This is a genomic window from Treponema sp. Marseille-Q4130 (assembly GCF_014334325.1).
GTDB lineage: Bacteria > Spirochaetota > Spirochaetia > Treponematales > Treponemataceae > Treponema_D.
Genome location: NZ_JACSET010000001.1, coordinates 304,910 through 362,580 on the forward strand (window position 1 = coordinate 304,910; position 57,671 = coordinate 362,580).

Genomic DNA, 57,671 nt, shown 5'->3' on the forward strand with positions numbered 1-57,671 from the left:
ATGCGGAGGCGAGGTTCCGGCTGCGTGCCGTTTCGAGCGTTAGGCTTGCGGAAGCCTACCCTAAAAGCTCGACCGCGGCATACACGGCGAGTTTGCAGAGCAAACTCGGTAGTGAGCGCAGCGAACGAAGTTCTCGCCGAAAGCATAACTTTATTTAGAAATACTTTCGAAACTCGACTTTCGACCTATATATCGCCTGCAAAGCTATAAATTACGCGGTTTTTTGTAAAAATAAACGGAAACATCGTTTCCTGCGCGGGGAACTTCGCACTTCGTGCTCGTTGCAAGGTTGCGCGGGGAACTTCGCGCAATGTACGGCACATGCCGTATCGTGTCTCTTTTCCAAATAATTACCCATTACACATTAACAATTACTCATTGAAAATTGATTTCCATGCTCTTGATAAAACCGTATGAAAAAGTTGTTTTTATTTATTATTTATGATATACTGCTATCGGATGGTTTCCTTTTTGATAAAATAAGGAATCGAACCGTACGATATACCGTTTTCGATCGTTTCACCGGCGGGCGGTGAGCACGGTATGTACGGAGGAGTGAGCGTTATGAAAAAAGCGATTTTTGCCGCTGCGGCGATTTTTTTCGGTCTCGTCTTTTTGTCCTGCAGCGATGTGTTCGGCGGCAGAGAAACGGAGGGCATCGCCTTTACGGTTCCCCCGTTAGCGCCGCAAAGCGCTTCGTCTCCTGCAAGGGCGGCAGCCGGAGGCGCGGAAGGACCCTGGTCGATCTACGGCTTTTTGTTCGGTGAAGATGCCGATCCTGCCGAGATCAACAATATTGTCACTAAGCGCAGCGATCCGCTGAGTCTCCACGAAGTGCAGGATTATAGGGGGATCATTCAAGCCGTATCGCGGAAGGGAGCCGATCTATCGCAGCCGCAGCCGCTCTTTTTTCAGCGCATACCAGCGAAGACGAAGTGCTTCGTATGCATTCTCGTCACGTATACGACTTCCGCAAAAACGGAGCATACCGTTTTTTACGGGATTTCGCCCGATTCCGTCCTAAATCAGTATGGAGCGAAACCCTCTTTTACCGATAATTTTTATACGCCCGATACGGGAGAAAACGAGATTTCCGTTACGCTCAAAAGGGATGGAACTGTGCCCGTCTGTTTTGCGACGCAAAACGGAGCGAGCTTACCGCAAGAAAGTACGCCGTATAAGCCGACGCACTTTTACGGGAGTCACGGCGGTAATATGACGGGTGCTTTGGGCGCTGTAAAGGGTTTACCGCCGGGCAAAGCGGGTGTCATCATATTGATGGAAAATATCGACGTTTCCGGCATAAGCGCTTTGCCGTCGATTTCTACGAGCGGCAACGGCGTAGATCATTCCGTCGATTTCGATTCGATTTCGGGAAAGCGCTGCGAACTGAAAGCGAAAGACTTTTCGGTTTCCGAAGGCAGATACCTTTCGTTTACCGATGTGCGTATCGAGGGTACCGAGCCGAATCCTCATTTCCTTGCTTCTGTTCAAGTGAATCAGGGTGGAGAGCTGCGGCTCGGCGGAGCGGTAACGCTTGAAGGCGAAACGAAAATTCAACTTGATGCTTATTCGTTTTTGCCGGGACAAAACGGAAAGATTGTCATCGTAAGACCGCTTGTCGATGAGGTCGGAAAGGTGATAGTGGAGTATCGAGATTCCAGTCCTACCGAAGCGGAAGAACACGCGAAAGCCGATATGCAAACGTATCCGATCTTGCGAGACGATTCGGGCGCTAATACGCAGATACCTGACTTTTTTGACGACGAAGTAAAAGTTGTATATTCAGGACACCATTCCTTTACCGCACGGTGGAAACGTAAGGACGGAAATTCGTGGGTGCTGGAAGCTCGCGATTGAGCGTGCTTTATCCGAACGAAGGAGTCGTACGATTGAGCGTGCTGCCGCAAAGGTCGTACGGTTTTTATTGCGGGGTGCGGCACAGGCGGCGCGAACGCAGAGAATGTGCATGTAGAGATGCTGTAATAAAGTGAGAGGAGATGCAAATGAAAAAATTGTGTATTTTGCCGGTTGTCTTCGTGCTGTGCGTCACGGCATATGCCCAGCGCGCGGATTTTGTTACCGAGCTCCTCGCCGCGGATAAAGCGACGTACGGGCAAGTGTGCTATCTTTCGGCCGTGTATCAGGGCTTTGTCGATGAAAACGCTTCATACGACGATGCGCTGAGCGCACTCATAGAGCGGGGGCAGGCTGTCGGCGGTGCCGATGTCAACGGAACGGTGAGGCTGGAGGAGCTCTCGCGGCTTATGGCGAAACTGTGGGATATCAAAGGCGGGCTCATGTACCGCTTGACCAAATGTTCCGCACGCTATGCGTTTCGTCAGTTTAAAACGGACGGCATCCTTCCTGCGACCGCCGATCCGTGGAAAAAGGTGTCGGGCAGCGACGTATTGAATATCTATACCGCGTGTTTGCGGAAATACGGAGGCGCGGAATGAAAAAGATTTTATGTGCGGCCTTTGCCGCGTTTATACTTGTGCCGCTGTCAGCGTTGGACTGGGGCGGTAAATTCAACACGACGACGAAATATCAAGGGAAAAAAGCCGGTTCGCTTTTTTGGAATGAAAGTCTTGGAGCCCATGCGTGGCTTACGACGCCGATCAACGAACAGCTGCGCTTCGGCGCCGACGCTTCGTATGAGTTCCGCTACGATCAAGACGGCGACGTCGTTAAAAATATCATTGATATCAATCTGCTCAAATTGACGGGAACCTTTCACGCCGGTAAAACCGGTATGTTCGAATTCGGCGCCGGCCGCTTTTCGCTGAGCGATGCAACGGGCATCATTTTCAGTCAGATGAACGACGGCGTCTATGCGAAATATTCCATACCGCGCGTTTCGGCGAGTACCTACCTCGGCATAACGCGGCTGCTCAACAGCCACGACGTCGTCATCCTCCGGCACTTTTCCGATACGACGGTCAAAACCGAAGATGCATCCGCCGCCTACGTGTTAGGTCCTTCGTACATTCCGCTCGGTTTTTCGGTGAACATTCCGTCCTTGTTTTTAAATCAGGATATGACAATCGAAGAATGGAACTTTATCGATTTTTCCGGCGACGACTATCATCGGCTGTACGGCACATTGATGTTTTCCGGCCCGATTTTGAGCAATCTGTTTTATTCCGCATCGACGACGCTCGGTACGGAAAACATGAGTACGATTTCCAATCTTATTAAATTGTCGCTGTCGTTTTATCCGGTCAAAGAAGCGTCCGTCGGATTTTCCGGCGTATACGCTTCCGGCAATAACGGAGGATTTGATGCGTTTCGGGGTTTTTCGTCGCAGACTGCGGTGCTTGCGTCTGAAACCGCGGGCTTCACTACCGAATACGGCAGCAAGATCAAAGCGATGCTCTCGGGTTCGTACACCTTTTTGTCGAATATCTACGTCGCATCTTCTCTCGCACTCGTGTTCGCATGTCCTGAAAGTGTTTCGTACAACGGCTTTCAATGGCGGATCGACGGAATGTGGAATATTTTCCACGATCTGCAGCTTTCCTCGAGCATATATCAATATATAGGCAAAGACAAAGAGAACGATAAAATCTGTTTTTCGCTCGGTGGAACATTTGTTTTTTAATCGAAATGAGTGTCTTCATGTTATAACGATAAATATTGACAACAGGAGGTTGTTTATGAATTGCGTTACGATGATCAAAAAATCGATTTGCGTTGCATTTGCAGCGCTCTGTATTGCGCTTCCGCTGTGCGCGGCTTCGGCGACCGTCGTCTCTGCGGAAGGTAAAGTGGAAGTGGAGCGGGGCGGTAAGTGGGTTCCGCTTTCCGCAAACGATACGGTTTCTGAAGGAGAAATCATTTCGACGGGATTTAAATCCAAAGCCCTGCTCCGTTATCAGGGTTCGGTACTGCAGATCGGCGCTTTGACGCGCGTTACGCTCGAAAAGCTCGCCGAAGGCGAAAAAAGCGATACGGTCGCCCTCTATTTGAATACGGGTGCGGTAAAATCTACAGTGCAAAAAACTGAAAACCGCCGCGTAAATTACACCGTGCGCAATCCCGTTGCGGTCGCTTCCGTGCGCGGTACCGAATTCGATTTCGCAGGGGACGGTGCCATTTCCTGTGCGGACGGCGCCGTCGTCACCTACAGCGCTCGTTTATACGATGCACCGGCTGTAAGCGAAGTTCCGTCTGAAGGCGAATCGAACGCCGCAACGCCCGCAACCGATATAGCACCCGCAGCTCCCGCCGGAGCCGTCGTCGTGCTGCAAGGGCAGGCCGTCGCGTTCACTTCCGACGGTATGAGTTCGAGTCCCGCTCAGTCCGCATCGGCAGCCGCTTCCCAAGTAGCCGCTACGGTCAGTACGCCGGTCGAAACCGAAAGTGTCGGCACGGGTGCGGCAGGCTCCGCCGGCGCCGGCGCCGCGAGCGAAGTCATAGCGAAAAATACCGCCACGATCAAAGTACGCGTTTCGTTCAAGGACTGACGCGGAAAGCATCGTCAGCATCTCGAAAAAATCGCTAAAGATTATTTTCGAGATGCCCTACAGTAATAAAACCGCGATGTGATATACGATGAACGACAGGACGAGCGCGCTTGCGATATAGTAAAACGCGATCGATGCCGTCCATTTGAGCGAATGCGTTTCGCGATATGTCGCCGTAACGGCCATGAGGCAGGGCACGTTGAACGAAACGGCGAACATAAAGGCGAGCGCTTCCGCTTTTGAAATCGCTCCGGGTAAAACGGATGCGAGGTTTCCGCTTGACGCACCGGCGGTTTTCGACAAAAAAGTCGCCGTCATAACATCGCCCGTTCCGACATAGAGCGAATTCAATACTCCGAGTACCGCTTCTTTTGAAACGGCGGAAGCGAGAAAGGCGATAAAAGTCTGCCAGCCCAATCCGAAAACGCGCGTGACGGGCTCGATGTACGTGCCGAATCGATAGATGATGCTGTTTTCCGCGCGTCCCGTCGATGAAAACGAAAGCGCCCAAAAAATCACCGAAATCAAAAATATGACGCGAAGCGCACGCTTAAAGATATCCCACGATTTTGCGAACGACGTATAGAGCACGTTTGCCCATCTTGGCCGGTGGTACGGCGGAAGTTCCATGAGCATACCGGTACGCTCTGCGGCGGGCGAAAGCTTGTTGCCGAAAATCTTTGCCGTGATGAATATCATAAAAAACATATACGCATAGATGCCGAGCATGACGAGGATGCCGTCCGCGCCGAAAAAAATCGTCGCAAGCGTCGGCATGACGGTCGCTATGGCGGCGCAGGGTACCGCCCACGTAAGCATAATCGTCAGTATGCGCTGACCCCAATTGTCGATGACGCGCGCGCCTGCGGCTCCTCCGATCGTGCAGCCCAAACCCATGAGCATGGGGCAGATGCTTTTTCCCTGCAGACCGAGCTTTGTCATCGTTCCGTCGAAAGCGTAGGAAATGCGCGCCAAAAATCCCGTTTCTTCGAGCGCCGTAAACGTAAACGTTACGCCGACGACGAAACCCGCCATCGCGGCGGCAAAGTACACGACGTTCGGAATCAAATCGGCAGCGAGCGATTCCAAAAAAGGAGCCGCGTGTCCGGCCTGCATGAGGCGATGGAGAAGTGGAGAAGCGAAACTCGGAATAAGGGAACCGAGCCCCATGAGCGGTATGGCCATGATCATCGACGCGACGAAAGCGAGCAGCATGAGCGCGACTGAAAACGGCTTTCCCCAGCGGCGGCTCGTAAAGATGCGGTCGGCTTTTGAAAGCGCTGCGCGCTTTTTTTCGCCCGAGACGACGCCGTCGAGCAGCGCTTCGATCCATTGAAAGCGGGCGTTTGCAAGTTCCATTTCGCTTTTTGCACTGCTGCACAGAGCGTCGAGTTTTTCCGTATCGATTTTTTTCGGATTATTAAATTCGTTTCGGAGGATACCTTTCAGTTCGGGATATTTTTTTCTGTCGGCGGCGACAAAGGGAACGACGGTGATGCCGAGCCGTTTTGAAAGGAGTGCCGTGTCGATCGATTTTCCCTGCAGTTTTGCGACATCCATCATATTGAGAATTAAAACGGCCGGCACGCGCATCGGTGCGAAGTCTGCGAGCATGTAGAGATTGCGCCTGAGCTGAGAGGCGTCGGCGAGGACGCAGACGATGTCGGCTTTACCGGATGCGATGTAGTCTCGTGTGATCTCCTCTTCCTGTGAGCCCGCCGAAAGGGAATAGCTTCCCGGAAGATCGGCGACAGTACAGCGCTCTCCGTCGATAGTGAAATAGCCTTCTTTTTGTTCTACCGTTTTTCCGGGCCAGTTGCCGACGTGCTGGTGCGAACCCGTAAGGCCGTTATACAGCGTGGATTTTCCGGAATTCGGCTGTCCGAGCAATGCGATTGTCTTTGCCATGATCAGTTCTCCGCTTCTACGAAAATTTTACCGAGATCGCCGCAGCTGATCGCGATGAGCGTGTCGCGCGCTTCGATGAGTATGGGCTGTTTTTTTTCGTGCCTCACGACGGTGAGGGGGCAGCCGACCGTAAGCCCCATCGACGTAACCCTTCCGATAAAATGCGCGTCTCCTGCGATATCGGTTATCGTTCCGGAAAAGCCTTCCTTCGTTTCGCTCAGCGACATAGCACCTCCGTTATATCTCCCGCAATTTTTAGAAACGCGTTCGGTATGCGCAACCAAAAAGATAGCCTAGGCTAATATAACTATAGCACAGGTTTCCGTATTACGCCACAGAAATTTTATCCTATGATTATTTTACCGTAGTCGATGCCGTAAAAAGCTATTTTGTAATAAGATCCGCGCGATGGAAAAGTCACAATACGGGGCGTTGCGGGGTGTCCCCGCAGTGGGGGCAGCAAAAAAGACCGGAGCGCGAAGCGCGAGGACTTTGGAGCGAGGGGGAGACTTCCCCCTTCGGATCATTTCGCTTTTCAGTATCGATGCAGAATTTCAGCGAGATTTCAACAAATCGTGTTGCCGAAAACGGACTTCTCTGGTATACTGAAAATTATGCCGGTGATAACGAATTTCGGTACGCTTCTCCGTTCGTACGCGAATAAACAAAATTCCGCATTTGTCAATCTTCGCGATTTTTGCGATTATATAAAAAAATACGCGGAACATTATATCGAAGAAGAACCCGGCTTGGTGTGCTACCTCGGTAATACGGAAGATACGGTTATCGCGGAGCTGCAAAAGCTTGAAGCAAAGCACCTCGTAGCTATGCTGGAGCGGGACGGCGACAAGCAGATCATCATCGTCATCATGTACTATACGGTCAGGTTTGCGCAGCGCTATAAAGAGCTTGCGTTCAATCCTGCCGTCCCTTTTCCGACGCTGACGGATTTACCGAAACAGCTTTCATCGGACGCGCTGGAAAAAAGATCGGCGTCCGATCTGCTTACGTCGTTTTTTGCGAAGCAGGATTTAAAATCGCCGAAGCTCTATGTCGTGCAGCTGCCGCGAAACGTGCCTTCCATTCTGTTCCCCGAATGTGTGCCGATACAGATGCTCATCGATGCGGCGCTTTCCAAAATCCGTACGATGCTCAAAAAAGAAGAGTATCACGATTATTTTTTGAAAAAACTCCGCAACGCGAATCCCGGAAAAGAGATTTCCATAAAAACTTTTTTTGAGCAGTTTGTTACGAAGCAGGACAGCGCATCGCAGCTGTTGGAATCGTCTGCGAACTCCTTTTATTCGTGGAGCCAGCTCTGTTATTTTATCAGACAGGATTTTGAAAAGGTAAAAGATACGACGCTTGAAGACGCGAATCTCCTGCAGGCGGTTTCGATCGCGGAATTGCATCTTTTGATGCTCAAAAGCGAAGTGCAGGAACAGCAGCAAAAAGACGAGGCGCTCCAATTGCTCGAAGCCGCGCTCGATAAGCCGCCGTATTTTTATCCGATGAGCGCGATCGTCAAGATGACCGATCCGAAGGGTATGCCGCTCGGCAACCGCTACACCGACGACGATTTGAAAAAATTTCTTGAGCGGCTTACAACCGAAAGCAAGGACGGTGAGCTGCCGCGCCTGCTCGTCTTTAAGATCGATTCGGGTACGAGATATTTTGTATATAAGTCGAAAGTATTTCCGCTGATCATACGATTGTGCAACGAAGCGCACAGCGTCATAAAGCAGAATCTCACGAATAAATGGCATAAGGCACTCGAAAATTTTGAAAAGCTTCCCGAAATGCATGACAGGCAGCGTTTCGAGTCGGTGCTTAAAACGCAGGTTGAAAAAACATCCCCTGTTTTGTATGCACTGCTCAACGCCAACTTTTTGACTCTGCTCGATATCGAACTGCAAAACAGCGTGAGCGGAGGAAACTTCCGTCTCTTTTCGAACGGACGGCTTTTACCCTACGCCGAGCTGCTTATGATCGGAAATGCGACGGTGCTTTCCAATGCGAAAATACTTTTGCCGTTTTGGTATTCCATTCCGGTCGTTTCGCAAATCATCGGATTTTTTATGCGCGGTTCGAAAAAGAAAAACGTCGAAGAAGAAGTGAAAGATACCCGTTCGACGAACAAAAATATCCGCCCCGCAACCAAGCGCGAAGCGATCATACAGGCTGCAAAAACGGTTGAAAACGATCTTGTTCCCGAAGGCTCGACGGTAGACCGCGAACTCGATTCGTACTGCAAACAGTGGAATAAACTGATATCGCCGGATGCCCATCGCCAGCTCACCGAAGACGTCAATTCCCTGATCCGCGGCTATATGCGCAGAGTTATCCATACGATTTCGGCTCAGACGTTTACGGTCGAGCGCGTGCGGAGTCTTGCGGAATCTCTTATTAAAACGCCGAATATGCAAAAGATCACGGAACAGGAGTCGCTGTTTATGTACGTGCAGCTGTACATCCTGCGTCTCATCAGTAACGGTTAGTCGATACCGGCGTGTGCTATCTTTTCGCCGAAAGCGAAAAAGACAGCTTTACGCTCGGCGCAAGCGATGCGACCGGCCGTGTATACATTTCAAGCGAGTATGCTCTGCCGTTGCGATTCGGCGAAATTACATTTATAATTATCGAAACGAAAATTATTTTGATTCATAAAGAGGTTTGGAAATGCTGGCAAAAGCGGTTCGTATACACGGAGCAAATGATTTACGTCTCGATACGTTTGAACTTCCTCCCATTAAAGACGATGAAATCCTCGTAAAAGTGGTTTCCGACAGTATATGCATGTCGAGCTATAAGTGCGCCATACTCGGAACGAAGCACAAGCGCGTACATGCCGATGTGGCCGATCATCCGGCGATAGTCGGGCATGAGTTTGCGGGCGATATCATAGAAGTCGGCGCAAAGTATACGTCCCGTTTTAAACCCGGTATGAAGTTTACGATCCAGCCGGCGCTCAACTATAAGGGTGAAATGTGGTCGCCGGGATATTCCTATGAATTTTGCGGGGGCGATGCGACGTACTGCATTTTGCCGCACGAAGTCATGGAACTTGATTGTCTGCTCGAATATAAAGGGGACGCATATTTCGAAGCGTCTCTTGCGGAACCGATGTCGTGCTGTATAGGCGCTTTTCACGCGTGTTTTCATACGCAGATGGGAGTATATGCTCACGAAATGGGGATCAAAAAAGGCGGCAAGCTCGCGCTGCTCGCCGCGGCAGGCCCCATGGGGCTCGGTGCATTGATGTATGCCGTCCACTGCGACAGACGGCCGTCGCTCATCGTGCTTACCGATATCGATGAAAAACGCATAGCGCGCGCAAAGAAAATTTTCCCCGAAGCCGAAATGAAAAAACTCGGCGTGCAGGTCGAAATAATAAACACAAACGACAGCCCGGATCCTGTAGGCCGGCTTAAACGCTATGCGCCGGAAGGTTTCGACGATGTATTTTGTTTTGCACCGGTTGCTTCGGTTCTGACACTGAGCTCCGCCGTTTTGGGGCGTGACGGTTGTTTGAATTTTTTCGCAGGTCCGACAGATAAACAATTTTCTGCCGATATAAATTTTTACGACATCCACTATAATGCAACACACGTTATCGGGACGACCGGCGGCAATGTAAGCGATATGATAGAATCGCTGCGTATGACGGAAGAAGGAAAGCTCGAGCCTGCAGTGATGGTTACGCATATAGGCGGTCTTGCAAGCGCTGTACAGACGACGCTTGAGCTTCCGAAAATACCGGGCGGTAAAAAACTGATCTATACGCATCTCGATCTCCCCTTGACCGCGATCGAGGATTTCCGCTCTCTCGGAGAGGGCGACTCCCGTTTCGGACAGCTTGCCGATATCGTAGACGCTCATAAAGGACTGTGGAATGCGGAGGCGGAAAAATATCTGCTTGCCAATTGGAACAATGAACGCTGAACGATTGCAGTGCTTGTCGTACGAAACGATTCCGACGCTAAGTACAAAGATTTTGCCGTCTTCTCTTTGATTGCACATCTCTTTGAGCGCATAATTTACAAAATTCGCTATTCGGGTTATGATGCCGATATGCGCACTGGTTTTCACAGAAGCGGACTGTTGCTTTCGGATGACCGTACTGCAGTTATTTCCTTTGTTTCAGACGAAGGCATCGAATCCGTCGATGTCCCCGATTCCGTTACCGACATACCCTCCTCTCTTTTTTCCGGCTGCGCTGCACTCAAACGGATAAAGCTTTCGTCTTCTCTGCGCTATCTTCCCGATCGGCTCTTTGAAGGCTGCGCTTCTCTTGAAAAAATTATTATGCCGCCCGAAGTCGATTCGATCGGCAGGGCTGCGTTTTCCGGCTGTGCATCGTTAAAATCGATCCCGTTCCGCGCCGGTCTGACGGAGCTTTCGGAAGACGTCTTTTCGTATTGTACCTCGCTCGTATCGCTCGTTATTCCCGACTCGGTGGAACGGATCAAAAGCGGGGCAGCTGCGGACTGTACGAAACTTGCCGCACTCGTATTGCCTTCTTCGCTCAAAACGCTCGAAGCGGGCGCGTTTGCCGGCTGCTCGTCGCTTCGTCATATTCGAATCTCGGAAGATAACGATGTCTTTTACGTCGATGAAAAGGACGGCTGTCTGTATCGTCGCGAAAAAGACGGCGACGTCGTCGTTCTCCGCCCCTGCGATTTTGAAAAGACTGCAGCGAAATTGATTAAAACGGACGAAGATGAAGAGCCTTCCGGCAAGCTTGAAAAGGAAGACCTTTCCGAAATCGACCGGTACGAAGCGGATGCGCGAAAAGCGGCGAACGAAGCGGAGTCGCGTAAAGACGAAGCGAACGACGAAATCGATAATCGGAATGTCGGTAAGGAAAGCGGCGGTTCTGATGTCGGCGACGGACAAGCGGATTTACGTAAAGATGAAGCAAGCGGCGGCGAAAAAATCGGCGATGCAACCTATGCGGTTTCTTCCACCGTCGAAACAATCCGCGATATAACCGATGACTCTTCCATCGTTGAAAATGACGACGATACAACAGATAACGCCGCCGCGGAAAAATCGGACGATCACGGATGGGCGGAAAACTCCGTTCCCGATCTTGCCGAAGACCAAGCGGACGAAACGACCGTCGAAAATGCCGTCCTGAATCCGGCTGCAAGCGATGCGGCTTTTTCCGCCGAAACGATCGGCGAATCCGACGCAAAAGAACCGGTTGCAATATTATCGAAAAAAAACGATAATTCCGATACTGCGGAAAATCGCCGAACCGAAACGGCTGAAGCCGCCGCGGGCATATCGGTCGATGAATCGGAAGAGCCCGATGAAAATAGGCGGCTCGATACGGTCGAAGTGGCAGCCGGTGCGCCGGATAGGGACGAAGCGGAATTGCAGCATACTCCTGAATCGGCAGGAGAAAACGACGATAGCGGAAAAGAGGAAGAAGAAATTATTAATTTTAACGGCGGAGCGATGCCGGATGAAATTGAGATTTGTAAATTTAATAATAAAGAATCAAGTGATGTGATGGAGACAAAAACGATGCCGAGTATCAATCAATCAAGTGTCGATGAAATTTTTAAAAAGGCTTCCGAAGTCAAATCGGAAAACGTGCGGACTGCCGACGACGGTTTTAAGCCTATTTCTCAGGACGAGCTCAATATGCTCGTTGCGGAAAGCGATATCCTGCGGCAGAATACGCCGGCCGACATAACGGTTTCGGCGAGCGCGCAGGAGCACGAGCATTCCCGATCGGGCGATTCGCTTTTGAAACGTATCGGTGATGCGGCAAAAAAATACGAATGCATAAGCCTTTCGAATGCGGGCGGCAAAAGCGATTGGAACGACAGCCTCTACGTGTTTGCCGAAGGACTCGTGCTCGACGCTTCCGGAAACGGGCATTTTTCGAAAGCGCTTGAAAGCTGCTCGCGTCGGATCGCGGCGATTCACAAATATTCGAAGATTTTTATGTATTACGGACTTCCCTTCGGCGACGATGAGTTCGCACACATGTTTACCGGCTTTATCGCCGAGCGCAACACGGTGTATGCGTGCAGCGCATCGAAGATGTCGCTGCTTTCCGAAGATGCGCGCCGTTTTGCATCGCTTGCGGGGATCAGCCTTGAGCGGGATCAAATCGAATGCACGAACGAGCGCGCGGGAAATCCCGAAGCGAAGCTTATTAAACTGATACTGCAGGACGATTATTCGGCATAAATTCCGAACACCGTTTTGCCGTCGGGCATCGTTGTAAACTTATCGAATTTCCAGAGGCGCTATATGAGCAGGAGGTATAATATTGTCTGAAATCGTATTTGCAGATTTTGTACAGCAGGTTTTATCCCTCTCTTATGATCAAACTATTGTATTGATGGAAAAAATGCTTGAAAATCTGAAAACGAAAACTTCCGAATCGCATAGTATAAATAATTATGCCGAAATGGAACGAAACGTATCTGAATCCGTTATGAATTCTATGTGGAGTGAATTGAAAAATGATGCGTGGTGAGATATGGTGGGTCGATTTCGGTATCCCTGTCGGCAGTTTAGCGGCATACAGACGCCCTGTAATTGTTATGCAAAATGAATCCGATTTAAATACTGTCGTAGTTGTTCCCCTTACTGCGAATCTTGCCGCGGCAGAATATAAGCCGAATGTATTTTTTTCAAAAGTCGACACTGCATTGCCGAAAGATTGCGTTGCGGTTATTCATCTTATCGGCGCCGTAAATAAATTTTGCTTTATTAAAAAAATATCTGCGATTTCCGATATCATGTATAAAAATCTCGTTCGGGCAGTCAATGATTTTATTTGTTAAAAGCTTTTTACACGTGTGAAAATTGCAATAGGCGAAGCTGTATGTAGCCCGAATACTTGTTCCATCGTAAATTAATTATAACTGTAGAGCTGAAATATTTATTCAAAAATCGCTTGACGAACATCGCCTCGATGGATTAGGATAGACCCATATTTTATTCATGCGTCGGGGTATCTTGATTTTGACCGACAGAGGTTTACAATGGCACAGATGAAAAGCGATAATGCAAAGAAAGGTATAGAACGTGCGCCGCACCGTTCACTGTTTTATGCGATGGGATATACGGACGAAGAACTCGGCCGCCCGCTCGTCGGCGTGTGTTGCGCGAAAAACGAAATCATTCCGGGTCATTTCGAACTCGATCGCATCGCCGAAGCTGCAAAAGCGGGCATCCGCATGGCAGGCGGTACGCCTATAGAATTTCCGGCGATCGGCGTATGCGACGGCATCGCGATGGGGCACGAAGGGATGAAATACTCCCTCGTGACACGCGAGCTTATCGCCGATTCGATCGAATGCGTCGCGAAAGCGCACCAATTCGACGCGCTCGTGCTCATCCCGAACTGCGATAAAATCGTTCCCGGCATGCTCATGGCTGCCGCCCGCTTAAATCTCCCGACCGTCGTCGTTTCAGGCGGACCTATGATGCCCGGTCACGTTGCGAATTCTTCGAACCCCTACGCGGCAAAGGGTTTGAGTTTAAGCGATATGTTTGAAGCCGTCGGTGCCGTCGCTGCGGGAAAGATCGACGAAGCGCAGCTCAAAGAGCTCGAAGAGCGCGCCTGTCCCGGCTGCGGCGCGTGCTCGGGTATGTTTACGGCGAACAGCATGAACTGTCTCACCGAAGTGCTCGGTCTCGGTCTTCCCGGAAACGGGACGATTCCCGCGGTAACCGGGCGGCGCATAGCCCTGGCAAAACGGGCGGGTATGCAGGTTATGGAAATGTTTGACAAGGGGATCACCGCGCGTTCCATGATGACACCCGATTCGTTTCGAAACGCGCTTACGGCGGATATGGCGCTCGGCTGTTCGAGCAATACGGTGCTCCATGTTCCGGCGATCGCGCACGAAGCGGGCGTCGCAATCGATCTGCACATGATAAACGATATCAGCGAAGTAACCCCGAACCTCTGTCACCTCGCTCCGGCCGGTCACACGTTTATGAACGAACTCGACGACGCCGGCGGCGTTGAAGCGGTACTCGCCGAGCTTGCAAAAAAACAATTGATAAAAACCGATTTGATCACGGTTACCGGAAAGACGATCGCCGAAAATATTAGAAACGCCGTAAACAGAAATACTTCGGTTATTCGACCGATCGAAAATCCTTTTTCGCCCAACGGCGGCATTGCGGTTTTGTTCGGCAATCTCGCGCCTGACGGTACGGTCGTAAAGCGGAGCGCCTGTGCAAAAGAATTGATGAAGCACACGGGACCTGCCCGCGTATTCGACGACGAAAAGGACGCGATGGCGGCGGTGCAAAAGCGTGAGATCAAACCGGGCGATGTCGTTGTCATCCGTTACGAAGGGCCGAAAGGCGGGCCGGGCATGCGAGAGATGCTCGCCGTTACCGCAGCTCTTGCGGGACAGGATCTCGATAAAGACGTCGCCCTCATCACGGACGGGCGCTTCAGCGGCGCAACGCGCGGCGCCTCTCTCGGACACTGCTCTCCCGAAGCGGCCGTCGGCGGGCCCATAGCCCTCGTACACGAAGGCGACAAAATCACGCTTGACATAAACGCGTACACGATCACGCTCGAAGTGAGCGACGAAGAACTTCAAAAGCGAAAGGCTGCATGGAAGGCACCGTCTCCGAAAGCAACGGAGGGATACCTTGTCCGCTATGCGAAACTCGTGTCGTCCGCCGACAAAGGCGCGATTTTACAGTGACCCTTTGTGTGCGCCTGCGTGCTTTTTTGACGGCACCGCGCGTGCTGTATGATAAATTATTTATTATTAATATTTAGCAAGAGGATGATCCATGAAATATACCGGTGCGCAAATCGTTGTAGAATGTCTTATCGAACAGGGAGTCGATACCGTTTTCGGTTACCCCGGAGGAGCGATCCTCAATATCTACGACGAACTGTATAAAAACGAAAAACGCCTCCGCCATATCCTCACCGCTCACGAACAGGGCGCTTCTCACGCAGCCGACGGTTATGCGCGTTCGAGCGGTAAAGTCGGCGTCGTCATGGCGACAAGCGGGCCGGGCGCGACGAACCTCGTTACGGGTATCGCGACGGCGTATATGGACTCCGTTCCCATGGTCGCGATCACGTGCAACGTCATAGCGCCCCTGCTCGGCAAAGACAGTTTTCAGGAAATCGATATCACGGGTGTAACGATGCCGATCACGAAGCATAATTTTATCGTGCGCGATGTCGGACAGCTTGCCGACACGATACGCGAAGCGTTTTTTATCGCAAAGACGGGGCGCCCGGGTCCCGTACTCATCGATATTCCGAAAGACGTCACGGCAGCTTCCTGCGATTATGTTCCGGCACCGCTCGACGCGCAGTTCGCAAAGCGCAAAGCGAGTCTGCACCGCATTATGAAAGTATGTGACATCCCCGACGAAAAAATCAATAAACTCGCCTCCCTCATCAATGCGTCGGAGCGGCCCTTTATCTACGCGGGAGGCGGAGTCCTCATATCGGATGCGTGCGAAGAGCTCAAAGCACTCGCCGAAAAAGCGCAGATCCCCGTTTCGATGAGTCTTATGGGAAAGTCCGCTTTTCCGAACACGCACGCGCTTTCGACCGGCATGATCGGTATGCACGGGACGAAGGCGTCGAATACGGCTGTCGATAAATGCGATCTCCTGCTTGCGATAGGCACGCGTTTCAGCGATCGCGTCATAGGCGATCCCAAGAGATTTGCAGGAAAGGCGAAGATCGTGCAGATCGACGTGGATCCCGCAGAAGTGAACAAAAACATCGCAGTCGACGATTCCCTTGTCGGCAGCATCAAAGATGCGCTTTCGCGTCTTTTGCCCCTCGTCGAAAAAAGGAAAGCATCCGAGTGGAATGCGAAGATAGACGAATGGAAAGCCGAAGTTCCGCCGAGTTGGAAGCAAAGCGGTAAGCTTTCTCCGAAAGCGATTTTCGAATATGTCAACGGTAGAGTTCCTTCCGATACGATTGTCACGACCGAAGTGGGGCAGCATCAAATGTGGACGGCGCTCTTTTATCATTTCGAAAAACCGCGTACCTTTCTTACGTCGGGTGGATTGGGGACGATGGGCTTCGGCACGGGAGCGGCGATCGGCGCGCAATTTGCGAACCCCGATAAAACCGTCGTACATTTTGCCGGCGACGGTTCGTTCCGCATGAACTGCAACGAACTTGCGACGATAAGCCATTACGGTCTTCCGATCATCATTATCATTTTCAATAACGGCGCGCTCGGAAACGTCCGCCAATGGCAGACGCTCTTTTACGAAAAGCGCTACAGCGCGACGACGCTCGATTTCGCCCCCGATTTCGTAAAGCTCGCCGATGCCTACGGAGTGACAGGCGTCCGCGTTACCGATGAAGCGGAATTCAAAAAAGCTTTCGATGCGGCACTCGCTTCCGGAAAGCCTGCTGTAATCGACGCTGCGATCGACAAAGACGAAATGGTACTTCCGATGATTCCGCCCGGAAAATCCGTCGACCGCATTATGATGGATATCGACCTGTAAGAGCCGCATTTTAAGCCGCATTTGAAAGGTGGTAATTAATCGATACATGCGGTATACTGGATATATCGTATAGGGAACCTCTAAAGACTGCAGTTTTTAGAGGTAACTTTAAAAATGCGACGGAAACGGAGGCCTCTATGTACGAGTCCGGCGAAGATTACCTTGAAGCGATCCTCAGAGTAAAAAATGTAAAAGGTACGGTTCATTCGGTCGATATCGCGAAAAAGCTCGGCGTTTCGAAACCGAGCGTGAGCAGGGCTGTCGGCATATTGAAGCGTGACGGCTATCTCGAAGACAGCGAAGGCACGGAACTCGAATTTACGAAAAAGGGTCTTGAAAAAGCGACGAACGTGTATTCCCGCCATCGCCTGCTTACCGATTTTTTTGTAAAGATCACCGGCGTTTCCAAAGAGCAGGCTGAAGAAAACGCATGCCGCGTCGAACACGATATCGATGCCGACATCGTTGCGGGTATCGAAAAGTGGATGAAAAAAAATAAAAAATAATTTACAGGGTAACCGCAACGGAAACTATATTCGGCTGTACTCCCTGCTGCTGACCTGCCATTCGCCGCGGTCTTCCGCATACCGTGCAGGCAGCGCTTTCCGCCTACGCCCGCCCGGCGCGGGGCTAAAGGCAGCGACCGCAGCGGAGCGAGGACGCCGAGCGTGAGCGAGCCGCAAAGGGCGGGTTGGCCGATCCGTTTTGTCCGTATCTCCCGTGTCGATTTCAATTTTTTTTGTTAAAACGATTTCCGAGTTTTATTTACTTATCTTTTTATAATTTTTCACATTTTATTTTACAAATTGCAAAAACGGGTGTATAATGTTTATAATAAGCTGTATTTATTACACTTATGGTTTATATGGCGGTCGTATGGACGATAAAGATCGGCGACGAGTGTCGACTTTATCTCGATTTTGCGTAAAGGACATATCACGGTCTGTGCGTAAAATCGTATGAATTATTTATTATTTAACGTGTGCGCCCGCCGGAAGCGTCGGGGTAAGGGTCTTCCGAGCGGACTACGCACACGGCTAAAAACTTTTAGGAACTTGCGCCTTGCATGAAGCGCCGCTGCAAGTTTCCCCAAAAATTTTTAGGGAGGATGTATGGTTTCTTTCTTTCTGTGTATCGGTCTGCTTATAGCAGGGTATTTCGTGTACGGAACGATCGTCGAAAAAGTGTTCCAGCCTGATGCGAATCGGGTGACGCCCGCTATGGCAAATCCTGACGGTATCGACTACGTTCCGATTTCAACGCCGCGCGCTTTCCTCGTTCAGCTTTTGAATATCGCCGGTCTCGGACCGATTTTCGGTGCGATTTCGGGTGCATTGTGGGGACCGAGCGTCTACCTCTGGATCGTCGGCGGTACGATTTTTGCCGGTGCGGTGCACGATTATCTTTCGGGTATGTTGTCCGTTCGGAACGACGGTGCGAGTATTTCGGAGATTACGGGAAAATATTTGGGACCCGTTATGATGAGCGTCATGCGCATATTCAGCGTCGTTTTGCTCGTCATGGTCGGCGTCGTCTTTATGGTAGGGCCGGCGGGATTGCTCGCGCTTTTGACGCCCGAGTGGCTCAACGTAAAAGTGTGGACGGTGATCATCCTCGTTTACTATTTCCTTGCGACGCTGCTTCCGGTCGATAAAGTCATCGCACGCTTTTATCCGATTTTCGGCATCTTCCTCATCCTCATGGCGGTCGGCGTTTCGGTTGCGACGATGGTAAACAACGGCGTCCGCCCGATGATGGAAATTACGCTTGAAAACCTCTATCCTGCGGCAACGCAAAAACCGATTTGGCCGCTTATGTTCATCACGGTCGCCTGCGGCGCCATATCAGGCTTTCACGCAACGCAGTCGCCGATCGTTTCGCGCACGCTACGGAACGAAAAAGAGGGTCGCAGAGTATTTTACGGTGCGATGGTCGCGGAAGGCATCATCGCGATGATTTGGGCATCTGCCGCAATCGCATTTTTCTGGAACAAAGGCGGTGCCGGTACCGGTCTTAAAGCGATGCTTGAAATGGGCGGCGGAAACCCGAAATCGGTATATGCGATCTGTACGGGTCTTCTCGGAAAAGTCGGAGGGGCGATTGCGCTTATCGGCGTTATCGCTTGTCCGATCACATCCGGCGATACGGCATTCCGCAGCGCGCGTATGGTCATCTTCGATTGGTTCAAGCTCAACGAAAAAGATCTCAAGATTCGCCTTTCGATTGCAACTCCGCTGCTTTTGATCGGCTACGGTATTTCGTGGATCAAGTACGGCGTCGTCTGGCGGTATTTTTCGTGGTCGAACCAAACGCTCGCAATGATCGTATTGTGGGCGGGTGCGGCCTATCTTGCGACGAATTATCCGAACAGAAACCGCTGCTGGCTCGCCGCGATTCCCGCGACCTTTATGTCCGCCGTATCGATCACCTATCTCTGCTATGCGCCCGAGTGTTTCAACCTCGTACGGCTCGGTCAGACGGGCATTACGATTTCCTATGCGGTAGGTATCGTCTTTGCGGTCGTTTTCCTCTGCATGTTTATGTTCAGAATTTATTTGAATCCGAAGCGCAGTCTCGAATTGCAAAATAAAACGATCATCGGCCGCAAATAAATCATACGGCGCATGATGTGTAAAAGCCGCCCGAACGTCAGCGATGGCGTCGGGCGGCTTTTTTATGTACAGGTTTTACGATGTCCTGTGTGTGAAGTGAGAGTATCTGCGTTAAAACTTTTCGATTTCTTCTTTTGTGAGGCCGGTCAGTTTTTTACCATATCGATGACGACCCGCACGAGCAGCACGATGAGCAAAAGAGCCGCAAGGCACAAAGCGCCGAAGAGAATCTTATAATTTGCCGGCACGGTTTTGAATTCCGGCACTTCTTTTTTATTTTGTACCGCCTCTTTTTCGGTATCAGGCGTCCCGTTTTTTTTCACGACTTTATCTTTCGCATCGCTTTTTGCGCTTTGTTTTTCGCCCTCTTTTGCCGCCGCCCGTATATCCCGCATTTTTTCAGGCGCAAAGGGGATGACGATGCGCGCGTGCCCCGCCCAGTTTTTGTACGAATCGGCAAGGCCTATGACCGCCGTTTCATCGGAGAAGGAATCGAGTATGCGAGCGTTGAAGTGCTTTGTAAAATAATTGCGATCGTCGTAGTGATTCGTATTCCACCAGCATACTTTTTGCGCGAGCGCATCCGCTTCGCTTACGGGAAAGTCGTACGCCGCTTCGATGTAGCCCGACACGATAAACGCGAGCGCTTTGATCGTTCCGACTTTCGCGTTCGGCGCAATGTAGATGATGTCGGCTCCGGGAAGCGAGTCCGACGAAGGAATGCGGCGCACGCGGTATTTTTTTGAGGGAGCGCCCGATGCATAGGGTTCGCCGTTTTTATGCTGTGCATCCTGCCGTTTAATGCTTCCGCCGAGCCTGCGCCCCATATCGCGTATCTGCTTTGCGGTATTGAATTCGTTTTTCGGCACGGGGGACGTATCTTCGATATACTCCGCTCTCTTTGCCGTATCGAGGAGCGCCGTATCGATGTGTACGGCAAAGAGAGCGCTTGCCGAAAGCAGCGCCGAAACGATGACGGATAATTTTTTTACCATAACGCACTCCCGTAAAAGTCGACGAACAAAGTCGGCTTTGCCTGTGAATTTGTCATTCGTACCTATACAGTATACAAATCATTGTAAAAATAAACAATGTAGTGTATACTGGCGAAACTATGGATACGCACGGTACGATGACCGGGGATAATCATGCTGCTCTGTGGCACGGTCGTTTTTCCGAAGGACCGGACGCAGCGGCAGTCGCGTTTGAAACTTCAATTCACGCCGACCGGCGCATGGCTCGCGATGATATTTTCGGAAGCAAAGCGCACGCGGAAATGCTCGCGCGTACGGGTATAATCTCGCGCAAAGAAGCCGATGAAATTATCGCCGCGCTCGACTCGATCGATGCCGATATTGCGTCGGGCAAGCTTTCGGTCGATGCTTTCGCCGAAGACATTCACTCGTTTATAGAATCTGCGCTCACCGACAGAATCGGAGAAGCGGGCAAAAAAGTGCATACGGGCAGGAGCCGAAACGATCAAATCGCCCTCGACGAAAGGCTCTATCTCAGGCGGACGATTCCCGAACTGCAAAAAAAGATTGCGTACCTCATCGAAACGCTCGCCGGTATCGCCGAACGCCACACGCAATCGATTATGCCGGGCTTTACGCATATGCAGCACGCACAGCCGGTGACGCTCGCTCATCATCTGTGCGCGTGGGCGTGGAGTTTTACGCGCGATTGGGAACGGCTTTCCGATGCGCTTAAACGTATTTCGCGCTCACCGATAGGGGCCGGAGCCCTTGCCGGAACGACGCTTCCGCTCGACAGAAAACTCGAAGCGGAACTGCTCGGCTTTGACGGAGTTACGCCCAATTCGCTCGACACCGTTTCCGACCGCGACTACTGCATCGAATTCGCATCGTGCTTTGCGCTTTTGCAGATGCACCTTTCGCGAGCCGCCGAAGAGGTCGTGCTGTGGTCTACGTCGGAATTTTCGTTTATCGAATTGAGCGAAACGTGGTCGACCGGCAGTTCGATCATGCCGCAGAAAAAAAATCCCGACTTTGCCGAACTCATCCGCGGGCGGACGGGCAGGGTATACGGCGATCTCGTAGCTCTTTTGACGATGATGAAAGCGCTGCCGCTTGCGTATAACCGCGATATGCAGGAAGACAAAGAAAGCCTTTTCGACGCCTTCGACACGGTAAGCGCCTGCGTGTCGGTTTTTACTGATATGATCGCCTCCGCATCGTGGAATGTGCCGCGCATGGAAAGCTCCTGCGAAGACGGTTATCTCAATGCGACCGATGTCGCCGAATACCTCGTGCGCAAGGGTATTCCGTTCCGTACGGCACACGGCATTGCGGCTCAAGCGGCGCGCATTGCAATCGAAAAAAAGTGCGGACTCCAAGAACTTCCGATCGAGGATTTTAAAGCCTGTTCGGATCGCATCGAAGACGATATCTACCCGCTCATCGATTCGAAGTCCTGCGTCGATTCGCGAAAAACCGAAGGTGGGCCGGCTGCCGAGCGCGTTGCGGAGCAGATACAAGCGCTGAAGGATTTCGTAAACGGACGTATCTGACGCGGATCGGAAAACGCTTTTTTCCGGCGCATAAAAACTGTTGCATGTACTATGTAAAACGCGCGGATGCTGCGCGAAAAAGAAAATGCATCGCCTGATATATATTATTAATTTATTCGCAGAATGTAATAAAAGCGGTGCATGGAATATCGCCGTGGTGTACATACCTGCAAAAGCTTTACAGGAGATAAAAATGAAAAAAACGGTAACGGTATTTTTAGCTTCGCTTTTCGCTTTCTCTATCGTATTGGGGAGCGCAGGCTGCAAAAAACAAAACGCGTCTTCCGCCCGCGATACATCGCTTGACGATCTCATCTCGCGCGGCGTGTTCGTACTCGGACTCGACGATTCGTTTCCTCCGCTCGGTTTTCGCAATGCTGACGGCGAAATCGTCGGCTACGATATCGATTTGGCAAAAGAAGTGGCGAAACGGCTCGGCGTCGAGTTTAAAGCGCAGCCCATCGATTGGGGTGCGAAAGAGATGGAGCTGAACACCGGCAAAATCGACTGCATTTGGAACGGCTTTACGATGACGAAAGAACGTGAACAAGCGCTTTCGTTTACGAAGCCGTATTTGAAAAATGCGCAAGTGCTCGTCGTGCGAAACGACAGCGGTATCGCATCTCTGAAAGACATGGCGGGAAAAACAATCGCACTGCAAAGCGGTTCGAGCGCACAGGAAGCCGTTGACGGAAACGTCGAGTTTTCGCGCTCGCTCAAAGAACAGGTACTCTTAAAAGACAACGTTACCGCGCTCAACGACCTTGAAATACGCGGCGTCGACGGCGTTGTCATGGACAGCGTTGTCGCAAACTACAGCATCTCCGCGACGGGAAAGCCCTTTATCGTCATCGACGAAGCGCTGTCCTATGAAAACTACGGTATCGCGTTCCGTAAGGGAAACACTGCCCTGCGCGACAAAGTACAGAGCGTATTGGAAGATATGCAAAAAGACGGAACGGTTACCGCCGTTTCGGTAAAGTGGTTCGGACGCGATATTTCGGTGATCGGTAACTAGATGACCAAGATGCTGCAGGCGATGCTGCGCGGGAGTGCAACGTCGATCGAAGTCTTTTTTTTAACGCTGCTTTTTGCGCTTCCGCTCGCCCTTCCGTTCTGCGCGGGTCGTATGGCGAAAAACCGTATACTCTCGGGGGCAACAAAAGTGTTTTTGCTCGTCATACGCGGAACGCCTCTCATGTTGCAGCTGCTCGTCGTGTACTTCGGTCCGAGCCTTTTGTGTCTTTGGTTCAACAAGAACTTCGGCACCGATTTTCGCGTCGCGTGGCCGCGTTTTCTCGCAGCGCTTGTCGCACTCATCGTAAACTACGCTGCCTACTTTGCCGAGATTTACCGCGGCGGTATCGAATCGATCCCCGTAGGACAATACGAAGCGGCGAAAGTGCTCGGCTATACGAAGCGACAAACCTTTTTGTATATCATCCTGCCGCAAGTCGTCAAGCGCATCATGCCCGCAATGGGCAACGAAACGATAACGCTCGTGAAAGATACCGCACTCGTTCAAGTGATCGGCGTGTCCGAACTTTTGCGCGTCGCGCAGGAAACGCAAAGCCGCCTCTTTTCGTTTATGCCGCTCTTCGTCGCAGGCGTTTTTTACCTTTTGATGAATTGGGGCGTTGAAATCGCATTTGCACGCATCGAAGCGAAACTCGCTTATTATCGTTAGCGGACAATGCCGTTTGTACAAAATCAAAAATAAAAAATTCTGCCGCTTGTTACGTCGCTCACTTTTCACTATAGTGTACAAACCGATCGTAAAAGCTGCGGTCTATGGATGATTGAACGATGATAAAAATGAGATTAATAAAATCAATAAAAACCATATTGTTGTTGAGCATCACGGCGTGCGCTTTTTTTTCGGTTTCCTGCGCTTCGACGAAGACGGGAAAAAAGCTTTTTTTGACCGATGAAAATTTTACGAGCCGGATCGGTACGGCTGAGAGCGACGCCGACGAGTCGTACATCTTTTTGCGTTTTTATGATCCGGAGCTTTCCTCGCCGGTTTACGTATCGAACATACTGAAAAACGGCATCGCAAAGGTGGACGTAAATCCGCTTCCGGTAAGTCACGTGGGTATCGGTTTCGATTTGCGCGACGATTTTTTCGGACTCACGCAGATGTCTCGTCCGCAGCTCGACAGAGAACGCTGCACCGATACGAAAGCGAATAATTATACAAAGCAGTGTGAGGCCGCATCTTCGAAGCAGATGCTGTATGCGATCAAAGCGACGGGTGAAGAGCGAAAAAAGGCGATCCGCATTCTTATGGAAAATAAAAACGTGAGCTACGATGTCGATAAAAATTTCAAGATCGCTCACCGTGCCCTGCGGAGAAAATTGTTTACGGCGGAAAACGACAGATCGCTGGAAAAATTTTACGCGTCGAAAAAAGATATAGAAGCGATAAACGATGCGGAAAATAAAAAAGCGCAAAAGAAATTCGTGTGCTCGACCTTTGTTGCTTACGTCCTGTACAATTCCGTGCAAAACGTGCGGGAGTTTTTCAATACGAAGGGCATCGATTATCGTTACCTCATGGTGAGCGATATCGCGTGCATTCCGGGCGTGGAAGAATTGTTCGAATCAACATGGGAAAATTACGACGCGGCGGCGCGAACCTTTGTCGCAGAGCATAAAGAATTTCAGCGATATTTGCCGGAAGATGAGCGCTTGCACTAGGCGTAGGATGGTCGCCGATTATTCGCGCGCGGAAAGTTATACCCCGACGCTCTGTTTTGGCTTGTTGATTGTTTTTCGTTCGTGCCGTATAAAAGCTTCTGCTATGTAAAGTCTTTTACGCCTGCCAAATCGAGCGTCGCAAAATAGTCCGCGATCGTTTCGCGCCGTCTGATTTCTTTGAACGAACCGTCGTTCCTCATGAGCACTTCGCCCGCTCTGAGCTTTCCGTTGTAATTGAACCCCATGGCTCTGCCGTGTGCGCCGGCATCGTGAATTATTAAAATATCGCCGATATCGATTTTCGGCAAACTCCTCTGTACGGCGAATTTGTCACAGTTTTCACATAGAGATCCTACGACGTCATATACGCGGTCTTTTGCCGCGTTTTCTTTTCCGCTGACGGTCACTTCGTGATAAGCGCCGTACATGCCGGGCCGCATCAAGTCCGCCATGCACGCGTCGACTCCGATATAATCGCGGTAGATGTGTTTTTCGTGGATCGCCGTTGTGATAAGCCAACCGTAGGGGCCGGTGACGGGTCTGCCGCATTCCCAATAGATGCCCATAGGATCGAGATCATTTTTAATAATTTTTTCGTCGTAAAGCTTTTTGATGCCGCGCGCGACATACTCAAGATCGACCGCTTTTTGTTCCCGCCTGTACGGAATGCCGACCCCGCCGCCCAAATCGACGAATTCGATTTTTATGCCGAGTCTTTGTTTTATTTCGACACAGAGATCGAAGAGGATGTCCGCCGTGTCGATAAAAAAATCGGGATTGAGTTCGTTCGAAGCGACCATCGTATGGAGTCCGAATCGTTCGATGCCTTCTTCTTTGCAGCGCGCATAAGCTTCGAAAAGCTGTTCGCGCGAGAGGCCGTATTTCGCTTCTTCGGGCTTTCCGATGATCGCGTTGCCGCCTTGCTTGAGCGGGCCGGGGTTGTAGCGGAAACAGAGCAGCTGCGGCAATTTGCCGCCGAGCGCTTTTTTTAAAAAATCGATGTGCGTGATGTCGTCCAAGTTGATGAGGTTACCGTGCTCGTACGCATATTGAAATTCGGAAGCGGGCGTTTCATTCGACGTAAATATGACGCTCTCCCCCTCGATGCCCGCCAATTCGGCGAGTATGAGTTCGGGTAAGCTCGAGCAGTCGGCGCCGCATCCTTCTTCCGAGAGGATTTTAAGCATATAGGGATTCGGCATCGCTTTTACGGCGAAGTGTTCGCGGAACTTCGGAAAGGCGGAAAACGCCTCTGTAAAGCGGCGCATGTTTTCGCGGATCGCCCTTTCATCGTAAAGGTAAAAGGGCGTCGGAAATTTTTTTATTAAATTTAAAAGCTCATCGTGCGTGAGCGGAAAATCGAAACTCATATATCATCCATGTCATCAGAAATCGATCCACTATAGCATATTCGAAACGAGGGAATCAACGGCGAGGACACGGAATTCGTCCCGTACGCTTTTCGACAAAATGACGATCATTTCGCCGAAAAGCGAATTTTCTGCCACAGTTCGTCATACTTTTCGAGGTTTTCGCCGATGTCGAGTTTCAGTTCGCAGTGCGCCATCTCTTCGGTCGTGTACATCGGCGTCGTCGTCATATATTTCGCAGCTTCCGTGTTGACCGAGGGAGGAAAACGGAACCAATCGAGGAATTGCGCGTAGATTTCCGGCCGATGGATAAAATCGATAAATTGCATCGCAAGGTCGTAATGCTTTGCGCCTTTTAAGATGACCATCGAATCGATATACATGGGGCCGCCTTCTTTCGGTATAAAAAAGTCGATCGTGTCGGCTTGTTTATCTTCAGGGACTTCGCCGTATACGACTTCGGCGTAGCCTTGGCACACCCAAAAATCTCCTGCCGCAAAGGATTTGCCGAATCCTTCCGCATCGAATTTAACAAGATTCGGTTTCCAATCGTTTATTATTAAATTCGCGGCGCTTTTGAGTTCGGCATCGCCCGTCGAATTGACCGAATATCCCCGATACGCGAGCGCATCTCCGATAACTTCGCGCATATCGTCCATCATGGACGCATGACCCCGTATGCGCGCGTCGGAAAAGATATTCCAGCTTCGCTCGTAATTTGAAAAGTACAGTTTGTTTACGGCGATGCCTGCCGCTCCCATATAGTACGGAACGCAGTACTTCATCGTCGGGTCATATACGGCTTTTTCGAGAACGAGAGGGTTGATGTATTTTTTATTTTCAAATCGATTCAAATCGATCTCTTTCAGCATACCCTGTTTGAGCATGATAGACGCGTAGTCCTGTGACGGGAAGGCGATGTCGTAGCCGGACGCACCGGCCATGAACTTTGCATACATCACTTCGTTCGAGTCGTAGGTATCGACTTTTACCCGACAGCCGTATTCGCTTTCGAATCGGCGGAGTGCGGCTTCGGGCACGTAGTAGGTCCATGTAAAAAGATAGAGCACGTTCGATCGTTTGCGTCCGCCGCTTTCTTTCGAGCAGGATGCAAAACCGAAAGCACAGCATACAAGCGCTGCAATCAAAATGCCGTCGATGATTTTTTTCATAGTTTCCTCAAAATAATAAAATAGCGCCGCGAAAGGTGCGCCGTCTTTGCATCATTCACCGTACCGTTTGTCGTTATGATACGAAATGCCGGCTGCAGCAAAGAAAATATTTAATGAGAAGCCGCTACCGTTTTGAGTCCCTTTCGAAGCGCGAAAGCGATAAGGCAGGTTGCAAGAATCATCACGCACGAAAGCGAATTGATGACGGGAGAGACGCCGAAGCGTATCATCGAATAGACGTACAGCGGCAGCGTCGTCGAGCCCGGTCCCGACACGAAAAAGGTGATCACGAAGTCTTCGAGCGACATCGTGATCGCGATGAGAAAGCCCGACAGGATGCCCGGCAAAAGAGAAGGCACGACGACTTTGACGAGCGTCTGAAATTCCGTCGCGCCCAAATCGTGCGCCGCTTCGATGATCGAAAAATCGAATTCGTCGAGCCGTGCCTTTACCATGAGATAGACGAAGGGCAGACAAAATGTCGTATGCGCCGCAAATATCGTAAAAAGTCCGAGCGGTATGTGCACGCGGCTGAAAAATATGAGCGTTGAAACTCCGACAATCACTTCGGGTAAGATCATCGGAAGGTATGTAACGCTTTCGATGAGCTTCCGCCCGCGAAACTTATACCAGCTGCAGCCGATCGCCGCAAGAGAAGCGAGCAGCGTCGAAACGGCGGCCGACGTAAGGGCGACGATGAGACTGTTTAAAAGCGCTTCCCACAGAGGGCGGGAATCGAAGATGAGCGCTTTGTACCACATAAGCGAAAAATTCGTAAACTCGGCGCCCTTGCTGCCGTTGAACGAATAGGCGATGATAACAACGAGGGGCAAAAACAAAAAGACGAGCGTGAGCGCAAGCATTATATTTGAGAAGGAAAATATTGCGGCGCGATGCTTCCACGATTTTTTTGCATGCCGCGCGGGTTCGGACTGCCGCCGTTTTTTTACCGCAGGAAATAAAAAGAAAAATATATTCGTCATTTCAGTATCCCTCCGGTAAAGCCGGATGCATTTCCGTTTGTCGAATAGACCTCATCTTTTACATTCGAGGATTTGAGTTTGGCGTCGCGCCGGTTCGAAAAACTCATCCAAAAGATGCCCGCGATGCTGATAAGCGTTATGATCATGGAAAAAGCGGCGGACAGCGGCCAGTTGCGCATTTTTTGCACTTGATCGACGATGACGTTTCCGAGCATATACGAATCTTTGCCGCCGACCAAAAGAGGCACTGCATAGGCGCCGAAAATCGGGATGAACGTAAAGATGACGGCCGTGACGATGCCGCTTCTGATTCCGGGAATGAGCACTTTTATCATTGCCTGCATTTTATTCGCGCCCAAATCGCGCGCCGCTTCGAGCAGTGAAAAATCGAAGCGGTCGACTGCGGTGAAAATCGGCAATATGGCGAACGGCAAATACATGTACACGGAAACGAGGATGACCGCATTTTGATTGTACAAAAATTGTATGTAATCTTTTATGATGCCGAGCGATATGAGAATTTGATTTAAGATGCCGTCGTTGTTGAGGATCGACATCCACGCGAAAACGCGGATGAGCGAATTCGTCCAAAACGGAATGATTATTAAAAAAAGCAAAAGCGTTTGATGCCGGCTTCTCGCCATTGCGTATCCGCACGGGAGCGAAACAAGCACGGTGAGGGCAGTCGAAACGATCGTGATCTTGAGCGTCCGCAGCACGAGTATGCCGTAATTCGGGTTGAACATCTGACGGTATGCGTTGAGCGAAAACCGCCCTTCGACGCCGCCGTACAATCCCTTTTTCAAAAAACTGTAGATGAAGATGATGACCAGCGGCGCGATAAAAAAAATAAAAAGCCAAACGCCCATCGGCCACGCGTATGCCGTACCCTGATTGATCGTATCGTCTTTTGCCGCGGGAGGCTTCGTATCCGTCGTTTTCATTTTTGTATGTCCTCGACGATATAACCGTCTTCCGCCGCCCACGAAATATAGACGTCGTCTTTCCATTGGATGGCCGGTCCGTCATCGAAATAGATCGTGTGCTGTTTGAAAACTTTGACGAGCGCGCCGTTTTCGAGCCGCACGTAAAACTTCGATTGGAATCCGGAATACACCGGTTCTTCGACGATACCTTTGAACACGTTGATATCAGTGCGGCCGTGCGTCTCAGGCGGCTCTTTTGTGATGCGGATTTTTTCAGGGCGGATCGTAAAAGCGACCTTTTGTCCCTTTTGCGTCGGACCGTAGTCGGTTACCTGCATATAGCGGTCGAGGCTTGCCGTCGCTTCGGTGTCGCTCGCAAGCGGCGCTTGATGACCGAGCGCGGGGACGGAACAGGTTACCATATAGTCGGGATCTTTTCCCGGCGTTTGATGCGGTACGCAATCGACGACCTGCGCTTCGAAGAGATTCGTTTCGCCGATAAACTGCGCGACGAATTGCGTCGCAGGGCTTTCGTAAATTTCGAACGGCGTTCCGACTTGCAGCACGTGCCCCGCATTCATAACGGCGATGTGATCCGACACGGAAAGCGCTTCGCTTTGATCGTGCGTCACGTAGATGAACGTTATGCCGATTTTATCGTGCAGATTGTCGAGATCGATGAGGAGATTTGCGCGGAGCTTTGCGTCGAGAGCGGAAAGCGGTTCGTCGAGCAAAAGCACTTTCGGCTCGTTTATCAGCGCACGCGCAATCGCAACCCGCTGCTTTTGTCCGCCCGACAGCTGATTCGGTTTTTTATGGATGTGTTGATCGAGTTGTACGAGGTGGATGTAATGCTTTACTTTTTCGTCGATCGTTTCTTTCGGCACTTTTCTCAAGCGCAGCGGAAACGCGACGTTTTCGTACACCGAAAGATGAGGAAAAAGCGCGTAGGTTTGAAAAACCGTATTCGAATGGCGCTTATCCGGCGGAAGCGGGGCGACGTTCGTTTCATCGAACAGCACCGCACCTTCGTCGGGATATTCGAAACCCGCTATGATGCGCAGCAGCGTCGTCTTGCCGCAGCCTGAAGGACCGAGCAGAGAAAAGAATTCTCCCGGCTCGATTGTAATGCAGATGTCGTCGAGAGCGATAAAATCGTTATCGAATCTCTTCGAGACATGCTCGATGGTAACCCGGCTCCCTTTCACTTCAAGCAACCTCGGTATAGTGTGATGGAAGAGCCGCGCTCAAAACGGCTCAAATGTAGGCACATTATATACAAAGGGAATGGGGTATGCAAGAGCGCGCAAATCCGAGCAATGCGGAGGATTTGCGCGCGTGTTGATAAAAGAAAAACGGCTCGGCCGTTTTTCGCCTTTCGACTTCATCGAGCGATTTCGAGCAGTGCGGAGAAATCGCGAGCGTCTCCTATAAAAGAAAAACGGCTTGGCCGTTTTTCGACTCTCGACTTATAAAGTAAATCCGAGCAGTGGTCGTTCGCGGTACATCCGTGTACCGCTCACTACCGCATTTTTACTTTGTAAAAATGCGCGGTTGTTTTGCCAAGATACGATACGGCATCCGTGCCGTACATTGAATAAAACGAAGTTCCCCGCGCAGGAATTATGCGCGTCTCCTATCACAAAGTGCACCGTAAACGCCGCACTTTGTGTCCTCATAAGGAATTGCAATCGGCTTTCATACTTTTTATTGCATCCGAACGGATGAAGTATGAAAGCCTCCGCACGGATAAAAGAAAAACGCTACAGGCGTTTTTCGACTCCCGACTTATAGAGTAAATGGCAAATGAGCCGACACACTCAGATGCTGCAATGCCGCCTACGCCCGGCCGGAGCGGTGCCGCAGGCAGCCACCGGAGCGAGCGTAAGCGAGCGAGGAGGCCGAGCGCGAGTGAGCCGCGGAGGGCGGGATCGCACATAGGTGCCGTCCGTAATCATATATAATTCGTTTTATCGCCTTTCTTTCGGTCGAAAATCGAATTTCGTTTCGGCGAGGATGACGGCAAAAAAGATGAGAGTGCAGCCTGCGATCATGCGCGAAGTCAAACGCTCATGCAAAAGGACGGTACTGAACAGCACGCCGAACACCGACTCGAACGAAAGGAGGAGAGCTGCAAAAGACGAGCGCACGTATTTTAAGCCGACGTTCTGCAGCGCAAAGGAAATCATCGTGCTGAAAAGACCGAGATAGAGCATAGAAACGATAACGCGCGTATTTTTTACGGCCGCGACAGGAAAGGCGCCGTCAAAAAGAAAGGCTGCGATCCACGAAAAGACGGCGGCAAAAAAGAACTGCAAAACGGTGAGCACGATCGGATCGTAACGGATATTGCATTTGGCCGTATAGAGAATGTGCAGCGCGTAAAAAACGCCGCAGCCGAGCGTAAGGGCGTCGCCGAAATTGATCGAAAGGAGCGATGATTCGCTTTTTGAAAGCGCGAGCAAACCGATGCCCAAAAGCGAAATCGCGGCGGCGGCGAATACGTGTCCGCCCGGAAATTTTTTATAAAGCGGCCAGCCGAAAAGCGGCACGAGCATTACATACACCGTCGTGAGAAATGCGTTTTTTCCGGCGGTCGTATAATCGCAGCCGACCGTCTGCAGCGCGTAGGCAAAAAACAACAGGGCGCCGAGTATCGCCCCGCGCTTCCAATACGAAGCATTGAGCAATTTGAGAGAGCGCACAAAGATAAGGGCGAGGGCCGCCGCCGCAATCGAAAAACGGAAAGCGAGCATATAGATCGCTCCGATATAGTCGAGGCTGTCTTTTACGACGACGAACGCAAATCCCCAAATGCACGCTACAAGAAGCAGCCCTGCTCCCGCAAAAAACGATACGCGCTTTTCGTTCATACGTCGGCAAGCGGCGTCACTTTTTTAAGGTGCCAAATATCGCGCACGTAGTCTTCGATCGTGCGGTCGGAAGAAAATTTACCGCTGTTCGCAATATTGATAAGCGCTTTCCGCGCCCACTCTTTCGTATTTTGATAAGCCGCTTCGACTTTTTCGTGAGCCCTGCAGTACGCATCGAAATCCGCGAGCACGTAAAACACGTCGGGGCGCTGACCTTCGACGCCGTAGACGAGCGAATCGTAGAGCTCTTTGAATTCCTGATGCGTCGGATCGTAGGTACCGTCGACGAGCTGCTGCACGACGCGGGAAAGCTCGGGGTTCCGTCCCAAGTATTCCTGCGGATTATAGCTGTGCTCGGTTTCCATTTTAATAATTTCATCGGCGGAAAGTCCGAACACGAAGGCGTTTTCTTTTCCGGCTTCATTGATAATTTCGATATTCGCGCCGTCCATCGTACCGAGCGTGAGCGCACCGTTTACCATAAACTTCATATTGCTCGTACCCGACGCTTCAAAGCCCGCAGTCGATATCTGCTCGGAAACGTCGGCAGCCGGAAAGATTTTTTCCGCAACGCTGACGCGGTAGTTTTCGACGAACACGACGCGGATTTTTCCGTGCACGCGCCGGTCGTTGTTGACGCGGTCGGCGACAGTGTTGATCAGTTTGATGATCGTTTTCGCTCTGCGGTAGCCCGACGCGGCTTTCGCACCGAAGATAAAAGTCTGCGGCGGCGGGTTGAAATCGGGATCGTCGATGATGCGGTTATACAGATACATGATGTGCAGAACATTTAAAAGCTGACGCTTGTATTCGTGCAGGCGTTTTACCTGTATGTCGAAAATGCTGTCGGGGTCGAGGAATTCGTTTTGCGTATGCTTGAGATATTCGGCCAAGCGCTGTTTGTTCGATTTTTTGATCGCCGTAAGCTCCGCAAGAGAAGCTTCATCGCTTGAAAAACGCTCGAGGGCTTTGAGCTTCATCAAATCCTTTTCCCAGCCTCTTCCGATACGCGCCGTGATAAATTCCGCAAGAGAGGGATTCGCATTTAAAAGCCAGCGCCGCTGCGTGATGCCGTTCGTTTTATTGTTGAATTTTTCGGGATAGAGCTCGTACCACGATTTCAGTTCCCGCGTTTTTAATAATTCCGTGTGGAGTTCGGCAACGCCGTTTACGCTGAAACACGAATGGATCGCAAGCCACGCCATAAAAACGTGTCCGTTGTTGATGATAGACAGTTTTTGCTGACGTTCGAAATCGTTCGGATATTTTTCCCGAAGCGAAATGAGCAGCCGCCGGTTGATTTCTTCGACGATTTGATACACGCGCGGAAGCAGGCCTTGAAAAATTTCGATCGGCCACTTTTCGAGCGCTTCGGCGAGGATCGTGTGATTCGTATACGCAAACGTGTGCGTCACGACTTTCCACGCATCGTCCCAACCGACGTTATATTCGTCCATGAGGATGCGCATCAGTTCGGGAATCGCTACGACAGGATGAGTATCGTTCAACTGGATGACGTGCAGTTCGGCGAATTTGCCGAAATCGGTTCCGAAGCGCGAAACGTAGGCGCGAACCAAATCCTGCAGGCTCGCCGACGAAAAAAAGTATTGCTGTTTGAGACGGAGCGCTTTTCCGCTCGGACCGCTGTCGTTCGGATAGAGCACGCGGCTGATATTTTCGGCGCTGTTTTGTTTTTCGACCGCACGGTTGTACTGCATGTCGTTGAACAGCTGGAGGTCGAAACCGTTCGGAGAAGTCGCTTCCCACAATCTCAGCGTGTTCACCGTGTTCGTGTCGTAGCCGACGATCGGCGTGTCGTAAGGAGTGGCGGTCACTTCTTCCGCGTTTTGCAAAGAAAAGTGCATGCGGCCGTCGGGTGTTCTATCGTACACTATCGTACCGCCGAAGCGGACGGTTACCGCCAAATCGCTTCGCTTTACTTCCCACGGATCGCGGTGCTTGAGCCAGCGGTCGGGGTATTCGACTTGCCAGCCGTTTTCGATCCGCTGTTCGAACATACCGTATTCGTAGCGGATGCCGTAACCGTGACCGGGATAATCGAGGGTTGCGAGGCTGTCGAGAAAACAGGCGGCGAGCCGTCCGAGACCTCCGTTTCCGAGACCCGCGTCCGGCTCTTTGTCTTCGATCATATCGTAATCGATGCTCATGTCTTTGAGCACTTCTTTTACCTGCTTTTCGATCCCCGCGTTGATGAGATTGTTGCCGAACGCGCGTCCCATCAAAAACTCTGCGGAAAAATAGTAAAGCTTTCGCACCGGATGCGCTTCATACGCTTCCCTCGTCGCCATCCAATTTTTAATAATCGGATCGAGCACGGATGCGGCGACCGCATCGAACAGATCGTGTTTCGTCGCCCGTGAAATATTTTTTCCGTAACGGTCGTGAAGCCGTTTTTCAAGATTACGTTTGAACTCTTCTGCACTGAATTGCATACGCTCTGTCTCCTTGACAATATTTATCCGCGTTCGGGTACCGTTAAAAACCCGACCGATTTTTCAGAGGTTCCGTTTGCTTATCAACAGTACAAGACTGTCGGAAGGCAAAACATAGCGGTGCTGTTCGTTTAACAATTCTTCATCTCCTCGCATACGAACGGCGTCCTCTCCGTCGATCGACGTGTCGGCGATGCGGTACCACACATTTCCGCCCGCGGGAGAAGGCAGCGTGATCGTCAAATCGTAGATGTCGGTGTTTATCGCAAAGTAGATTTCGTTGACATCGATATCGTCGGCTAATTCATCGACTTTGAATGCGAGAAAGCGGTTGAGCTTCGCCCAATCGGGATTTTTCCCGTTCGCATCGTACCAGGTGATCTCCGAGGAATCCGCAAAAAAGGTATTGCGCCGAAACAGCGAATACGCTTTGCGCAGTTCGATCAGCGTTTTCGTATACAGCAATATGTCACGGTTTTTATCGCAGCCGTGCCAGTCGATCCACGACGTTTCGTTGTCCTGACAATACGCGTTGTTGTTGCCCCGCTGCGTTCTCATCATCTCGTCGCCTGAAAGCAGCATCGGCGTTCCCTGCGAGAGAAACAGACAGGTAAGGAAATTTTTTATTTTCCGGCGGCGCACCGACACGATTTTCGGATTTGTCGAATCGCCTTCGAAACCGTTATTGTAGCTGAAATTGTCGTCGCTGCCGTCGCGGTTTCCTTCTCCGTTTTCTTCGTTGTGTTTTATGTTGTAGCTCACCAAATCGTACATCGTAAAACCGTCGTGCGACGTGATGTAATTGATGGAATTCGTCGGAGAACGTCCGTTCGCTTTATACAAATCCGAACTGCCGGTCATCCTTGTCGCAGCTTCCGTCGCCAAGCGGTCATCCCCTCGAATAAAGCGCCGCATATCGTCGCGGAATTTCCCGTTCCACTCGCACCACCTGCCGCCGCCGAAAGAGCCGAGCTGATAGCCGCCGCCGGCATCCCACGGTTCGGCGATGATCTTCGTTTCGGCAAGCAGCGGATCTTGTGCTATCGCATAGGGCAGCTGCCCCGAAGAGATGAGATGACCGAGTTCGGAACGGCTCAATATCGTCGCAAGGTCGAAACGGAATCCGTCGACGTGCATATCGACGACCCAGTGCCTTAAACTCGCAAGGATGAATTCGCTCACCGTCGGATGGTTCGCGTTGACCGTATTGCCGCAGCCCGAATAATCAGCGTAGTATTGTTTTTGATCCTGCGGCAACATATAGTACACACCGTTTTCGATTCCGCGAAACGAAAAAGTCGGACCGTTTTCATTGCCTTCAGCCGTGTGATTGTATACGACGTCGAGGATCACTTCGATCCCCGCGCGGTGCAATTCACGCACGAGCTCTTTGAACTCCCGCACCGCCCCTCCCGGAGAAGTGTCCGCGGCATACGACGTTTTCGGCGCAAAAAAACCGACCGTATTGTAGCCCCAATAATTTGTCAATAATTGTCCCGTGCGCGGGTTTACGCGTTCGTTTTCCGCTTCGTCGAATTCGAATATCGGCATGAGTTCGACGGCCGTAATGCCGAGGTACGTGAGATACGGAATCTTTTCGATAAAGCCGCGATACGTACCGGGGTTTTGCACTCCGGATGTCGGAGAGTACGTAAATCCTTTGACGTGCGCTTCGTAGATGATCGTTTCGGAAAGCGCCCTCGCGAGCGGCTTGTCTCCCTGCCAATCGAAATCGGCATCATCGACAACGACGCATTTCGGAAAATCGGATAAATCGGAAAGGAGTCCGTTTTCGATGCCGGCCCGACCGTGTTCGCGCTGCGTGCGGTAGGAGCGGAACACGGAACCCTTCGTAAACGCTTTTGCACACGGATCGAAAAGGTATTTATTAAAATTGAATCGATCGCCTGCAGGAGGATTATACGGACCGTCAAGGCGATACAGATAGAGCGCTCCCGCTTTCAAATTTTTAACAAAGACGTGCCATACGTCGCCGGTTTTATTTATTTTCGGATCGAGTTCGATCATATCGCAAAAGGTTTTTGCATCAGGCGAATCGAAAAGATAGAGTACGACGCGCGTCGCATTTCTGCTGAACAGCGAAAAATTCACGCCTCCGTCCGCGACGACGGCGCCGCATTGCATGGGCCTGCCTGCAAGCACACGAGAAGCATCCATGGGCAATATTTTATCATAAGATAATAATAAAAAGCAACATTGCGCATTGCGCATCGGCACCGCGCGTGCATTGCGCGTAAGTACATCGGCTGCGTACATTGCCGGCGTGCAAGCGCCGAGTAGCCGCGCATACGTCATATCGCTATACTGTGATGCATACATGAACACGGAACACACGGTACAAAGCGGCGGACGGAAAGCGGGCATCGTCGCGATCATCGGACGGCCTTCCGCCGGCAAATCGACCTTTCTCAATACGGCGTGCGGAGAGCTCGTGTCGATCGTATCGGAAATACCGCAGACAACGCGCGATGCGATCCGCGGCATCATCAATACGTCTCTCGGCCAGCTCGTATGCATAGACACGCCGGGCTACCACGCGAGCGAAAAAAAACTCAATCTCAAATTGAAATCGATTGCAGCCGAACAGCTGAAAACCGCCGACGCGCTGCTCTACATCATCGACAGTACGAGAGCTGCGGGAGAAGAAGAAGCGCTCGTCGCCGAACTCGTCAAACCCTTTGCCGACCGCACCGTCGTCGCAGTCAACAAGCGCGATGCGCCGAACGCAAAAACCGCCGATGCGATCGCCTTTATAAAAAACGCACTTCCCGAAATTCCCGAAAAGAGAGTCATCGCCGTATCGGCAAAAAACGACGAAAACATCGACGACGTACTGAAAGCGCTGTACGAACTCGCACCCGTCGCACCCGAATTGTATCCGAGGGAATACTATACCGACCAGGACGTCGGCTTTCGCATTGCGGAAATCATACGCGGAGAAGCGATCAACCGCCTCGAAGAAGAAATACCGCACTGCCTCTATGTCGATATCATGGATATGGAAATGAAAGACGGCGGCAAACGGCTGTGGGTGAGAGCGAGCATCTGCGTCGAACGTGAAAGTCAAAAAGGCATCGTCATCGGCAAGGGCGGCGCGATGATAAAAGCGATCCGTACGGCATCGATCAACAGATTCCGCACCGTCTTCGATTACGCGGTCGATCTCGACCTGCAAGTGAAGGTCGATAAAAACTGGCGGCAAAAAGATGCGGTTTTGAAAAAATTAATAAAATAACCGTTCTGCCCGCACTTTTATTTATAATAACCGCAAAGCCCCCTTTCACTTTTTATCCCCCGTCATAATGGCATAATAAATCGAAAAATTCGACATTACTTTTTTTTAATACCTTTTATAAACTTATAAGGATTTCCTGTGAGCTTGCATTTGATACCAATCCTTTCGTAAATCTAAAACAAAAAGCGGAAAATATGATAATAACGATTGAAATCAAAATTGTTAATCGTCGATACATTATCGTTCAAAATCCTTCTGTCTGTTAATTATTCTTTTCCTTTTTCATTTTAATGATAAACGAATTTTTCGCCAGCCTTTTAACAAACACATAATCTTCAGAAAGCTCTTTTTCAAATGGAATCTCAAACCGAATACCGTCATAAAAAGGCTCTCTCTCCAAATCATCAAAATACGTATAAAGAGGATATGCTGCCGCATACCTGTCTTTATCTATAAAGAGTATTAAGACATCATAAATTTCATACCTTTCTTTATTTTAACAGAATCACAAAAAAAATTGATTTTATCTTTTTTATTTTTGCCTCCAATAAAAACGATTTTTTCACATCTGTATCTATAAATATCCGTAAGTTTTTTTTCTTTTTCGATCCGTATCGTATGCAGTTTCGGATTTGCCGTCCCCAGATAAATAAAAATAAGATAAATCAAAACACAAACGAAAGATAACAAAGTTATTAAAATCAATAACAGAACGAATTTCTTTTTCATTATCTTTTCCTGGCATAAAAATTCGCACCGATAAAAATATCGATCGATCTCAAATCGCACTCTCAGAACCAAGTTCTCCGATACGAATCAGAATACCCTAAAGCAAAACCTTTCCGCTTCGATCTTTTCCGAAATTTTATTGAGCAAATAGATAACGCTTTTATTACCGTAATCCACGTACAATACATAATACGCTTTTCGTATTTCAGGATTAACGGTATGTTCGAAATCGTTAATTATGTTGACGCATATTGCGGCTTCTCTATCTGAAATTTTTTTCTTTTCACATTTTCGTTCGGTTTTTATATATTGCTTTATAAATTCGTCTTCGCATGAAACAAACAATCGATAAGTATTTTCTTCCAAAAGAAAAACCGTCGCGCTTTGGAAAGTATTCATCTTCGCGGAATATGTCGTGTCGTCTATCTTTTTCCAAGCAACAGTGCCGCTTTTTTGATTGACAAGAAGATATAAACCGATAATACAGAAAATTACAGAGTAAACAAAAGCAGGTATTTTGTTTGTCTTGCGCCTTTTACTCGGCATAAACACAAGCAGCAAACCTATGGCCGCGATAAAAAAGCAAAACAGAATCAACAGCAGAGATTTATTAATAAGCAATCGCCCTCCGGTTAACAGTATTACATATTCGAAGTCAATATCTTTCGTCCAAAAATTTCGTAACTTACGCAAAGCTGTTGATATTGCAAACTTTCCCTTGAATACTTCCGGAACCGTATTGACAGGATGCACTTACTTTCCACCGGTCGAGTCATAACTCAAATCTAAAAAGAGGATGTTGAATCAAGAATTCTTTTATTAAAATACGAAGAACGTTTATTTTTTTTCTTCGCGTTCGCGGGCTTCCCGCTCTTCGCGCGCGGCTTCTTTTTTATCTTTAATATCGGCTACACCGATAAACAGACAGATAAGACCGACGAGAGCCGCAAGGACGGGCAGGCAGCCTCTGAGAAATGCGAGCACATCGGCGCTCCAGTTGAGCGGAAACGACGGCAACAGCGCAAAAACGGTAAACGCGATAAAAATAATTCCTGCAATCAACGATATCATACGAACTCCCATAAAAACTTTTACAAAATCATAATAGCCCGAATGCGGGCTTTTGTAAATCCCGCGCCGCACGAGCACCGCACGGATTGCATAAATGCTCGACTTAGTTTTTATAAAACGATATACTGCGAACTGCATATCGAAATCGGAGACAATAACGGCAGGATATAATGGAACGCAGCTATTTCGCCGAAGCGGCAAAAATCACTATTCCGGTTTTGTTCGGTTATACGGCGATCGGGATCCCCTTCGGTTTGATGATCGTAAACGCGGGCTATCCGGTGTGGATCGCGCCGGTTATGAGCATAACGATGTACGCGGGTGCGGGACAATACGTCGCCGTCGGCTTGTTTGCGTCGGGTGCACCGCTCGGTGCGATCGCGTTCACGGAACTCCTCGTCAATATCCGCCACATCGTGTACGGTCTCTCGCTTATCACGCGTTTTAAAAACGTCGGTGCATGGAAACCGTATCTGATCTTTGCGCTGACCGACGAAACCTATTCGCTGCTTACGAACTGTACCGTACCGGAAGGCGCAAATGCGGGCGCGTTTTACGGCACGATCGCCCTGCTCGACCACCTGTATTGGATTTTGGGCGGCGTCATCGGAGCCGTCGCGGGGCAATTCATTCCGTTTTCGCTCGCGGGCGTGGACTTTGCACTCACCGCCCTCTTTATGGTGCTGCTCATCGAACAGCTTGCAAAATCGCGCGACGCTACGCCTCCGGTCATCGGAGCCCTTGCCGCACTCGCCGCCGTCGTCCTTTCCCGCTGCGGTCTTTTTCCGTCGGGGCATATACTCATCGCTGCAATCGCCTTTGCGCTCGCCGCCCTCGTCGCAGTGCGCGGTAAAAAATTCAAAACCGAAACGGAGACTCCCCTATGACCCCGCTTACTCTCGCCGCGGCGCTCATCGCGACCGGCATATCCGCGCTCATCGTATTTGCAACGCGCGCCTTTCCGTTTATACTGTTTTCGTACCGCGATCCGCCGCGCATCATCACCTTTATCGAAAAATATATCCCGCCGATGATCATAGCGATCCTCGTCGTATACTGCTTTAAAGACATCGAGTTTACGTCCCGTCCGTGGGGGCTTCCGCCCGTCATTGCGCTCGGAGCGACGGCGATTTTACACGTATGGAAACGGAACGCGATGGTGAGTATTTTCGGCGGCACGCTGCTGTATATGGCGCTGTCTCGACTGCCGTATTGACGAGAGCCGTATTGACGCCGGAGATGTGATGATTTAAAATAATTATAATATGGACATGGCACTCTTTCGCGAAATATCGACAGACGATCTTTCGTTTAATCCCTTTTCGAAAATTTTAAAACAATGGATGCTTATCTCCGCCGGAACCGAAAAAGACTGCAATACGATGACGGCGAGCTGGGGTATGTTCGGCGGCTTGTGGCGAAAAAACGTCGTGCAGATTTTTATCCGGCCGCAGCGTTTTACAAAAACTTTTATCGATTCGTACGATTTGGTAACGCTCTCTTTTTTGCCGGAACGATATCGGGAAGCGCTGAAAATCTGCGGTACGATTTCGGGACACGATACGGATAAGTGGAAAAAGGCGGGCATCAGTCCCTATCCGATAAACGGCACCGTCGCCGTAGCGGAAGCCGAACTTGTCATCGTCGGGAAAAAATTGTATTCGCAGTTTTTCGACCCGAAACTTTTTGTCGATAAAACCATCGACGCGGACTGCTACCCCGACAAAGATTACCACGAAGCGTACATATACGAAGTATGCCGCGTTTTTGAAAAAGCGCGGTAGTGATTATATCGCTTGCCGTTCGCTTAAAAAAAGCGGCGTACTCAAACGATACCGAAATACGTGACGGTCTGCGAACGGAACCGTAAATCGCACGGTGGAAAACAAGGATCACTTCGGCAATTGTACGAATAAGCTCGAAAGCGTTGTTTTACCGAGCTCCGCCTCCATCGCGCCGAGCGCGCTTTCCAATACCGGATCGAGGATGCGGTGAATGTTTTTCCCTATCGGACATTTTTTATTCGGCTGCGGATGAAAAGCGAATACGTTTTGCGCTTCTCCGCTTTCGTTAATCGCTCGGTATACATCGAGCAGCGTGATCTCATTCGCATCTTTTGTAAGGCGCGAGCCGCCGACGCCCGCAGCCGTTTCGACAAGTCCCGCCTTTTGCAGCTGTAATAAAATCTTTCGTATAATAACGGGATGCACGCCCGTACTCGACGCGATAAAATCCGAAGTAACGCGGCATTCGTTTTGAAAATACCGGATGCACAGCAGCGTGTGTATCGCCGCCGTAAAGCGAACACTGATTTTCATAGGCTGAATGTCTCCGGCGCCCCATACTGCAAATCCAAACGATTGAGACAAGCGGCGGCTTCTATAGTAAGCGTTTGATTTTTCATACTTCACACAGTATACCGAAAAACGCCGCAGGCAAAAAGCGCCCGCGGCGAACGGTAACACCGTGCATTAAGAAAGCTGTCCGAAAACCGGAGTGTTCTGACAGCTCCTATCTCCGTCGATCAAATTTATTTTGCGTAAAACATACCTGCAGTCATATCGAGGTAGTTGAGTCCGCCGTACGATCCGTATTTTTCCTGAACCGCTTTTTTAAACGCCGACGCATCCCTATTTTTCAGCGCGATATTTTTAAGGTCGCGAAGGTATGCGATCTTTTGCTTTGCGTCCGAAAGGTCTTCGATCGTGTAGTGCGACGTGAGAATAAAGCCGATACCGCGCTTGATATAGTCTTCAATCTGGGCGATAATCGCATCGGCGTGAGCACTGCCGGCGACAATCGAGTGTACGTCGTGACCGAGCATATGCGTATACACCGCATTGATTTCCGGCAGTTCGATATCGAAGGCATCTTGCGTACGAACGATTTTCAATTCGACGTCCGCGATTTTAAGCGTATCGCCCTCGATAAAGTTCGTCGTCTTATACAGCGATTTGTCGAAGGCTTTGCCGAATGTCGCGGCAAAGTTGTTCACCAATGCTGCTCCTCCGCCGGTATGACCGTACGCGTCCGCATTTTTTGTTGAGTAGACAGGCTTTTCCGGCATAAAGCTTCCGCCTGCGGCATGGTAGGCGATGACGGTGCCGACATAGTCCGCGCCGATATCCCCAATATACTTTGCCAGCTCGGCGATGTTGTCGAAAAAACACGGAGATTCGATCATAAAAACCTTGCCGTTTTTTTCGATCAAAAAGCATTCGTCGCTCATCGGGTCATTCGTCTTAAACGCATGCAGCTTTATCGCGCCGAAATCGTACACATCCATCGTCCCTTTTGAAAGCCGAACCGTTTTGCAGTCGCGTTTCCCGAGTTTCATAGTTTCCATCTTTTTCTCCTTCGGACTGTCCGCCGTCCGTCGCGCTTGCTGTTTCCGCGTACAGTGCGAAAACGAGTCAACCAACACTGTAGTGATGTTCTTTTGTTATTACATTAAATAATATACGATACTTTTATTGTAATGTCAATAGAACTTTTCATCGATAATTGTTTGATCGCATTTTCAAAGTTGCCTCTAAAAACTGTTTTTAGAGGTAACCATCTGCGAAACTTATGCGCAACATCACCTGTAACAATCACCTGTCAACAATCACCTTGACATTGAAGCGGTGAACTTATATTATTAAATTTATGACTGTAGATGAACTTCGATCCAAATATATCGCGTTTTTTAAAAGCAAAGGACATGCGGAAATAAGCGGTCAGTCGCTCATTCCCGACAACGATCCCACCGTTTTGTTTACGACCGCCGGCATGCAGCCGCTTGTTCCCTATCTTTCGGGGCAAAATCACCCCGAAGGAACGCGGCTCACCGATTATCAAAAATGCGTGCGCACCGGAGACATCGATTCGGTCGGAGACCCGTCGCACTTGACGTTTTTTGAAATGCTCGGCAACTGGTCGCTCGGCGATTATTTTAAAAAAGAATCGATCGCGTTCAGCTGGGAATTTTTGACGGGCAAAGAATGGCTTGCGATTCCGCCGGAAAAGATTTCCGTGACGGTGTTTGCGGGTGAAGAAGGGGTGCCTCGCGACGACGAAGCGGCTTCCATTTGGGAAAGCTGCGGCGTTCCGCGCGAGCGGATTTTTTATCTGCCGAGGAGCGACAACTGGTGGGGGCCTGCGGGTTTGACCGGTCCCTGCGGTCCCGACACGGAAATCTTTTACGATACGGGAAAAGAAGCATGCGCTTCTCATTGCCGGCCGGGCTGTCCGTGCGGAAAATACGTCGAAATCTGGAACAACGTATTTATGCAGTACAACAAAACCGCAGACGGTACGTTCCAACCCCTTTCGCGAAAATGCGTCGACACGGGCATGGGAGCCGAGCGCACGGTCGCGATGCTCGGCGGCATGAAGTCCGTTTACGAAATCGATGTTTTCGTTCCGATTATCCGCTGCATCGAATCGCTTTCGGGAAAAAAGTACGGCGAAAACGAAGACGTCGACATATCGATCCGCATCATTTCCGATCACGTGCGTACGGCGACTTTTATTTTGGGCGACCAAAAAGCCGTGACGCCGAGCAATGTCGGTGCGGGTTATATCCTCCGCAGAGTGATCCGCCGTGCGGTGCGCCACGGGCGGAAGATCGGCATCGAAGGCGCTTTTCTCGCAAAGCCTGCGGACGTCGTCATCGGCGAATACATTAAAGCTTACCCCGAATTCGAAGGCAAAAAAGATTTTATTTTCGAACAGCTCGGCGCGGAAGAGGATAAATTTCTTGCAACGCTGAAAAAAGGCGAAGCGGAGTTCGAAAAGCTTTTGCCGAATTTATTAAAAAATCCGCAAAAAACGATTCCCGGACGCGTCGCTTTCAGGCTCTACGATACGTTCGGTTTTCCGATCGAACTGACCGAAGAGCTCGGCCGCGAACACGGTATGACGGTCGATATCGATTCGTTCAGAGAAGCGGAAAAAAAGCATCAGGAAGAATCGCGCACGCTGAGCGCCGGCGCTTTTAAAAGCGGACTCGGCGATCATTCGGAGATTTCGACGAAATATCATACGGCGACGCACTTGCTGCACGAAGCGCTCAAGCGGGTGCTCGGGCCGGAAGTCGCGCAAAAGGGTTCGAATATTACGCCCGAACGCCTCCGCTTCGATTTTTCTTTTTCACGCGCATTGACGAAAGAAGAAGTGCAAAAAGTCGAAGATTTGGTAAACGAACAGATCGCGCGTGACCTTCCCGTTTCGGTGGAAGAGATGAGCCTCGACGACGCCAAAGACACCGGAGCGCGCGCGCTTTTCGGCGACAAATACGGAGAGCGCGTTACGGTGTATTCCATCGGAGACTTCAGCAAAGAAGTGTGCGCGGGCCCGCACGTCGAGCATACGGCGCAGATCGGGCAGTTTAAAATCACGAAAGAGCAGTCATCTTCCGCAGGCGTGCGCCGCATCCGTGCGGTCATTTCGGGCGGGCTTCCGCTCGGAGCTTAGCGGCAGGCGCATCTTCGTTCCGGTATGCGCTCGTGTAACACATCGCAGTGCAATTTGTTATTATTGAAAAGGACTTAGATACAATGAAAGTAAACCGTTTTACCCTCTTTTGTTGCATGTTGATGATTTCGGCCGCGTCCGTTTTTGCGCAGTCGGATTTGCAAGTGCTTGCGGTTATAAAGCTCAACAAGAGCGAATCGATTACCGTCAAGCAGCTTAAAACGCGCGTCGGCGTGTACGAAAAGCAGGCGGGCAGGGTTTTGACCGTCGACGAGCGCAAGCAAACGCTCGACGCTCTCATTTCCGAAAAGCTCATCAATCAGGCGGCGCAAAAAGCGGGTATTTCCATTCCCGACAGCACGGTAAATCAAAACTTTCTCCAATCGATGTCGCAGATGATCGGCAGAAACGATACGGTCACCGAACAGGAACTCAATACGATCGTTCGCCAGCAGACAAAGATGTCACTCGACGAGTTTATGAAGCAGCAGGCGGGTATGTCCATCGCCGAATATAAAGAATACCTTAAAGCGCAGATTACGGCGCAGCAGTATATCCAGCAGCAGCGCGAAGCCGAACTGCGCAGTGTCAAACCGACGGACGAAGATATACGCTCCTTTTACGAAATGAATAAAGCGAATTTCGTGTGGAGCGATATGCTACGCCTCTTCCTTGTCATCGTGCCGAAAGGTGCTTCTCCGGACGATGCCAAAGCGAAAGCGACGGAAATGTGGAATACGCTCAAAAGCGCAAAGGATCCGAATGCGGCACGCACGCAGATCGGCGTCCGCTCTCAGGCTGAAAAATCCGGTTTCCAAGCGGGCGAAATGCTTATCAATAAAACCGAAACGAGCGCCGTGCAGCTCGGTATATCTTACCGCGTGCTGCTCGAACTCTTTTCCCGCACTCCCGGATATATTTCCGACGTTCAGGACAACGACACGAATTATCAATTTTATTCCATCATAGAAAAATACGACGCGAAACTGCTCGGTTTGAGCGATATCGTCCGCCCGGGAACGACGATTACCGTTTACAATTACATCATGCAGTATCTCGGTCAGCAGCAGCAGATGGCGTATTTGCAAAAGGCCGCAAACGAGATTTCCAAATCGCTTGACGTGAGCGAAAACGTCGACCGCAAAAAAACCGGCGTCGAACTGGATAAACTTTTAAGCTGGTAAGGACATCGCGTGTCGCGCAGAAAGGGCAGGGTGCTTGCATTTCAAACGCTGTACTCTTACGAAGTGGGCGGCATCCCGCTTGAAGACCTGCTCGCTTTTTCGTGGGTGTCGGAAAGCGGTGTCCCCGCCGAAGATACGAACAAAGACAAATACGTATTCGCGCGGCTTTTGGCCGCCGGCACGGTCGAACATCTTTCCGAAATAGACGAAAACATAAAAAAACACCTCGCCGCGAATTGGGATTTCGACCGCGTAAACAAAGTATCGCTGTCCATTTTGCGCATGAGCGTGTATTCGCTCTTATATCAAAAAGACATCGCCGCTTCCGTCGTCATAGACGAAGCCATACAGATTGCAAAGGAATTCGGAGCGGACGATTCGTTTCGCTTTATCAACGCGGTGCTTGATAAAATCGGCAAAGCCGTTTCCGTGCCGCCTCCCGCCGAAGCATCCTCCGAGTAGGGGTCGGGGCGAGGGACGTCATGAAAAAAAAGTTCGTGTGTTTTGGCGTACGCGATTTTTGCCGCAGTCGGAATTACGCTCATCTTCCGAACGCGTTTTGTTTTTTTTTATTAATTATTAATTTTTATCTAGTCGTATGTGCCGCATCGTGCAGGATGAGCGCTTCCCGTTCGTCGTTTACCGGCATGCTCGATGATATCGACGCGCTCAGCGAACAGGGACAGGACAGGGACGCGCTTTCGGAATTGAAAAAAGCCGAAAAATACGTATACGATTCGTGGTCGCGCATCGGCATTTACCGCCGTTATTTTGAAATGGGAGAGACGGCTCTTGCCGAGCGGACGCTTGTGCGCGGATTGAAGCGCAATCCGAAAAATCCCGAAATGTCTGCGGTGTACGCACAGTTTTTGATGCGCTCCGAAAGGGGAGCGGAAGCGGTAAAGGTCTCCGAATGCCTTCGCGGTACGCGTTTCGGCTCGGTGTATTCCGAAGCGTACTTGCGCGAACTTGCATCCGAAAAAGAAGCAAGCGCTTCCGAGTATTTCGACAAGCGATTTTTTCCTATCTTTTGCGACGCATACGCCGGTTCGAACGATGCATATTGGCTGCGAGATGCGGCGCTTATCTGTTTAAAAGACGGCGATTACGATACGGCGTATTCCCTAAAACCTACAGATTGCTTTGAGCCTGAAGATGCGTTTTTTTGGAGCCTCGTCATGTTCGATTCGCGCCGCTTCGGAGAAGCGGCCGCCTATGCCGAAAAAGCGCGTTCGCTCTATCCGACCTCTTCGATCCGTTCCCGTCACAGAGTGTCGCCCGTTGAAATAGCTGCCGTCCTCTCCGATTCGCATATCGCGCTTTCGGAGACGGAAGAAGCCGAGCGGGCAAGGCGCAGCGTGATCGCCGAAATGCAGCGGAATACCGGCGGCATGAACATCGCGGATGAAAATGTGAGTTCGCTTTTACCCGCGCTCTTTGTCGACAGCGCGCTGTACGCCGAAGCGAACGGTAACGACGACGAAGCGAGTCGCCTTTTAACCGATACGGTAAACGCGTGGCCCGATTATGCACCGGCCCTCATCGCGTATGCGGATTTTGCACGACGGACGAGTATGCCTCCGTCGGAAGATTTGCAGGAACTCACGCTCAGGGACAACGGCCTTGCGACGCTCAAGATGGAAGCTTACGACAGGCGCGCAAAGATTCCGGTGAGCGACGCCGAATACCGCATCGATCGGAGCCTCGAGAGAATTAATAATCCCGTACTGTATATCGCGCGCTTGCATTTAAAATACGAAACCGATTTTTCTCTGACACCGGATGAAAAAATATCCGATGTATGGAACGAACTTGAGCGCAGCAGTGTCGGCACGAACGTCTATCCCGATGTCATTTTCGAATTTGCGCTGAACCGCCTTTTAGCCTACCGGCGTTACGACGATGCTTTCCGTCTCTTTCGAAAGAGCATCGCTGCAAAGTACGATTTCGACGCATCGCGCGATTTTTGGGAAGCGTGCGCTTCGAGTGTCCGCGATATGACGATCCGCGAAGCCGAATATGCGGCGTGGTTTGCAGCTTACAGCCGGCTTGCCGATACGGCGATACGTCTCTACGAATACTGCGTGTACGAGAGCGGCGGCGGCACGGACGGCAAAACGATTTCGTCCCTCGTCTCCACGCCGTCGTGCATGAACCTCGCGATGATATACGAAAGTCTCGGCTCAAACATACAGGCGCTCGATCTCTATGCGGCCTCTTCCGTCCGTGCGGCGGACGCGATGCAGCGGGCGGAAATCCAATACCGCATGGCGCTCATCTACAGCGCACAGAGCAAAACGAGGGAAGCGCTCCGCTCGGTAGGTTATGCGCTCACCCTTGTTCCGAATCACGCGCGCGCAAAATTGTTAAGAGACCGCCTCGCCGAACAAAGCCGATAAGCGTTTCGATCGCATCAAAGCCCTTGCTCGCTCGGACAGTTCAGTTAAGATCTAAATGCAGGATGATCGTTCTTCCGCAGGGATTTTTTCTTCCAGCGACAAAGCCGTTTTATCATAGAAATATTCGGGAAAGCGCTTGGACGCATAAATCCGCGCCCCCATCGGAATAAGCATGGTATCGGCTACACCGTTAAATTCATTCATAAGTATTTTTTCCTATGTTATTTTAACAAAAAATCTTTACCCGACAGTATATCACGTTTTTACGGATACTCTCCGTTCAGCGAACAAGAAACGGCGTCAAATATATCGGTTTTTTTTGCAACGTTCTCTCTGTGCCCGCATCTTTTTGAGACAATACATACAGAGCGCCGATATTTGCTGAAAATTTTTTCGCAAATTCAACGATCGATTCGTGCTTTCCCGTTCCGGATGACTTTACTTCAAAGGCTGAAATTTTACTGCCGTCTGAAATCAAAAAATCAACTTCGTAATAATGAGTGCTTCCGCTCTTTTCCCATGTGTGATAATACAGTTCACGACCTGCCGCAGTGATCATTTGAGCAACCGCATTTTCATAAAGATATCCCAAATTGGCAGGCAGTGTATCCGACAGCAGCTTCTTATAGAATTCGTTTTCTATCGCAGGTCTGTCAATGAACATCAAAGTGATAAACAAGCCTGTGTCGGAAAGATAGAGTTTGTAGCTGTCAAAGTCTTTTGTGTCCGCGAGGCTTACTCTCGGATCGGTTGTATTATAACAGGTAGGATATTAGCTGATTTTGTGCGTTTCTTCAAAGTTTCATTGCCGGAATTTGTGTATTTCTTCTTATCTGTCAGTGTAGAGCCGGTACAGACCTACTCTTATTCCTTAAACTTATCCGCGTCGAGCGTTTTGACGATCCGCGCAGGACTTCCGACAACAACGGCATAGTCAGGCACGTCCTTTGTAACCACCGACCCCGCGCCGACGACCGCGTGCTTTCCCGCGCAGACGCCGGGCAGGATAGTTGCTCCGGCTCCGATCCACGTATCTCGTTTTATCAAAACCGTTTTACACAAAAGAACGGCGCGCTCGTACATATCGTGATTGCTCGAAATAAGCTGCACGTTCGCCGCAACATCCGTGCACGCTTTATAGTTTGCAGGATAGTCTTTTACCGTGCGGATTTCAAACAGTTCACCGCCCGTCGCCTTTTGCGCGAACTCTGCCGCAACGGCGGTATTGCCCTTGTCGATGGAGCGGATTTATCCTGCAAAATAGTTTTCTCCCGTATGAGAAAAATATGCAATCAATGTTTTTGCCATAGTGTCCCTTACGTTTAAAATCGCCGGAAAAATTTTAAACTGACGGTTCATCGCAATAACAATTACTATGCAACTTAAAGTGAACTTTAAGTCAAGGGCAAATTTTAGCTCGGATTTACTGTGATGCGATAGCTGCAAAATAATCAAAACAGTGTTATAATTGCTCCGATAGTTTTGTGCTATCGGAACATCAGGATATATGTATGACGGAATACAAAAATAATCATAATTTCATATATGACGACCTATTGCCTGAGCAAAGAGCTCGTGTTTATATCGATACATATCTTGAAGATGCCGGTTGGACGGTAGTCAATCGGGATGAGTTTGTTCCCGAAGCGATAAATGCGCAAGCCGTCCGTGAAAATATCTTAAAAGGCAATAAAGAAGCTGATTACATTCTTTATCTTGACGGAAAGGCTATAGGGGTTCTTGAAGCAAAAAGAAAAGAGAATAATTTAGGTCCTGAAGTTGCAGAACAAGCGCAGAATTACGGAAATATTCTGCCCGACTGGATACGGGCATGGAAAACTCCGCTTCCGTTTATTTTTCTTTCAAACGGCGAGATTTTGCTCTTTAAGGATATGCACGATGAAAAACCGAGTTATAAAGTTCTTAAAAAAATGCTCACCCCGAAAGATATTGTTAATTTGGCGGGCGACGACATTGATTCGGAATATGCAAAACTTCCTTCCGTTCCGGCTATAGGGGCAAAAGGTTTAAGGGAATGTCAATTTGAAGCAATCACAAAGCTGGAACTTTCATTTAAGCAGGGATTCAAAAAGGCTCTTATCGTTTTAGCTACGGGTGCCGGAAAAACATTTACCGCCTGTACGGCAGCGTATCGGCTTTTGAATTATACATCCGCAAAGCGAGTTCTTTTCCTTGTAGACCGTAACAATCTTGGTAAGCAAGCCGAAGGCGAGTTCGGAACATATAAACTTACGGAAAGCGGTAATCCTTTTTCCGATGAATACATTGTTCATCGTCTTAAAAGCGTTGAAAAAATAGGAAATGCAAGTGTCGTCATTTCAACGATTCAACGGCTTTTTGCAGTGCTCACGGGGCAAGAAATAAACGATGCCGACGATGACGAAGAAACGGATAATGATGAAAACGCACCGGGAAAACAGATTCAGTTTACCGGAAACATACTTTTACCGCCGGATTTCTTTGACGTAATTATAATTGATGAATGCCATCGTTCAATTTACGGAGATTGGCGGCAGGTTCTCACCTATTTCAATAATACAAAAATCATCGGACTGACGGCAACTCCGACACCGGAAGCTGAAGCGTTTTTTAATAAAAACCGAGTAGTAAATTACACTTTGGAAAAATCCGTTGCCGACGGCGTTAATGTTCCTCCGCGTGTGTATAGAATTAAAACCGAAATCTCGGAAAGCGGCGGTACCATTAAAGACGGTGAAAAAATCAAAAAAGTTTCCAACTGGGACGGTAAAAGAAAAACGCAAAAGCAACATGAAGACCGGCAATTCACCAAAACGGACATAGACAGAAGTGTTGTGATTCCGGCACAAATCGAAACGGTTGTTCAAGCATATAAAGATTCCATCTATGAGTCTCTGTACCCAAACAGAAAAAAAGATTGGACTATGATTCCAAAAACGCTTTTCTTTGCAAAAAAAGAAAGCCATGCAGAAGACATATTGGAAGCAATCAAAAAGGTTTTCAAAAACGAATTTCCTAACGGAGAAATCCCCGAACATTATGCTCAGTTGATTACGTGTAAATCAGGAAATTCAAATCAACTGATTAACGATTTTAGAAATGATAAAGATTTTCGGATTGCAATTACCGTTACGCTTGTTGCAACAGGCACCGATATCAGACCTTTGGAAATTCTTGTTTTTATGCGCGATATACATTCCGAAGTTCTCTACACTCAGATGAAAGGACGCGGATGCAGAACGCTTTCCGACGATAAACTAAGAAACGTAACCGCAAATGCGGTCTCAAAAGACTTTTATTATCTTGTTGATGCCGTCGGTGTAACGGAGCATGAAAAATCAATGCCGACTCCGGGCGGAAACGGCGATATAAAAAAAGTCTTGTCGCTAAAAGACCTTCTTGAACATCTTGCACACGGAGAATTATCCGATAAGAATTTGGAACTTTTTGCAGACTATCTTTCAAACGTAAATAAAAAAGCCGAATCGGAAGATATTATCGAACTTAATGACTTACTCGGCGCTATTACCGTAAAACAATTGGCTGTAAATATTTTTGAATCAATCACACCCGAGTCTTGCAGTTTACCTCCCTATAAAGATATTAACGAGCCGAACACGGAAAGAAAAATTTTGATTTCCCCGCTCATAAATAACGTAAAAGCCCGCAAAAAACTTTTGGAAATCAATGCCGGATTTATTAAAATTGCCTTTGAAAAACAGGACACGTTACTGTATGCAGGATTTTCAAAAGAACAGGCAAAAGAATATATTACTACATTTGAAACCTATCTTGATGACAATAAAGATGAAATTGAAGCGTTAAGGATTCTTTATAATCAGGAAAAAGTCGCCATCACGTATACGATGCTTAAAGATTTGGAAAAGAAACTTATTGCGTATAATAACCAGTTCAAACCGGAATTCTTATGGACGTGCTATCAAACGCTGGACGGAGAGAGCGGAAAAGTAAAACCGTTAAACAGAGAAACGGAACTGGGCGTTGTTACCAATCTTATTCAACTGGTAAGATACGGATATAAGGTTGATGATGAACTTGTCTCCCTTAAAAGACGATTCGGCAGCTATTTCAACCTTTATTGCGGACAGGCTTGGCGTAAATTTACGCCGGAACAAATTGAAATCGTGCGGCAGATTGCAGAATACATTGTACAAAACGGCTGTATCACGAACATTGAATTAAACAACGCAAAACATGATTTATTCGTAGAAGCCGTTCTTATCTTCGGGGCGGATAAACTAAACTCGGAAATGCAAACAATCTCCAAATACGTATTCTACGGAAAGGCTGCATAAAAATGGCAAAAAAAGAAGCAACGCAGGCAAAACCGGAACAGGCGCTTACGAAAAAAGTTTGGAACATGGCGGATGTTCTTGCGGCAGCCGGCATCGGATTTACGGATTATATTATTCAGCTGACATATCTCTTATTTCTCAAAATGGATTTTGAAAAAGAATCATACGGTTTAGGCAGCGCACTTCCTGACGGAAGCAAATGGAAAGATATCGTTCAACTGGACGGACCCGATCAACTTGCAAAATATGAAAAGATTCTGGAAATTTTACAAGCAACAGACGGACTTATCGGCGCAATTTTTACGGAAGCACAAAATAAGATTACAAAACCGGCTCTTCTTAAAAAACTGATCGGAATGATTGATGAAGAAAACTGGTTCAGTATGGACGGAGACCTAAAAGGCGCAATTTACGAAAGTATTCTTGAAAAAAACGGACAGGATAAAAAATCCGGAGCAGGGCAGTACTTTACGCCGCGCCCGTTGATTAATGCTATCGTTGCTGTTGTTCAGCCGAAGATTACGGAGACCGTTGCCGACCCTGCGTGCGGGACCGGAGGGTTTTTGCTTGCTGCCTATGACTATATGCGCAAACAAAGCGACGAACAGAGTAAAGTGGATTTCTTACAAACGAAGGCTCTTAGGGGAAATGACATTACGCCTCTTGTCGTAACATTGGCTTCTATGAATCTTTATCTTCACGACATTGGAGCTGGCACCACGCCGATTAAATGTGAAGATAGTTTGGAACACGAACCCGAACATCTTGTAGATGTAATTCTTGCAAATCCGCCTTTCGGTGCTCGACCTGCAGGAAGCGTCGATATTTCGACAATGCGTTCCGATTTGATTGTAACGACAAGCAACAACCAGTTAAATTTTTTGCAGCACATGATGGTCATGTTAAAAGACGGCGGAAGAGCCGGAATCGTTCTTCCCGATAATGTGCTTTTTGCAGACGGCGCCGGAGAAATTCTCCGCAAAAAACTTCTAAAAGATTTTAATCTTCATACGATTCTTCGTTTGCCGACCGGTATTTTCTACGCAAACGGCGTAAAAGCAAATGTACTTTTCTTTGAAAAAGGAAGCCCGACACAAGAGACATGGTATTACGATTACCGGACAGGTATTAAACACACCCTTGCAACAAAACCGCTTAAACGTTCCGACCTTGAAGATTTTGTAAACTGCTACTGTGCCGGACATTTTGAAGACCGCAAAGAAACCTGGTCGCCCGAAAATCCGAACGGTAGGTGGCGTAAGTTCCCGGTTGAAGAAATCTTAAAAGACGAAAAGATTAGCCTCGACTTAAAATGGATAAAAGACGATTCCGATACCGTAGACTGTTCCCTTGCCGAACTTATGCAAACTATTCAAACCAAAAGCGCAAATATTGCCGCAGCTGTTGCCGAACTTTCCAAGCTGATTGAAGGTATTGAAGAATGATAAAGGAAAACCGATAAAGGTCGCGATTGGGAGATTCGACAGTGAACACAAATGCGTTACGTCAAAAAATATTGGATATTGCCATTCATGGAAAGCTTGTAAAGCAGGACCCCGCCGATGAGAGCGCAACCGTACTGCTTGAAAAAATCCGTGTAGAAAAAGAGAAAAAAATCGCTTCCGGTGAACTGAAACGCGGTAAAAATGATTCGTATATTTTTTTCGGTGATGATAACAGGCACTATGAGAAGTTTGCTGACGGCAGGGTGAAAGATATCGAAGACAAAATCCCTTTTGACCTGCCGGACGGGTGGGCGTGGTGCAGATTGGGGGAGATATCCAAATTAATTTCAAAGGGGACTACTCCTAAAGGAGGAAAAAGCGTATATACAATCAGTGGAGTTAATTATCTTCGAATAGAAAATATCAGCAATCATGGAACAATTGATTTAAACAATATTTCTCACATAACGGAAGAAGACCATCTTGGATATTTGAAACGTTCAGTTTTACAAGAAAATGATTTTGTTATTTCAATAGCTGGAACATTAGGAAAGACTGCAATCGTGAGAAAACAAGATTTACCACTTAATACAAACCAAGCTGTAGCATTTGTTAGATTGAAACATTTTGATGTTCTTAATCTCCAATTTTTAAGGATTGTAATTGAAGTTTCAACAATTAAAGAGTTACTTTTAAAGCAAACAAAAGTTACTTCTATTCCGAATTTAACATTAGAAATTATATCCAACTGTCTCATTCCTCTCCCTCCGCTCGCCGAACAGAAACGCATCGTCGCAAAAATCGAAACAATTTTTGCACAAATCGATTTGTTAGAACAAAACAAAGCCGATCTGCAAAAAGCTGTCAAACAGGTAAAGTCAAAAATTCTTGACCTTGCCATGCACGGGAAACTTGTTCCGCAAGACCCAGCCGATGAACCTGCCTCGGTGTTGCTGGAAAAACTCCGCGTCGAAAAAGAAGCAAAGATTGCAGCCGGTGAGATAAAACGCGGCAAGAATGATTCGTATATTTATAAAAGCGGTACCGATAATTGTTATTATCAAAAATATACCGATGGCTGCGAGGCAGATGTTTCTGGCAAAATTCCGTTTGATATACCGGAGGATTGGACGTGGTGTCGCTTGGGGGAGATTGCTACCTATATTGCCGATGGTGATTGGATAGAGTCAAAAGACCAATCCAGTTTCGGTATTCGGCTATTACAAACAGGAAATATAGGATTTGGCTATTTTAAAGATAAAAAGGAAAATTATCATTATATTTCTGAAGAAACATTTAAAAAGCTTAATTGCAATGAGATATATCCAGGAGATATATTAATTTCTCGACTTCCAGAGCCGGTAGGTAGAGCTTGTATTGTTCCAAACCTTTCTGAACGATTGATTACTGCTGTCGATTGTACAATTATTCGTTTGAAGGAAGAAATAATTTTAAAAAATTATTTCATTTATTATACACAATCTTTAAAATATCTTGAATTAATAAAAAATAATTGCATGGGAACAACTCGTTTAAGAATTTCTAGAGCCAATCTTGAAAAAATCTTAGTTCTCCTTCCCCCGCTCGCCGAGCAGAAAAGGATCGTTACCAGGATTGAAGAGCTGTTTGCTCAACTTGATTTCATCACAGCTAGACTAGCAGATTAGCTTTGTCTTAACATATCGGCAGTATAATAGCAGTCGGTCTTTAATCCTCTTTGTTCCGGCGCAAAACCGAGTGAAACGTCAGCTATTAAACCATCTTCACGAATAAACGATAATCCAGCATAAAAATAAGAACTTATGTTATAATAAACCATATGGATGATTACCTATGTCCTATGAGCAGTAAGCTCAAATAGAAACTCTGGTATCAGAAATGCCATATGAACAGAAAATTCAACTTCTCGCTACGATTGCAGATAATCTAAAAAACACAAAAATAATTGAAACGGTTCATCTACAGGCTAAAAAAATAAAACGCTGCTTCGGTATTGCAAAAGGAGAATTTTCTTATTCGAGAAATTTTGATGAGGATAATGACGAAATTGCAAAACTTTTTGGCGCTGTGTAAAGGAAACCGTAAAATTATGACACGCATATTTTAGCAAATATTGTCAATCTCATTGCACAGCAACGGTTAAGACCGACCGATTGAACTAAAGCGATCGCCCTCGCGTTGGAGAGAGCTCCTACTTGAGGACGATCTTTTTTTGAGAGGTATTTTCTTAAATTTTATCTGCGTTCGCTCTCTTTACCACGTTACAATGGTATCAACCAGCTCCCGCTGCTCGCTTGCAGTACGGCGTAGGTAAATGCGCGTTGTTTCAATACTTTCATGTCCCATCAAATCGGCAAGAAGGGAAATATCATTGAACTTTTCAAGAAAATTCTTTGCATAGCGGTGCCGGAATGAATGCGGATAAACAACTTTTTCACTTATCCCGTATTTTCTGGCATAATTCTTTAGCTGCTGAGCAATTCCGCGGGTGGTAATATGCTTTTCAAAGCGATTGAGAAAGAGATAGCCGGACTCGCGCCCGATTGCTTCCAGCCATTGTAAGGCTTCTTCCTTCAAAATTTTAGGAATATAGAGCCGTCTGAGTTTTCCACCCTTTGAATACAGATCAAAATACCCTAATTTAACATGCTCAACTTTTATTTGAATAAGCTCACTGACACGCGCTCCGGTAGCGGCGAGGAACCACACGACAAAATACCATTCAAGATTTCCGTCTTTTTTAAGACTCGATTTCAAAAATTGATAGTCCGCATTACTGATAACATTTTCCAGAAAGTTTTTTTGCTGAACTTTTACAAACTTTAATCGCAGCTGATCTTTGTGCGTAAACTGTAAATACTTGTTAATTCCCTGAATTCTTAAATTTACCGTTTTCGGTTTAAAGAACTCAATCAGATAGCCTTTGTATGCAAGCAGATTTTCCTTACTTAAAGAATCATAATGTTCCGTGTAGTATTTAACTGTCCATACGTAGGACGTAAGGGTATTCTGTGCAAGATTGCTTTTCTTCAAATACTCTTCAAAACTTTCGCCGTTTTCCATAACGACCTCCAAATAAACAAGATTCGCGATCTCTCGCTTATCTGAAAGTATACTTGCAGTGTGGCTTCTTGTTATTATGAGAAGTTCTGTGGAAAAACTGATGTTTGTATAGATGATGATATTCCATTTGAGCTTCCGAAAAACTGGCAATGGTGCAGGTTAAATGAACTTGGTGATACTAATATAGGCCTAATTTATCATCCTAAAGATTTGACTGACACAGGCATTCCTGTTCTACGATCGCACAACATACAAGATGAA

49 protein-coding genes and 1 pseudogene (1 of these 50 cut by a window edge) are annotated in these 57,671 nt (G+C 48.9%); 30 read left to right on the top strand and 20 right to left on the bottom strand.

Annotated features, from left to right (window positions below; all coding sequences use genetic code 11):
- Positions 1-564: 564 nt before the first annotated feature.
- From H9I36_RS01255 to H9I36_RS01270, 4 genes are all read left to right on the top strand, one after another.
- On the top strand, positions 565-1,860 hold the full coding sequence (locus H9I36_RS01255; RefSeq protein ID WP_187383571.1) for a hypothetical protein: 1,296 nt from the start codon (positions 565-567) through the stop codon (positions 1,858-1,860).
- Positions 1,861-2,006: 146 nt separating this feature from the next.
- Positions 2,007-2,459 carry a hypothetical protein gene (locus H9I36_RS01260; protein WP_187383572.1) on the top strand — a complete coding sequence of 151 codons (453 nt, stop codon included), beginning with the start codon at positions 2,007-2,009 and terminating at the stop codon, positions 2,457-2,459.
- Positions 2,456-3,604, top strand: a complete 1,149-nt coding sequence (locus H9I36_RS01265; RefSeq protein WP_187383573.1) for a hypothetical protein — start codon at positions 2,456-2,458, stop codon at positions 3,602-3,604. The genes H9I36_RS01260 and H9I36_RS01265 overlap by 4 nt, the downstream gene beginning before the upstream one ends.
- A 55-nt stretch (positions 3,605-3,659) precedes the next feature.
- Positions 3,660-4,469, top strand: coding sequence for a FecR family protein (locus H9I36_RS01270; protein WP_187383574.1), 810 nt, complete (start codon positions 3,660-3,662; stop codon positions 4,467-4,469).
- Between the two features lie 57 nt (positions 4,470-4,526).
- Here H9I36_RS01270 and feoB read toward each other — a convergent pair whose 3' ends face one another.
- The gene (gene feoB / locus H9I36_RS01275; RefSeq protein WP_187383575.1) at positions 4,527-6,377 is read right to left on the bottom strand and encodes a ferrous iron transporter B; all 1,851 of its coding nucleotides are present in this window, start codon (positions 6,375-6,377) and stop codon (positions 4,527-4,529) included.
- 2 nt (positions 6,378-6,379) lie between these two features.
- Positions 6,380-6,604, bottom strand: coding sequence for a FeoA family protein (locus H9I36_RS01280; protein WP_187383576.1), 225 nt, complete (start codon positions 6,602-6,604; stop codon positions 6,380-6,382).
- A 387-nt stretch (positions 6,605-6,991) separates the two neighbouring features.
- Here H9I36_RS01280 and H9I36_RS01285 point away from each other — a divergent pair, with 387 nt between their 5' ends.
- The 9 genes from H9I36_RS01285 to H9I36_RS01325 all read left to right on the top strand — a co-directional run bounded on the left by H9I36_RS01285 (position 6,992) and on the right by H9I36_RS01325 (position 19,483).
- On the top strand, positions 6,992-8,875 hold the full coding sequence (locus H9I36_RS01285; protein WP_187383577.1) for a hypothetical protein: 1,884 nt from the start codon (positions 6,992-6,994) through the stop codon (positions 8,873-8,875).
- 181 nt (positions 8,876-9,056) lie between these two features.
- The gene (locus H9I36_RS01290) at positions 9,057-10,319 is read left to right on the top strand and encodes a zinc-binding dehydrogenase (RefSeq protein WP_187383691.1); all 1,263 of its coding nucleotides are present in this window, start codon (positions 9,057-9,059) and stop codon (positions 10,317-10,319) included.
- Between the two features lie 129 nt (positions 10,320-10,448).
- On the top strand, positions 10,449-12,584 hold the full coding sequence (locus H9I36_RS01295; RefSeq protein ID WP_187383578.1) for a leucine-rich repeat domain-containing protein: 2,136 nt from the start codon (positions 10,449-10,451) through the stop codon (positions 12,582-12,584).
- 82 nt (positions 12,585-12,666) lie between these two features.
- On the top strand, positions 12,667-12,876 hold the full coding sequence (locus H9I36_RS01300; protein WP_187383579.1) for a hypothetical protein: 210 nt from the start codon (positions 12,667-12,669) through the stop codon (positions 12,874-12,876).
- Positions 12,866-13,186, top strand: a complete 321-nt coding sequence (locus tag H9I36_RS01305; RefSeq protein ID WP_255422628.1) for a type II toxin-antitoxin system PemK/MazF family toxin — start codon at positions 12,866-12,868, stop codon at positions 13,184-13,186. Before H9I36_RS01300 ends, H9I36_RS01305 begins: the two co-directional genes overlap by 11 nt.
- Before the next feature lie 210 nt (positions 13,187-13,396).
- The gene (ilvD, locus tag H9I36_RS01310) at positions 13,397-15,076 is read left to right on the top strand and encodes a dihydroxy-acid dehydratase (RefSeq protein WP_187383581.1); all 1,680 of its coding nucleotides are present in this window, start codon (positions 13,397-13,399) and stop codon (positions 15,074-15,076) included.
- Between the two features lie 91 nt (positions 15,077-15,167).
- Positions 15,168-16,871: a biosynthetic-type acetolactate synthase large subunit gene (gene ilvB, locus H9I36_RS01315; RefSeq protein ID WP_187383582.1), complete on the top strand. Its 1,704-nt coding sequence runs from the start codon at positions 15,168-15,170 to the stop codon at positions 16,869-16,871.
- 137 nt (positions 16,872-17,008) lie between these two features.
- Complete coding sequence (locus H9I36_RS01320; RefSeq protein ID WP_187383583.1) at positions 17,009-17,377, top strand: metal-dependent transcriptional regulator; 369 nt, start codon at positions 17,009-17,011, stop codon at positions 17,375-17,377.
- 606 nt (positions 17,378-17,983) lie between these two features.
- Complete coding sequence (locus H9I36_RS01325; protein WP_187383584.1) at positions 17,984-19,483, top strand: carbon starvation CstA family protein; 1,500 nt, start codon at positions 17,984-17,986, stop codon at positions 19,481-19,483.
- A 146-nt stretch (positions 19,484-19,629) separates the two neighbouring features.
- Here the strand turns inward: H9I36_RS01325 and H9I36_RS01330 are convergent, their stop codons facing one another.
- Positions 19,630-20,478, bottom strand: a complete 849-nt coding sequence (locus H9I36_RS01330) for a P83/100 family protein (RefSeq protein WP_187383585.1) — start codon at positions 20,476-20,478, stop codon at positions 19,630-19,632.
- 119 nt (positions 20,479-20,597) lie between these two features.
- On the opposite strand from H9I36_RS01330, the gene argH reads away from it, so the two are divergent.
- The 4 genes from argH (at position 20,598) to H9I36_RS01350 (ending at position 24,713) form a co-directional block, all read left to right on the top strand.
- On the top strand, positions 20,598-22,013 hold the full coding sequence (argH, locus tag H9I36_RS01335) for an argininosuccinate lyase (RefSeq protein ID WP_187383586.1): 1,416 nt from the start codon (positions 20,598-20,600) through the stop codon (positions 22,011-22,013).
- Between the two features lie 193 nt (positions 22,014-22,206).
- The gene (locus tag H9I36_RS01340) at positions 22,207-23,031 is read left to right on the top strand and encodes an amino acid ABC transporter substrate-binding protein (protein WP_187383587.1); all 825 of its coding nucleotides are present in this window, start codon (positions 22,207-22,209) and stop codon (positions 23,029-23,031) included.
- Entirely contained in the window at positions 23,032-23,700 is a 669-nt protein-coding gene (locus H9I36_RS01345) for an amino acid ABC transporter permease (protein WP_187383588.1), read from the top strand.
- A gap of 119 nt (positions 23,701-23,819) precedes the next feature.
- On the top strand, positions 23,820-24,713 hold the full coding sequence (locus H9I36_RS01350) for a hypothetical protein (RefSeq protein ID WP_187383589.1): 894 nt from the start codon (positions 23,820-23,822) through the stop codon (positions 24,711-24,713).
- A gap of 101 nt (positions 24,714-24,814) precedes the next feature.
- On the opposite strand, the gene H9I36_RS01355 is transcribed toward H9I36_RS01350, so the two are convergent.
- From H9I36_RS01355 to glgX, 8 genes are all read right to left on the bottom strand, one after another.
- A complete protein-coding gene (locus H9I36_RS01355) occupies positions 24,815-26,083 on the bottom strand; it encodes a diaminopimelate decarboxylase family protein (RefSeq protein WP_187383590.1) in 1,269 nt (422 codons plus the stop codon).
- Positions 26,084-26,190: 107 nt separating this feature from the next.
- The gene (locus H9I36_RS01360; RefSeq protein WP_187383591.1) at positions 26,191-27,255 is read right to left on the bottom strand and encodes an extracellular solute-binding protein; all 1,065 of its coding nucleotides are present in this window, start codon (positions 27,253-27,255) and stop codon (positions 26,191-26,193) included.
- Positions 27,256-27,365: 110 nt separating this feature from the next.
- Positions 27,366-28,238, bottom strand: coding sequence for an ABC transporter permease (locus H9I36_RS01365; protein ID WP_187383592.1), 873 nt, complete (start codon positions 28,236-28,238; stop codon positions 27,366-27,368).
- Positions 28,235-29,182 (bottom strand): ABC transporter permease, encoded by a 948-nt coding sequence (locus H9I36_RS01370; RefSeq protein WP_187383593.1) that lies wholly within the window; start codon positions 29,180-29,182, stop codon positions 28,235-28,237. The genes H9I36_RS01365 and H9I36_RS01370 overlap by 4 nt, the downstream gene beginning before the upstream one ends.
- Positions 29,179-30,372 (bottom strand): ABC transporter ATP-binding protein, encoded by a 1,194-nt coding sequence (locus H9I36_RS01375; RefSeq protein ID WP_187383594.1) that lies wholly within the window; start codon positions 30,370-30,372, stop codon positions 29,179-29,181. Before H9I36_RS01375 ends, H9I36_RS01370 begins: the two co-directional genes overlap by 4 nt.
- Before the next feature lie 762 nt (positions 30,373-31,134).
- Positions 31,135-32,037: a DMT family transporter gene (locus H9I36_RS01380; protein WP_187383595.1), complete on the bottom strand. Its 903-nt coding sequence runs from the start codon at positions 32,035-32,037 to the stop codon at positions 31,135-31,137.
- A complete protein-coding gene (locus H9I36_RS01385; RefSeq protein WP_187383596.1) occupies positions 32,034-34,490 on the bottom strand; it encodes a glycogen/starch/alpha-glucan phosphorylase in 2,457 nt (818 codons plus the stop codon). Before H9I36_RS01385 ends, H9I36_RS01380 begins: the two co-directional genes overlap by 4 nt.
- A 63-nt stretch (positions 34,491-34,553) precedes the next feature.
- Complete coding sequence (glgX, locus tag H9I36_RS01390) at positions 34,554-36,668, bottom strand: glycogen debranching protein GlgX (protein ID WP_187383597.1); 2,115 nt, start codon at positions 36,666-36,668, stop codon at positions 34,554-34,556.
- A gap of 160 nt (positions 36,669-36,828) precedes the next feature.
- On the opposite strand from glgX, the gene era reads away from it, so the two are divergent.
- Positions 36,829-37,746: a GTPase Era gene (gene era / locus H9I36_RS01395; RefSeq protein ID WP_187383598.1), complete on the top strand. Its 918-nt coding sequence runs from the start codon at positions 36,829-36,831 to the stop codon at positions 37,744-37,746.
- A gap of 462 nt (positions 37,747-38,208) precedes the next feature.
- On the opposite strand, the gene H9I36_RS01400 is transcribed toward era, so the two are convergent.
- The 3 genes from H9I36_RS01400 to H9I36_RS01410 form a co-directional block, all read right to left on the bottom strand.
- Positions 38,209-38,475, bottom strand: coding sequence for a hypothetical protein (locus H9I36_RS01400; RefSeq protein ID WP_187383599.1), 267 nt, complete (start codon positions 38,473-38,475; stop codon positions 38,209-38,211).
- A gap of 87 nt (positions 38,476-38,562) precedes the next feature.
- On the bottom strand, positions 38,563-39,228 hold the full coding sequence (locus H9I36_RS01405) for a hypothetical protein (RefSeq protein WP_187383600.1): 666 nt from the start codon (positions 39,226-39,228) through the stop codon (positions 38,563-38,565).
- Between the two features lie 84 nt (positions 39,229-39,312).
- Positions 39,313-39,546: a hypothetical protein gene (locus H9I36_RS01410; protein ID WP_187383601.1), complete on the bottom strand. Its 234-nt coding sequence runs from the start codon at positions 39,544-39,546 to the stop codon at positions 39,313-39,315.
- A gap of 170 nt (positions 39,547-39,716) precedes the next feature.
- Here H9I36_RS01410 and H9I36_RS01415 point away from each other — a divergent pair, with 170 nt between their 5' ends.
- Genes H9I36_RS01415 through H9I36_RS01425 form a run of 3 tightly spaced genes read left to right on the top strand, consistent with a single transcriptional unit; the run spans position 39,717 to position 41,330 of the window.
- Entirely contained in the window at positions 39,717-40,433 is a 717-nt protein-coding gene (locus H9I36_RS01415) for an AzlC family ABC transporter permease (RefSeq protein WP_187383602.1), read from the top strand.
- Positions 40,430-40,762: a branched-chain amino acid transporter permease gene (locus H9I36_RS01420; RefSeq protein WP_187383603.1), complete on the top strand. Its 333-nt coding sequence runs from the start codon at positions 40,430-40,432 to the stop codon at positions 40,760-40,762. Before H9I36_RS01415 ends, H9I36_RS01420 begins: the two co-directional genes overlap by 4 nt.
- A gap of 55 nt (positions 40,763-40,817) precedes the next feature.
- On the top strand, positions 40,818-41,330 hold the full coding sequence (locus H9I36_RS01425) for a flavin reductase (RefSeq protein WP_187383604.1): 513 nt from the start codon (positions 40,818-40,820) through the stop codon (positions 41,328-41,330).
- Positions 41,331-41,438: 108 nt separating this feature from the next.
- Here the strand turns inward: H9I36_RS01425 and H9I36_RS01430 are convergent, their stop codons facing one another.
- Both H9I36_RS01430 and H9I36_RS01435 read right to left on the bottom strand, forming a co-directional pair.
- A complete protein-coding gene (locus tag H9I36_RS01430) occupies positions 41,439-41,864 on the bottom strand; it encodes an Rrf2 family transcriptional regulator (RefSeq protein ID WP_187383605.1) in 426 nt (141 codons plus the stop codon).
- A gap of 212 nt (positions 41,865-42,076) precedes the next feature.
- The gene (locus tag H9I36_RS01435) at positions 42,077-42,892 is read right to left on the bottom strand and encodes a hypothetical protein (RefSeq protein WP_222864615.1); all 816 of its coding nucleotides are present in this window, start codon (positions 42,890-42,892) and stop codon (positions 42,077-42,079) included.
- A gap of 302 nt (positions 42,893-43,194) precedes the next feature.
- Between H9I36_RS01435 and H9I36_RS01440 the strand changes: the two genes are divergently transcribed.
- The 4 genes from H9I36_RS01440 to H9I36_RS01455 all read left to right on the top strand — a co-directional run bounded on the left by H9I36_RS01440 (position 43,195) and on the right by H9I36_RS01455 (position 48,586).
- The gene (locus H9I36_RS01440; RefSeq protein ID WP_222864616.1) at positions 43,195-45,003 is read left to right on the top strand and encodes an alanine--tRNA ligase; all 1,809 of its coding nucleotides are present in this window, start codon (positions 43,195-43,197) and stop codon (positions 45,001-45,003) included.
- A gap of 83 nt (positions 45,004-45,086) precedes the next feature.
- Positions 45,087-46,187 carry an MOSP complex formation periplasmic protein, TDE1658 family gene (locus H9I36_RS01445; RefSeq protein ID WP_187383606.1) on the top strand — a complete coding sequence of 367 codons (1,101 nt, stop codon included), beginning with the start codon at positions 45,087-45,089 and terminating at the stop codon, positions 46,185-46,187.
- Positions 46,188-46,196: 9 nt separating this feature from the next.
- Entirely contained in the window at positions 46,197-46,649 is a 453-nt protein-coding gene (gene nusB, locus H9I36_RS01450; RefSeq protein ID WP_187383607.1) for a transcription antitermination factor NusB, read from the top strand.
- Positions 46,650-46,669: 20 nt separating this feature from the next.
- Positions 46,670-48,586: a tetratricopeptide repeat protein gene (locus H9I36_RS01455; RefSeq protein ID WP_187383608.1), complete on the top strand. Its 1,917-nt coding sequence runs from the start codon at positions 46,670-46,672 to the stop codon at positions 48,584-48,586.
- A 51-nt stretch (positions 48,587-48,637) separates the two neighbouring features.
- Here the strand turns inward: H9I36_RS01455 and H9I36_RS01460 are convergent, their stop codons facing one another.
- The 3 genes and pseudogenes from H9I36_RS01460 to H9I36_RS01470 form a co-directional block, all read right to left on the bottom strand.
- On the bottom strand, positions 48,638-48,790 hold the full coding sequence (locus H9I36_RS01460; protein ID WP_255422619.1) for a hypothetical protein: 153 nt from the start codon (positions 48,788-48,790) through the stop codon (positions 48,638-48,640).
- A 76-nt stretch (positions 48,791-48,866) separates the two neighbouring features.
- Positions 48,867-49,337, bottom strand: a pseudogene (locus tag H9I36_RS01465) (DUF4143 domain-containing protein); the annotation flags it as partial.
- 113 nt (positions 49,338-49,450) lie between these two features.
- Positions 49,451-49,696, bottom strand: a complete 246-nt coding sequence (locus H9I36_RS01470) for an acyltransferase (protein WP_370586935.1) — start codon at positions 49,694-49,696, stop codon at positions 49,451-49,453.
- Between the two features lie 401 nt (positions 49,697-50,097).
- On the opposite strand from H9I36_RS01470, the gene H9I36_RS01475 reads away from it, so the two are divergent.
- From H9I36_RS01475 to H9I36_RS01490, 4 genes are all read left to right on the top strand, one after another.
- A complete protein-coding gene (locus H9I36_RS01475; protein WP_187383609.1) occupies positions 50,098-52,902 on the top strand; it encodes a type I restriction endonuclease subunit R in 2,805 nt (934 codons plus the stop codon).
- Positions 52,903-52,904: 2 nt separating this feature from the next.
- A complete protein-coding gene (locus H9I36_RS01480) occupies positions 52,905-54,347 on the top strand; it encodes a type I restriction-modification system subunit M (protein WP_187383610.1) in 1,443 nt (480 codons plus the stop codon).
- Positions 54,348-54,388: 41 nt separating this feature from the next.
- Positions 54,389-56,014 (top strand): restriction endonuclease subunit S, encoded by a 1,626-nt coding sequence (locus H9I36_RS01485; protein WP_187383611.1) that lies wholly within the window; start codon positions 54,389-54,391, stop codon positions 56,012-56,014.
- 211 nt (positions 56,015-56,225) lie between these two features.
- Complete coding sequence (locus tag H9I36_RS01490) at positions 56,226-56,420, top strand: DUF2281 domain-containing protein (RefSeq protein WP_255422620.1); 195 nt, start codon at positions 56,226-56,228, stop codon at positions 56,418-56,420.
- A gap of 180 nt (positions 56,421-56,600) precedes the next feature.
- Here the strand turns inward: H9I36_RS01490 and H9I36_RS01495 are convergent, their stop codons facing one another.
- Positions 56,601-57,410 (bottom strand): tyrosine-type recombinase/integrase, encoded by an 810-nt coding sequence (locus H9I36_RS01495; protein ID WP_187383612.1) that lies wholly within the window; start codon positions 57,408-57,410, stop codon positions 56,601-56,603.
- A gap of 60 nt (positions 57,411-57,470) precedes the next feature.
- Here H9I36_RS01495 and H9I36_RS01500 point away from each other — a divergent pair, with 60 nt between their 5' ends.
- Positions 57,471-57,671: the beginning of a restriction endonuclease subunit S gene (locus H9I36_RS01500; protein WP_187383613.1), read on the top strand. Its footprint extends 396 nt past the window's final position; only the first 201 of its 597 coding nucleotides appear in the window; the start codon lies at positions 57,471-57,473; its stop codon lies beyond the right edge, outside the window.

Bases quoted from the DNA above. Each gene is read 5' to 3' on its own strand.
- H9I36_RS01360 (WP_187383591.1), bottom strand. From the start codon at position 27,255: ATGAAAAAAATCATCGACGGCATTTTGATTGCAGCGCTTGTATGCTGT.
- H9I36_RS01350 (WP_187383589.1), top strand. From the start codon at position 23,820: ATGATAAAAATGAGATTAATAAAATCAATAAAAACCATATTGTTGTTG.
- H9I36_RS01370 (WP_187383593.1), bottom strand. From the start codon at position 29,182: ATGAAAACGACGGATACGAAGCCTCCCGCGGCAAAAGACGATACGATC.
- H9I36_RS01480 (WP_187383610.1), top strand. From the start codon at position 52,905: ATGGCAAAAAAAGAAGCAACGCAGGCAAAACCGGAACAGGCGCTTACG.
- H9I36_RS01345 (WP_187383588.1), top strand. From the start codon at position 23,032: ATGACCAAGATGCTGCAGGCGATGCTGCGCGGGAGTGCAACGTCGATC.
- H9I36_RS01295 (WP_187383578.1), top strand. From the start codon at position 10,449: ATGCGCACTGGTTTTCACAGAAGCGGACTGTTGCTTTCGGATGACCGT.
- H9I36_RS01475 (WP_187383609.1), top strand. From the start codon at position 50,098: ATGACGGAATACAAAAATAATCATAATTTCATATATGACGACCTATTG.
- H9I36_RS01330 (WP_187383585.1), bottom strand. From the start codon at position 20,478: ATGGTAAAAAAATTATCCGTCATCGTTTCGGCGCTGCTTTCGGCAAGC.
- H9I36_RS01265 (WP_187383573.1), top strand. From the start codon at position 2,456: ATGAAAAAGATTTTATGTGCGGCCTTTGCCGCGTTTATACTTGTGCCG.
- H9I36_RS01385 (WP_187383596.1), bottom strand. From the start codon at position 34,490: ATGCAATTCAGTGCAGAAGAGTTCAAACGTAATCTTGAAAAACGGCTT.
- ilvD (WP_187383581.1), top strand. From the start codon at position 13,397: ATGAAAAGCGATAATGCAAAGAAAGGTATAGAACGTGCGCCGCACCGT.
- glgX (WP_187383597.1), bottom strand. From the start codon at position 36,668: ATGGATGCTTCTCGTGTGCTTGCAGGCAGGCCCATGCAATGCGGCGCC.
- H9I36_RS01460 (WP_255422619.1), bottom strand. From the start codon at position 48,790: ATGAATGAATTTAACGGTGTAGCCGATACCATGCTTATTCCGATGGGG.
- argH (WP_187383586.1), top strand. From the start codon at position 20,598: ATGGATACGCACGGTACGATGACCGGGGATAATCATGCTGCTCTGTGG.
- H9I36_RS01420 (WP_187383603.1), top strand. From the start codon at position 40,430: ATGACCCCGCTTACTCTCGCCGCGGCGCTCATCGCGACCGGCATATCC.
- H9I36_RS01355 (WP_187383590.1), bottom strand. From the start codon at position 26,083: ATGAGTTTCGATTTTCCGCTCACGCACGATGAGCTTTTAAATTTAATA.
- H9I36_RS01400 (WP_187383599.1), bottom strand. From the start codon at position 38,475: ATGAAAAAGAAATTCGTTCTGTTATTGATTTTAATAACTTTGTTATCT.
- H9I36_RS01490 (WP_255422620.1), top strand. From the start codon at position 56,226: ATGCCATATGAACAGAAAATTCAACTTCTCGCTACGATTGCAGATAAT.
- H9I36_RS01425 (WP_187383604.1), top strand. From the start codon at position 40,818: ATGGCACTCTTTCGCGAAATATCGACAGACGATCTTTCGTTTAATCCC.
- H9I36_RS01430 (WP_187383605.1), bottom strand. From the start codon at position 41,864: ATGAAAATCAGTGTTCGCTTTACGGCGGCGATACACACGCTGCTGTGC.
- era (WP_187383598.1), top strand. From the start codon at position 36,829: ATGAACACGGAACACACGGTACAAAGCGGCGGACGGAAAGCGGGCATC.
- H9I36_RS01495 (WP_187383612.1), bottom strand. From the start codon at position 57,410: ATGGAAAACGGCGAAAGTTTTGAAGAGTATTTGAAGAAAAGCAATCTT.
- H9I36_RS01285 (WP_187383577.1), top strand. From the start codon at position 6,992: ATGCCGGTGATAACGAATTTCGGTACGCTTCTCCGTTCGTACGCGAAT.
- feoB (WP_187383575.1), bottom strand. From the start codon at position 6,377: ATGGCAAAGACAATCGCATTGCTCGGACAGCCGAATTCCGGAAAATCC.
- H9I36_RS01280 (WP_187383576.1), bottom strand. From the start codon at position 6,604: ATGTCGCTGAGCGAAACGAAGGAAGGCTTTTCCGGAACGATAACCGAT.
- H9I36_RS01380 (WP_187383595.1), bottom strand. From the start codon at position 32,037: ATGAACGAAAAGCGCGTATCGTTTTTTGCGGGAGCAGGGCTGCTTCTT.
- H9I36_RS01440 (WP_222864616.1), top strand. From the start codon at position 43,195: ATGACTGTAGATGAACTTCGATCCAAATATATCGCGTTTTTTAAAAGC.
- H9I36_RS01365 (WP_187383592.1), bottom strand. From the start codon at position 28,238: ATGACGAATATATTTTTCTTTTTATTTCCTGCGGTAAAAAAACGGCGG.
- H9I36_RS01455 (WP_187383608.1), top strand. From the start codon at position 46,670: ATGAAAAAAAAGTTCGTGTGTTTTGGCGTACGCGATTTTTGCCGCAGT.
- H9I36_RS01290 (WP_187383691.1), top strand. From the start codon at position 9,057: ATGCTGGCAAAAGCGGTTCGTATACACGGAGCAAATGATTTACGTCTC.
- H9I36_RS01255 (WP_187383571.1), top strand. From the start codon at position 565: ATGAAAAAAGCGATTTTTGCCGCTGCGGCGATTTTTTTCGGTCTCGTC.
- H9I36_RS01445 (WP_187383606.1), top strand. From the start codon at position 45,087: ATGAAAGTAAACCGTTTTACCCTCTTTTGTTGCATGTTGATGATTTCG.
- H9I36_RS01270 (WP_187383574.1), top strand. From the start codon at position 3,660: ATGAATTGCGTTACGATGATCAAAAAATCGATTTGCGTTGCATTTGCA.
- H9I36_RS01320 (WP_187383583.1), top strand. From the start codon at position 17,009: ATGTACGAGTCCGGCGAAGATTACCTTGAAGCGATCCTCAGAGTAAAA.
- H9I36_RS01410 (WP_187383601.1), bottom strand. From the start codon at position 39,546: ATGATATCGTTGATTGCAGGAATTATTTTTATCGCGTTTACCGTTTTT.
- H9I36_RS01260 (WP_187383572.1), top strand. From the start codon at position 2,007: ATGAAAAAATTGTGTATTTTGCCGGTTGTCTTCGTGCTGTGCGTCACG.
- H9I36_RS01340 (WP_187383587.1), top strand. From the start codon at position 22,207: ATGAAAAAAACGGTAACGGTATTTTTAGCTTCGCTTTTCGCTTTCTCT.
- H9I36_RS01325 (WP_187383584.1), top strand. From the start codon at position 17,984: ATGGTTTCTTTCTTTCTGTGTATCGGTCTGCTTATAGCAGGGTATTTC.
- ilvB (WP_187383582.1), top strand. From the start codon at position 15,168: ATGAAATATACCGGTGCGCAAATCGTTGTAGAATGTCTTATCGAACAG.
- H9I36_RS01435 (WP_222864615.1), bottom strand. From the start codon at position 42,892: ATGGAAACTATGAAACTCGGGAAACGCGACTGCAAAACGGTTCGGCTT.
- H9I36_RS01415 (WP_187383602.1), top strand. From the start codon at position 39,717: ATGGAACGCAGCTATTTCGCCGAAGCGGCAAAAATCACTATTCCGGTT.
- H9I36_RS01305 (WP_255422628.1), top strand. From the start codon at position 12,866: ATGCGTGGTGAGATATGGTGGGTCGATTTCGGTATCCCTGTCGGCAGT.